Source organism: Labrenzia sp. PO1 (genome assembly GCF_012273635.1).
GTDB lineage: Bacteria > Pseudomonadota > Alphaproteobacteria > Rhizobiales > Stappiaceae > Roseibium > Roseibium algicola.
Window position 1 is genome coordinate 1 of record NZ_JAAXCR010000001.1, and the last position, 55,936, is coordinate 55,936.

A 55,936-nucleotide genomic window follows, 5' to 3' on the forward strand; every position below is an offset into this window, starting at 1 on the left:
TGATTTCGAGGCCCTGCCCGCAAATCTCGTGCTCAATGCCATGGAACAGAGCACGAAGGTCAACCTTGTCTTTCTGGATGCCTGCCGGAACAACCCGTTTACGGAAAACCTCGCCCGGTCCATGGGGACGCGCTCAAGCGCAGTCGGTCGTGGCCTTGCGAAGATCGGCTCCGGTGTCGGCTCCCTGGTTTCCTTCGCCACCCAGCCGGGCAATGTCGCGCTTGACGGCGATGGCGAGAACAGCCCGTTTACAACTGCCCTGATCAAGCATCTCGGCACGCCCGGTCAGGACATCACCCGCGACCTTGTAATGGTGCGCCGGGACGTTCTGGAAGCCACCAAGGGCCAGCAGGTTCCCTGGGACAATTCCTCGCTGACTGGTGAAGTGATCCTCAAACAGCTTGAGATGGTGCAGCCCGTCGAACCGGAGAAGCCCGCGATCAATCCGCAGATCGAGCTGACCTATTGGGACTCGATCAAGTCGGGACACAATGCGGCCTACTTCGAAACCTACCTGACCCGATATCCCGAGGGCCAGTTCGCGGATATCGCCAAGATCCGGATCGATGAGCTCAAGAACCGCAGCGAGGCAGAAACTGCCCGCAATGCGAAGCCCGACACCTCCGCTGAAATCGCTTTCTGGCAATCAATCCAGAACGCCACCCGTCCGGAAATGTATGAAACCTATCTGGAGCAATATCCGGACGGGATCTACGCCAAGCTGGCAAGGCTGAATATATCGTCACTGCAACAACAGGCGGAAGCGGCAGCTACAGCCGCCGCTGCGGCAAAGGCAGCCAAGGCTGCGGACGCCTCCAACAGCACGTCCCCTGCGCAGGAGATAACCGTTGCTGCCCTGCCGCAGCAGGAAACAGTATCAACCGAACCTGCTCCAGCAATTGTTCCATCAACAAGCAGCCGGTTACTCTCGCCTGAAGAACTCGCCACAGCAATGCAAACCGAATTGAACCGCCTTGGGTGTTCGGTTGGTCGTGTTGATGGTGATTGGGGCAACCGTAGCCGGCAGGCTTTGAGGACTTTCAGCCGCGAAGCAGGTGTCGATCTTGCCTCGCTCAACCCGGACCCTTCAATTCTAGACCGCCTGAAGCAATCGACAGGCCGTGTCTGCCCGCTGACATGTGGCCGAAATCAGGAATTGAAAAACGGCAAGTGCATCGCCGTTCGGCAGGAGACACCCTCCAAATCGAACGAGAAGTCCAACTCCACTAAGACGGCACAATCTAGCGGTGCTTGCCCGGCTGATCCAACAGCCTCGTCCAGAAGGCTGGTCAGTTTCAACTATAGGCAGATCACCGCTGTTGCGACACATCCGTGCGGTCGGCAGGTGATTTGCAACAAGCCGCAGAGCAACGTTCATCCGTTCAAATGTTTCTGGAAGTAATCCGCTAAGAGGCGGACTGCGGCCTAAGCAGCGGCAGTCACCTGAAGGCCGCTGTTCTTAACCAATAGCCGCGCTTCCAAGCGTGCAACGTCGATGGCGAAACGGCGCAGGAATGCAGTCACGTCTTCGTCCGCCCCCAGGGCGCCGTCCTGCATTTCGGAAAGCAGTGTTTCCGTTAGCATGCGGGCTTCGTCCAGCGCCAGATCATAGGTGAAGTCGGCGTCCGCCTGCCGGGCAATGTCAATGGCCAGCAGAAAGGCCTGGTGAGCCCGTAGCGGCAGACCGGCCTTGCGGAGCATGGCCTGCAGAGCTGACCGGCGAACCGTCACCAGAAGCTTGCACAGCCTCGGCAGTGGCACCTGGCCAAGGTTGGCAAGAGCGGCAGCGAAAAACCGCAAGCGTCCACAGCAGACCGCGCGCAGCAGCAACCGGGTGGTCAGCTTGCCATTGACACGAAGATGCTCGACGAATTCCGGCAGATCGTCTGCACCGGCTTCGAGAGCCAGCCGCAGCACGACCTTGTCTTCCGCATCGCTCAGGAAAGTATGACGCTGGTTTTCCGGAACGCGCTCCAGCACGATCGGATGATCGTCAAGGTTCTGCGCGAGACGCATAAGCAACTGATAGCGCATGGTCAGCGGCAGGTCCCGGGTTTTCAGAAGCTGGTCGCAGAGGTCCGGCCGGTCTTCGAATCTTTGCGCGATACGCAGGAGGGAGGACTGAAGGATGCGGGCGCTTCTGTTTTCCAGAAGCTGCCTGCAGGCCTGCTCGCAGCCAACCTCACAGATGGCGGCGCAGACAGAAGCCGGCAATCCCTCACGCGAGGCGATGGCGCATTGAACGGCATCGCTGCCTTCGGCAAGAAGGTCGACCAGTTCGACATCCGTCAATATGGGAGAGTGCTTGAGAACCGGCAAAGCCACTTCGTCGACATCACTTGCGAGGCAGCGGACAACGTGACCGGGAGCGTAGGCGCTTGGCGCAAGCAGGTTCGCTATCGCCTTGCGAACGGCGCGGCTGGGGTCATCGAGAAGAATCGTCAAGGCTGCAGCCATGCTGGTCTGTTCCTGGCTGCCAGGTTCGGCTGCCAAATAACGTTCCGCGAATTCTTCCGCGGCACGTATATCCAAGGTGCGCTCGTCAACTTCGTTCAGAGGGTGAAAGTCATGTGCGTTCATGGCGGTAAAACAATCTTCCCAAGAGTCGAGTGTGAGTCTGACATCAAAGGCTTAACGATCGGTTCACCATAATTTTGCCAGGTTCTCTGGCGAATGCCCGCCTTTCCCGATGGTGGCGGACATGAGATTTCAAGCTTTCAGCCGGGTCTTTCAACTGCCCATGCTCAAGCCGGTGGCAGCAGGTCCTTTTGTTCCTCTTCTGCCTTCAGGCGCAGGAAACGCGTCAGGTCCAGCGGTCCGCCCTGATTCACCAGCGCCAGTTCCTGTGCCTGCACCTGGTTGGAAGCTCCGGACAGGGCGCTGACAAGGGCAGCTTCTTCCACAGCGGCGAAAGCCGACGCAAAGCGCGGGTTGACGCCTGCCTGGTTCGAAGCCGCGTCATTGCGGAACAGAGCCTCGAACGGATTGGCTGTTTCCGTCGCCTGGAAGGCCGACAGAACCCTGTTGCTTGCGTCGAAATCATCACCATCAATGGCTGCTTCGCGTGTGGTTTGCGGCACCGGACGGTCCGGGGTCACAGAGCCGACACTTTCTTCCAGGAAAGCTGCGCTTGCCGTTGTGGTTGCCCCCTGCCCTGCCGTGCGCTCCGGCAGCGGCACATCCGTCTTTGCCAATTGAAACAGTTCGCCCTGAGGCAATTGAGGGCCTGTGTTGTCAGCTCTCGCGATCTGACCCGGGCCGGCGGGTTTCGTCCGCATTGCGAAGGCGGCTGCCGGATCTCCTGCCAGATGATCGAAGGATTTCTGGTTGATCGTCGCAGCGCCGTCCGCAGGCTTTGCATTCGGCAGCGTCGCGACCTGCGTGAGTTCTCCCGATGTCCGCAGGTCCTTGTTGGTGCTGGCCTGCGCAATCATCGTGACGGCATCGTGCTTGGAAACGATAACCTCGTAAACCTCCTGCATCGAGCGGGCCTTGCCGTTCGAATGATAGAAGATCGGTTTGTTGGCGCGTGCTTGAGCGGAAAAAACCTTGTCGGCTCGCATGTCCGGGCTGGCGCCGGCCGCATCAATCAATCTGCTTGCGCCGTTGGCACCAAGAAAATGAGCCATATAGAGCTCGCCGTCGCTCGGTTCGCGCCCGATTCTGCGTTCCAGGTATTGGGAATTCTTCTGCGTGAGCGCCCCTGCCATCATGGACGAGATTTCCGGATCCTTCCGAAGGTCGAGAATCTCCCGCCGCATTTGCGGGTCGCTTACATAGAACTTTCCGCTCTTGGAGCGTTGAATCTGATCGGAGTATTTTTCAAGACCGTGTTTCGGACCAGCTTCCTTCATTGTCTCCAGCCAGGTGGATTCAATGAATTGGAACAACCCGGTGGCGCTGGATGTTCTGGCCTTTGCCGTTGGGTTGAATGACGATTCCCGCGCAGCTGTCTTCACCAGGTAGTCGAATGACGTCCCCGTTGAAGTACTCGCAGACTGAAACGCAAGCTCGATCCTAGACGCGATCGAGGCGGTGTCAGCAACTCGCATGACCCTGTCTCCTCGACGGAACCAAATTATCACTTCGTTAACTTTCAGCGTTAACTTTCACGCCCAAAAGGTTAACAAAACCTTAACAACACACAGGTGGGGATCTAAGCAACTACAGGCGAGTCTTTTTTCTTTTGTGCCTGGTCAGAACTACTTATGTCGAAAGCCGGTTATGTGGACAGACAAGAGGCTACCGGCCATTTCCTTTGGAAAAACGCACCAGGAAAAACATCGACTACTGCATTCGAATAACGCCGTTTTCCATGAGTCGGCAAGTCACAATAAAAGGGCGCCGACTTTGCCGGCGCCCTTTTCGGTCATGATCGTTCGGATAATCGTTAAACTTTGGGTCGGCCCATCTGGAACACCTCGTTCACCACGGCGTAGTCCATGTAGCCAAGCCGGGATAGCGGCTTGTAGAGCGTAACATCCACCTTGCCGTCGACAATGACGCTTTCATCGATGTGGACACCGACAACCTGACCGAAAACGACGTAGCTGTCGGTGTCGTCTCCTGTCAGCGTCTTCAATCGCAGGGTTTGAAGGTGCTTGCACTCCAGCGCAGTGACGGCCTTTGCAACGCGAGGCGCTTTCACCAGTCTTGAGGCAGCCATCTCCAACCCTGCCAGATCGAACTCGGAGATCTCATGTGCGACGGAGGCGGAGGTCTGGTTCATCTCGTCCTTGAGGCCGAGGTTCGCCATGTTGCAGACGAACTCCCCTGTCGCGTCGATGTTGGAGACGCTGTCCTTGTAGCCGGTGGAAGAGAACATCACGATCGGCGGCGTATCGCAGACCGCGTTGAAGAAACTGTAGGGTGCAAGGTTGGCCTTGCCGTCCTTGTCGAGTGTGGAGATCCAGCCAATCGGCCGGGGTGCGACAATAGCCTTGAACGGGTTATGCGGCAGGCCGTGGTCGTTTTTTTCCGTTTCGTAGAACATGGGTCAGTCGGTCTCTGTCCAGGTGGATACAATATCGGCAAGGTCGGGGCGCGGACGCTCGAAAGGTGGTTGTGTCGGAGTTCCGATATGTACGAACCCCGCAAACCGCTCTCCGTCTCGCGCGCCAAGGTAACGGGCAGCATCTTCATCGAAGGCAAACCATTCGGACAGCCACTGCGACGCGAAACCTGAAGCTGCCGCGGCTGTCAGAAGATTCATGCAGACGGCGCCGGCGGAAAGCTCCTGTTCCCAGATCGGGATTTTCGGATGCTCGGCTGCCTGGCTGAGAACACCGATCACCAATGGCGCACGGGTGAAGCGGGTCAGTTCCTTCTGGCGTTGCTCGCCGTCGAGCGGTCCGTTGAGTGCTTCATACCGGTCCGCCAGCCAGGAACCGATCGTGCGTCCCTGTTCCGGCCTGTAGAGAACGAAACGCCAGGGCGCCAGTTTGCCATGGTCTGGCACACGCGCTGCAATGGTCAGAATGTCGTTGATCTGTTCTTCGTTCGGCCCCGGGGCTGTCATGGTAACAGAGGGGTGGGAGCGCCGCTGTCGCAGAAAGTCCAGAGTTGCCGGCGATCCGGCGCTGTTACTCGGCATGAAAAGATCCTGTCGGCCTGTTGCAATCGTACGATCCACCTAATTCATTGACCGTAATTGTCAACTTTGATCGCGGCGTCTTGAATTTGCCCAATTTCCGGGCGCATTAAGGGACAACGCTGCAGTGCGGTGAATCTCGGGAAAATCGTCCTTGGCCCGTGATCGGTCAGATTGCACCGAGAATTCAAAAAAACGCACTGGAAACAGAAACATAGTCGTTACCCTGCATCCGGTGCACTTGCACCAGGCAAACCGGACCGGATCTCCAAGGTCAGTTTCGGGTGACGAATGCCTCAAAAGACTGGTAAAAGTCTGCGAGTCAAAATGATAACGACGTAGGCATGGTGAATTCAGCCCCCCTCTCCGGCCAATCGGCTTTGAAGCGTGCAGTCAGATGCACTGCATTTTCGATAATGCTGAGCGCCGTCCTTTCGATGGGCCTTGCTCCTGCGACCTTGGCGCAGACATCTGACGTACCGCCGGCCCCTGCAGAAAAACCTGATCCGAACGCACCGTCTGCTGCCCCTGAAGAACCCATCATCAACCTGCTCGACCGCGAGCCGGAACCCCTCTTTTCCGATACGCTTGTCCCCTACGCGCCAGCCAGGGCATCATCCCCCGGTATCAAGGGCGGCTTGCGGCAGGGCGCTCTCTACCTGATGGCAAAGCTGACGCCCGACAGCCCTCCGCTGAACGAAGGGCTCATCTGGCGGATCTATTCGGAAACGACCAATGCCGACGGGCGCCTGCAACTTGTTGCAACGTCGCAAGGTGGTGATGCCGAATTCCGGCTCGACCCGGGCACCTACCTGATTCACACCGCCTACGGCTTCTCCCAGGCAACCAACCGCATCGTCATCGGCAAGGAAGTCCAGTCGAAGATGGTGACGCTCAATGCGGGCGGCATCAAATTCGGTGCGGCACTCAAGGATGGTGAAGACCTCGACGGGCGCGCCGTGGCCTTCGATCTTTATGGCATGGAGTTCAATCAGCGCGGCGAACGCAACCTGATTGCCAGCAACGTCAAGCCGGGCTCCATTCTCCGTCTCAGCGCCAACACCTATCATGTTGTCAGCAAATACGGCGATGTGAACGCTGTCGTCCGGGCCGATATTCAGGTGCTGCCGGGCAAGCTCACTGAAGCGACAATCTTCCACAAGGCCGCCGGTATCACGCTCAAACTGGTCAACGAACGTGGCGGCGAAGCAATTGCCAACACGACGTGGTCCGTCCTGAGCCCGGGGGGGGACGTCGTGGTCGAGGCGACAGGTGCCTTCCCTGATTTCGTGCTCGCAGAAGGCGAATATGAAGCCCTCGCCCGCAACAATGGCCGCACCTACCTGCACACGTTCCAGGTGGAACCGGGTGAAGATCGCGAAGTTGAAGTGGTCACTTCCATCAGCGAACTGGCCAGCCAGCAGCAGTCCAGCATCAACAACTGACCTGCGCCGTGTTCCCGGCGACTTTACGATCTGACCAGGTAGCGACGTCTAACGCCGTCGGCCGAGCAAACGCCGGGTTCGTGTGGGCGGCGCCATCTCCATGACCTTGGTCTGCAGGAAATCCATGATCTCCTTCTGATCGGCAAATCCCGAAAGCGTTTCGAACGGGATTGCCCTGCCCGCGCGTGCGGTCATCACAGACCCGAGGATACGGCGGAACTCACGCACAAGCAGCGCAAGACGAAGGGTCAGCGAGTATTTGCTGACCAGGTGGAACAGCCAGGAATTCTGCCCGTCGAAATAAAGCGGAAGGACGGTTGCTCTCGAAGACCGGATCATTTTTGCCGTGAAAGTCTTCCAGGGCAGTTCTTCCGCACGGCCGAATGGCTTGGCAGCCGTTGCCACGCCACCACCAGGAAAAACGATAATGGTCGTGCCTTCCTGCAGCAGGCGCAGAGCCTCCTTGCGAGTGGCCATATTGGTCTTGAGCGCTTCCTTGGTTTCCTCGAAATCGACCGGCAGCGAAAACGGCCGGACTTCCGGCACCTTCAGCAACTCGTTGTTGATCAGGATCTTGAACGGGCGGCCAAGCTGTTCCGCGAGTGCCAGGATCGCTAGACCATCGCCAATGCCGTAGGGATGATTGGCGATAAGCACCAGTGGACCTTCCGGCAGATCCTTCGGCGGCCATTCGCCATCTGCAACCGAAACGTTGAGGTTGATCAGGCCGAGAAGGTCATTCCAGATATAGTCGGACGTGCCGACCATCGTTTCCTTCCACACCTCGTAGATGTTGACCAGCTTTCGCCGGCCGGAGAGACCTTCAATGGTGCGGATGGTCCAACGCTTCAGCGGTGGATGCTCAGGATTGGCATAACTGAATTCAGCGTAGTTCACGGCAGTCGTCTTGACCCTGATGAAACGGTGGCAAATCCGGAACCCAATACCAGACACCCTGTTTCATGATTGTGACAGCACATTGCCCTGATGCCAGGGCAATGTGCAAGCTGTCAGATTTTCCCTTAATGCCAGGGAAAACCTTACTTCAGGTCTGGCGGCGTCGCTTCTTCAACGAACGCTGCAATCGCCTCGTCGAGGCCCATCGGGGTCTGGTCCTTGGAACCGAGACGGCGAACGTTCACGGTCCGCTCCTCGGCTTCACGCATGCCGCACACGATGATCACCGGCACCTTGGCCAGCGAGTGTTCGCGGACCTTGTAGTTGATCTTCTCATTGCGGAAATCGGTCTCGACCTTGAGGCCTTTCGCCTTGAGCAGATCCGCCACTTCCTGGCCGTAATCGTCGGCTTCCGAAGTGATCGTTGCCACCACGATCTGCAGCGGCGCAAACCACAGCGGGAAGTGACCGGCGAAGTTCTCGATCAGGATACCCAGGAACCGTTCCATGGACCCGCAGATCGCGCGGTGGATCATCACCGGTGTCTTCTTCTCGCCGTCCTTGTCGACGTAGAAGGCACCAAAGCGTTCCGGCAGGTTGAAGTCGACCTGCGTGGTGCCGCACTGCCATTCACGGCCGATGGCATCGCGCAAGGTGTACTCGAACTTCGGACCGTAGAAAGCACCCTCACCCGGCAAGATGTCGGTCTTCACCCGACCGCCCGACTGGGCTTCGATCTGCTTCAGCACATCGGACATGATCGCCTCGGCATGATCCCATGCCTCGTCGGTGCCGACGCGCTTTTCCGGACGGGTGGACAGTTTCACCACGATCTCGTCGAAGCCGAAGTCTTCATACACAGACAGGATCAGGTCGTTGATCTTGAGACACTCATCCGCCATCTGCTCTTCGGTACAGAACACATGGGCATCGTCCTGGGTGAAGCCGCGCACGCGCATCAGACCGTGAAGTGCACCAGACGGTTCGTAGCGGTGCACCGCACCGAACTCGGCAAGGCGCATCGGCAGATCGCGGTAGCTCTTCAGCCCGTGCTTGAAGATCTGTACGTGCCCGGGGCAGTTCATCGGCTTCAGCGCGAAGACACGCTCGTCCTCGGCTTCCGGATCGGCACACTGCACGGAGAACATGTTCTCCTTGTACCAGGTCCAGTGACCGGAAGTTTCCCAAAGCGACGTGTGCAGCACCTGCGGTGCGTTCACTTCCTTGTAGGTGTCCTTCAGAACACGGCGCTTGTAGGCGATCAGGCTCTGGAACATGTCCCAGCCCTTCGGGTGCCAGAAGACTACACCCGGGCCTTCTTCCTGGAAGTGGAACAGGTCCATTTCCCGGCCCAGCTTGCGGTGGTCGCGCTTTTCGGCTTCTTCCAGCATGTGAAGGTAGGCTTTGAGCTCCTTCTCGCTGTGCCACGCCGTTGCGTAGATGCGCGTCAGCATTTCGTTGTTGCTGTCGCCGCGCCAGTAGGCGCCGGCCACTTTCATCAGCTTGAAGGCATCGCCGATCTGCCGGGTGGAGACCATATGCGGCCCCCGGCACAGGTCCAGCCACTGGCCCTGCTTGTAGATCTTGAGTTCCTGATCTTCCGGAATCGCATCAACGAGCTCGACCTTGTAGTCCTCGCCCTTGGCTGCGAAATAGCGCTTCGCTTCGTCGCGGCTCCACACTTCCTTGGTGAACTGCGCACCGCGACCGATGATCTCGCGCATCTTCTTTTCGATAACTGGCAGCTCTTCCGGCGTGAATGGCCAGTCGGCGCCCGTGTCCGGGTGAACGCGCTTGAAGTCGTAGTAAAAGCCGTTTTCGATCACCGGACCGATGGTCACCTGGGTACCGGGCCACAGTTCCTGCACGGCTTCGGCCATGACGTGGGCCGCATCGTGGCGGATCAGTTCAAGGGCGCGCGGGTCGTCGCGGGTGACAATCTCGATCTGGTGATTGCCGCTGATCGGGTCGGTGAGATCTTTCAGTTCCCCGTCAAGAGCCATTGCCACGGCCTTTTTGGCCAGCGACTTGGAAATGCCTTCGGCGACGGCGAGACCGGTGGTGCCTGCCGCGTATTCGCGCACGGAATTGTCGGGGAAAGTAAGTTCAATCATCGGTTTTCTCCTGCTCACTCCTGCAGACAAGGCAGGTAAGCTGTTCAAAGGAAATGGAACGGGCTGGGCATACGGGATTCAAACTAATCCGGCAACCTTTTCCGAAGCATTTCCCTTGATTTGGCCGGCGGTGTTGCCCTAGCGCGCCTCCAGGCGGCGTACGAACCAGCGGATAAGCTGATCCCAGACAGCGTCCTTTTCGGCAAGATCCTCAACCCCGTGATCGAGGTTTGGATTGTCATTGATCTCGATGACCACCACCCGTTCGCCGATCACTTTCAGGTCGACGCCATAAAGACCATCACCGATAAGCCGCGCCGCCCGAACCGCGATATCGATCACTGCTGGCGGTGTTTCGGCCATGGAAACTGTCTTGAACCCGCCTTCGACGGCTTTCTTGCCGGTCTCGTGCCGCACGATCTGCCAGTGTTTCTTGGCCATCAGATACTGGCAGGCGAACAGCGGTTCTCCGTCCAGCACACCGATGCGCCAGTCGAAGTCCGTCGGGCAATATTCCTGCGCAAGCAGGATGGCGCTTTCCTGGAAAAGCTCTTTCAGCTTCTCCTTGATGGGTTCAGCACCCGTCACCCGGAACACGCCTCGGCTGAAGGAGCCGTCAGGGATCTTCAGAACGATCGGAGAGCCGAGCTTGGCTTCCAGGTCACCCGCCTCCTTCAGGGAAGACAGGACGATGGTCTTGGGCGTCGCGATGCCATGACTTGCCAGAAGCTCGGTCAGATAGACCTTGTTGGTACAGCGGATCATCGACACCGGATCGTCGATCACCGGCATGCCTTCCTGCACAGCGCGCCGGGCAAAACGGTAGGTGTGATTGTCGATGTTGGTGGTCTCGCGAATGAACAGCGCATCATACTGCGCCAGCTTGTCGAGATCACCCTTGCCGATCGGGACGACTTCAACCCCGTGGCGCGCCGCCACCTTGGCCATGTGCTTCAGAGAGGCGATGGAGGATGGCGGCAACTCTTCCTTGGGATCGGACAGAACAGCCATCGCGTACTTCATCAGGGCGCGCTGTTTCGGCGCCCGCCAGGGACGTGTCGTATAGCTTTCCACCGCTGCCAGAAATTGCGCGCGCTCGTCCGCTTCGAGGTCATTTACCGCCAGCACGCGGATGCGCTTGATGCTGCGCCATTCGCCCTCTTCCAGCAGAACCTCCAGCACAGGTGCCCGGAACCAGTCGAACAGAAGCCGCGCGAATGGTTCAAGTGCAGGGTCGCCAACCTGACCGAGATAGATCAGCAGCCGAGAGACCTCACCAGCGGCCTCCGGTGCCATCTTGCGAAGGCAGCGGTTCAGCCGGTCTTCAAGCTCTGGCAAGGCATGCTGATAGAGTTGCTTGCGGGACAGTTCGATCATCGTCTCGACAACCGGCACCACACGGTGCTGGCGTGCTTCAGCCAGAAGCGACGCGTAATAGCCTGCCCCCTGGTAAGCGTAGGAGCGCGACAGGTTGAGAATGGTCGGCTTGGCACCGGTAAACAGTTTCGGGTGCGTCAGATACTCCCGCACGGTCATGACCTTGTGCGGCGTTTCCGTGTTGGAGAGGTCTTTGAGGTTGTCGACCAGAATGACCCAGGAAGACATTGGATCAGGCGTCCTTTCGTATCAGGATTTGGGCACGTACCGCGCTGCGGCCCCAGCGGGCCATGCGGTCGAATTCGGCAAAGGGAATGGGAAGATTTGCAGCATCTGCCGGACTTTCATGGCGCTCGCGCTCAAGCCACGGGTCATGAATGATGAGGTGGCGATCGTCCGCATCATGCACAAGCACCCAATGCGGAACTTTCTGGCCGAACATGCGGTAGCCGGAAATGAGCACGATCGCGAGCGTACCGGCTGATATCTCGGTCGCCAGTGCTGTTGCTTCCAAGGGGGTTTCCGAACGGGCAACACCAAGCTGCGCGGCTTCCGAGCGGTAGCCTTCCTGTACCAGGGTCAGAACCTTGCGCTTTTCCGGGTTCCGAACCGAATTGAGAAACAGGAGTTCGTCGGGAAACAGCCTGACCTCGACCGAAAGCCCGCGCCGCGCAAGCGCATTGGCCAGGCCGAAGGGACCGCAGCCACCATGACCGGAGGCGAGATAGATTGTCGTTGCCTCCCGCCAGAGGGTGAGTTCCGTCAATGGTTCTGCCGGAACCGAGCGGTCGAAATGCCGGGCCGCCATCAGTGCACAGGCCGGGCCGCAGGTGAATTCGGTTGTCTGCGAGTAATAAGGCGCGTTGCCGGTGCCCAGCACCGGACCATGGAGCAGCTTTTCCATGCGCAACGCTGCGCAGCCATCCTCGTAATAGGCCTCTACCCTGCCCAGCATCCGGTAGCCGCTGCGCTGATAGAGTGCGATGGCCGCCTCATTGTCCGCACGCACTTCAAGCCGCAGCACAATGCGATCGCTGTCGAAAGCGGCAACTTCGGACGCTTCCAGCAGCTTTGCACCAAGCCCCTGCCCCCGGCAGGCCGGATCCACAGCAAGCGAATAGAGCCGCGCCAGCGCGGTTGCCTGGCGCAAGAGCAGCAGCGCGTACCCAACCAGTCCGTCTGGACCGGTTGCGACCAAAAGGCGTGCGCGAGGGCTCTCCAGAAATCGCCTGAAGCTTCGCCGGGAAATGCGATCTCCGGCGAAGGCGGCGTTTTCAATGCGAAACAGCTCGGCGAGATCGCCGGGCTCGGCAGTGCGAATGAGAATATCCCCGGTTTCGGCCTGGGGCGAAGCCTTGTCCATGGTGCCTTGAAAGACCCAAAGGCCGGTGCGCCGCACCCGGTCTCCATCCAACATTGGCGACGGCCCTGAGGCAGTTTAGAGACTGCACGGACCGGTCGGCGGCCTTTGCGGAATACACCGATTTGCAGGTGCTGTCTTTGAGAATTTTCGTTGCGGCAACACATTTTGCATTCAGGCCTTGACGGCCCGGAAATGCGGGCCTCAAGAGGCCTTCTCAGCCACAGCCAAGGGCGGCGGACGGCGGCGGATCGGCTGGGATTTGACAATCGAGGTGCTGGTTTCCGCCTTGTCCGAAATCCGGTCCAGAATTCCGTCGAGCTGATCGATGGAAGGAATGGCAAGTCGGGCGACGAAACAGTCTTCTCCCGTGACCTTGTCGCACTCGCAAAACTCGGGAATTTCCTGAATAAGTTGCTGCACGATATGCAGCTTTCCAGGCAGCGGTCGAATGCGCACGATCGCCTGCAGACTGTATCCAAGCACCTTCGGATCAATATCCACGGTAAAGCCGCGAATGACGCCGCGCTCCTGCAGACGGCGGATCCGCTCCGAAACACCGGGCGACGACAATCCCACGTGAGCGGCCAGGTCTTTCAACGACATGCGCGCGTCGTCAATCAAGGCTTCAACGATCTTGATATCCGTCTCATCCATCTTCATTTCGAAACACCAATCGGCAGATAAGCTTACATTTCACAAAACAATACCAGCTTCTGCTGATTTATCAAAAGTACTCGCATCCATCTCCTTGGCAGAATGAAGACCATCCTGAAACGCTTGGAGGCAACAATGGACAAGACATTGCGCGGCGCCACCGAAATGACCGCCGCCATGACCATTCTGGGAACGATAGGACTTTTCGTGGTCCTTTCCGGCCAGGGCGCCATCGACGTTGTGTTCTGGCGCTGCGCCTTCGGTGCGTTGGCGCTACTTGTCATCTGTTCTGCCCAGGGCCTACTCCGCCGGCACCTGACCTGGAAGAAACTGGCCGTTGCCGCCATAGGGGGCGTTGCCATCGTCGTGAACTGGGCAATGCTCTTCACTGCCTATTCCGAGGCATCCATCGGCGTGGCAACCGCTGTCTACAATACCCAGCCGTTCATCCTGGTCGGCTTCGGCATTCTGTTTCTGGGAGAACGGATCACCGTCGACAAGCTCGGCTGGCTGGTCATTGCCTTTGCCGGTGTCCTGCTGATCGTCCAGGCAAAACCCGGCGCTGTCGAATACGCCGGTTCAAATTATGCACTCGGCATAGCACTCTCGCTCGGCGCAGCCTTTTTCTGGGCTGTCGCAGCCCTGCTGACCAAGAAGCTGACGGGAACGCCTCCACAGCTGATCGCCCTGGTACAGGTCTGTGTCGGCATCCTGATGCTTGCCCCCTTCGTCAGCTGGAACGCTCTGCCGGAAGGTACAATGGCCTGGGGCTCGCTTGTCACGCTTGGCGCCGTTCACACGGGGTTGATGTATATCCTCATGTATGGCGCCGTGCAGAAGCTGCCGACCTATTTGCAAGGTGCCTTTTCCTTCATTTATCCGGTGGTGGCGATCCTTGTCGACTATGTAGCCTTCGACCATCAGCTGAAACCGCTGCAGCTTGTCGGAGCGGCTGCGATCATCATTGCCGCGATGGGCATGACCTTCGGCTGGCGGCTGCTTCGGCGCAAGGCTACCGCCTCTCCATCATAGGGCTGAAGCTGCCTTCGCCCTGTCTTTTCCGGCCTTCGAAAGCGCGGCATCGCGAAGCTGTTTGGCAACCGCCTCCGCGCCGCCGCGTGTTTCCCGGATCATCGCCAGATCCTCTTCTTCGCTCCGGTTCATGGGGGCAATGGCAAGATCGGAATACGTCCGCCTGTCAGGCGATGCCTTGACCCTCCGGTAGATCCGGTAAACCCGCCAGACGGCAGATAGATAGACCCAATGTTTGGCGACGATTTCGGCAAAATACCGCGGATAGAACACCAGCGGATTTTCAAGCGGCAGCCCACCGCGTCGGTCTGTGCGGAATTTCAGGCGGAAATAACCGCCCTCAAGCGGATGAACGCCTTCGCGTTCGACCATCAGCTTGAACCACATCATCAGGAACAATTTGTTGCCCGGACGACCCTTGCGATGCGCCGCGGCTCTGCGCAGTACCGTTTCGATGTGGCCATCCGAATAATAGCTTGCCCAGGCTTGCCGGTAGGCCTCCTCCCAATCCTCATCGCTCATTTTCGGGTGATGGCTCACCCGGTGATTGAGATCGTACTTGTTGAGGTCTGGATCCATCCAGATGCCTTTGCTTAGAAGCACCTTGTGATCTTCGGATCCCGGAAGTGGTGTCAGATAAAAGAACTCGAGCAGATCGAGCGGAAGCTCCTTTTTGATGATCTCGACATCATGCAGGACCGACTCCTTGGTATCCCCCGGAAAACCGATGATGTAACCGGCATAGGTGGTTGCCCCGTGGGTCCGCCATTTCTGCAGCATCTCCCGGTATTCGGTAATCTTGTTCTGCCGCTTCTTTGCGGCCATGAGATTGTCCGGATTGATGTTTTCCAGCCCGATGAAGACCCGGTTGACCCCTGCCCTCGTCGCTTTCTCGATGAAACCGTCAATCCGGTGACAGAGCGTGTCCACCTGGATGATGAACTTGATGTCGAAACTCTCCTGCTCCCTAAGCTGAATCAGCCGGTCGAACAGCGGCTCCCATTCCCGGTTGCGGGCGAAATTGTCGTCGGTGATGAAAAAACGGTCGATCCCCTGTGCAACGTTATCGCGAATGATCTGCTCCAGATCGTCGGCGGAACGAAACCGGCTCTTGCGACCTTGCACGTTGATGATGGTGCAGAAGGAACACTGGAAAGGGCAACCGCGGCCAAGATCGAAGCTGGAATGCGATCCGGCCGTGAAGCGAATGTGCTGGGTGGGCAGGATCGGGGTCGGCTCGCCCTCCAGCGACGGCAAGTCCGCCATGAAATCGTAAAGCGGCTTCAGATCGTCGGAAAAGGCATCGCGGAAGACATCGTCCAACCGCCCGTCCTCGGCCTCGCCGGCAAAATAGACGACACCTTCCTTTTGCAACCGAACCATCTCTTCAGGCATTTCATCCAGCATGGATATGCAGCCGGAGACATGAAATCCGCCGATGGCAACCGGCAGACCAAGACCGAGAAACCTGCGGGCAAGGTCGGTCGCCCGGGGAAACTGGTTTGACTGAACCCCGACCAGCGCGATCAGGGCCTTTCCGCCTGCTTTTCGGATATCCCGGGCAATCTTTTCCGGACGAACCCGCTTGTTGGTTTCATCGTAGGTATGAAGATGGATGCAGACATCCTTCCCGAGAACCTGACGGTTGCGGGCCGCTTCTGCGAGCCCGTTCAGGCTGGCGAGCGTGTTGGAAGGAATTGCAGAGCGAAGCCACTGGATCGGATAACCGTCGTCGTCGTAATGGGTCGGCTTGATCATCACGAAATGGAAGTCGCGTCCGCTCATTCTTCCCTCCGCCTTCTGGCATGAGAGGCAAGCGTTGCACCAACCTGACGTTGGGTCAATAATAGATCAGATGAGAGATTAGTCCAGACGATGTTCCGGCGGTATGTGCTTGCCGGTCCAATGACCGTAACGCCAGGGCAAAAACCAGTGCGCATCTGGCGGCAAGGTGTCGGGAACCGGGTCAAAACCAGAGGAGCCCCAGGGATTACACCGAAGAACCCGGGACAAGCCAACCCACCCCCCGGCCCAAAAACCGAAGCGGCGAATGGATTGCTCGGTGTAATCGGAGCAAGTCGGCGCGTAGCGGCAGGTGCGCCCCATGAAGAGCGACAGGGAATGGCGGTAAAGCCAGATAAGCCCAATCGCTGCATATCCGATTGGTGACAATCGGCCATCCGGCTTTCGCGGTTCGTTATGGCAAGAACACATCGGACGCAGAACTGCGGTCACGCGACCGCACTGTCTTCCTTGGCTTTCGCCTCGATCTGGTCGAGCGCATCGACAACGGCATCAAAGGTCAGAAGCGTCGAGGCATGGCGCGCCTTGTATTCGCGGACCGGTTCCAGAAACTTCAGGTCTTCGAAGCGGCCTGTGGGGGCCTCGCCACCTTCCTTCAACATGGCGCGCATGGTCTGTTGCACTTCGCGCAACTCATCTGCGCGCGCGCCGATGATATTTCGAGCCATGATTGACGAAGACGCCTGGCCAAGCGCGCAGGCTTTGACGTCGTGAGCAAAATCCGTGACGACGCCGTCCTTCATGGAAAGATCGACAATGACGGTGGAGCCACACAATTTGGAATGAGCTTTTGCGCTTGCGTCCGGATGCTCGAGACGGCCGATCCGCGGGATATTTCCGGCGAATTCAAGGATCTTCGCGTTATAAATGTCGTCGAGCATAACTCGCCTCTTCGTGAATGCCTGTGATGCGCGACACATTGATGGCGCACTGCTTTCATATATATACATCAGACGCCACGGCAAATTCGCAAGGGGCAGAGTGGTCGCAGTTGGTCTTTCGCATGACGTTTGCACGCTAGAAACCGGCTCCTCCCGCTCAGAAACTGTGCGTTCGCTTTTTGCCTGGAGTATGATAAGGGTCCGCGGCTTGAAAAGCCCGAACCTTCTGATCTGTGCACCAGCGGGCGCCGTATGACGAGTGACAAGGGTAAAATTGCGAGGATCCCCATGGACGCTGTCCTCAAGCCGGTAGAAAAAACCTTCGAAAGAAAGTCGCCGGATCAGTTGCATCGGCCAAGCCGTGAAGAAGCGGAAGCTGCAGTGCGCACGCTTCTGGCCTGGACCGGCGACGACCCGGACCGCGAAGGTCTGGTGGAAACACCGAAGCGCGTGGTCAAGGCACTGAGCCAGCTTTACAGTGGCTACTTCGAAGATCCGGCAGAGCATCTTGCAAGGACGTTCGAAGATGTTGGCGGCTACAAGGATATCGTCCTTGTGCGCGGCATCCCGTTCCATTCCCATTGCGAACACCACATGCTGCCTTTCATCGGCGAAGCTCATATCGCCTATTACCCGGCAGAAGGCGTCGTTGGTCTTTCCAAACTGGCACGTGTTGTCGACATCTACGCCAAGCGTCTGCAAACGCAGGAAAACTTGACTGCGCAGATCGCATCGGTCATTGACGACGCTCTGGCCCCGCGTGGCCTGGCCGTGATGCTGGAAGCCGAACACCAGTGCATGACCATGCGCGGTGTCCAGAAACCCGGTGTTTCCACGATCACCACCCAGTTTACCGGCGTATTCCAGGACGATCCCGCCGAACAGGCGAAATTCATGTCTCTGGTACGCGGCAAGGGTCTCTGACTTTTCAGCCCTTGCGTTATCAATGACGACAAGGGCTTTCCTCCCATGTGCAATACCCACCTGACTGAGCGCGGCGACAAGGCAACGGTCGAAAACGGCGATCTGATGATGCCGAAGTTTGACCGGGACGGCCTGATTGTGGCTGTCGTCACCGATGTGGCGTCAGGCGAAGTGCTCATGGTTGGCTACATGAACGCCGAGGCCCTGAAGCGGACGATCGAGACCGGCGAGGCCTGGTACTGGAGCCGTTCGCGCCAGAGCTTCTGGAAGAAGGGCGAAACCTCCGGCCAGATCCAGACCGTGCATGAAATCCGGACCGATTGCGACCAGGATGCCCTGGTCCTGAAGGTTTCGGTTGCCGGCAATGGCGCAACCTGCCATGTGGGATATCGCTCTTGTTTTTATCGTAAAACCATCAAAGGTGACGACGGGTCTGTGCGTTTGGAGCGCGTGGAAACCGAGAGGGTCTATGATCCCGACGAAGTTTACGGCAAGGGTTGAGCCCGGCAGTAGAGCCACCAGCCTTGAGCGAGGCTTATCCGCAACCCATTGAAACATATTAACTTTCGAATTCTTGAAACAAAATTTTAAGTAGTATCCCGTATATCTCCACCCTCTCTCTTGTGCCTAAGTTTCCACTAGGCGCGAACAACAAGATCAAAACCCCGTGCCTGATTCCCTATCGACCGCAAGCTGAGGGAGAGGCTATGGCGGACAACACTGTTCCAAGCAAACGGGACGAACGGATTGCGTTCATCCTGTTGGCCGTTTTGCTTGCCCCGGCGCTTTCCGTCGCAATTGTTGGCGGCTACGGCTTTATAATCTGGATGTCACAGCTGGTCCTTGGGCCGCCGACGGGCTGATGCCATGTCTCCTGACCCTCATTTTTCGGCCAGCCGCAGAGCGTTCCTGAAACTGCCCAGCCAACCGGAGATCCAGAGACTTCGCCCACCCTGGACGGACGAAGCCCTGGTTGCTGCGCGTTGCACAAGCTGTAACGCCTGCAGCGAAGCTTGCCCCGAATCCATCTTGAGGCCGGACGACACCGGGAAGCCGGAAGTTGTCTTCGACGGCGGCGAATGTACTTTCTGCGGCAAATGCGCAGAAGCCTGCGCACAGGACGTCTTTGACACGAAGCGAAGGCCGGCCTGGCCGATGAAGGCTGAATTTCAGCCGGGTTGCCTGCAGGATCATGGCATTGCCTGCCAGGTGTGCCGGGATATCTGCCCCACTTCGGCAATCCGCATAGATCTCACCAAACGCCCCTTTGGCCGGCTTCGCATCGAAACAGATGCCTGCACGGGCTGCGGAGCCTGTCTCCCAGTCTGTCCGCAGGATGCACTGGCCATTGTCCATCCCAAAGAGGATGCCCAGACAGCATGAGCACAACAGTCCACATAGCCAGTCTTCTCGTTCATGCGCGGACCGAAGCGATATCCGATGTCGAGCGGGACATTCTTGCACTCGGCGGCGCCGAGATCGCCCATTCCGATGATCAGGGACGCCTGATCGTGACACTGGAAACCGCGAACGAAGCGGAAATCGTACAGGCTCTCACGGATATCCAGCTGCTCACAGGCGTTGTGAGCGCATCCCTTGTTTACCACCAGACAGACGGTGCGCCCGAGGCGGCACCGACCTCCCTTCAAGGAGACACACAATGAGCGGAATAAGCAGACGTGATGTCATCAAGGCGCAGGCTGTGGCGGCCGCCGCCGCGGCAGCGGGGCTCCCCGTGCCTGCGGCCGCACAGAACCTTGTTACCCATGCGCATCTGACCGACCTGAAGTGGTCCAAGGCAGCCTGCCGCTTCTGCGGCACCGGCTGCTCCATCATGGTCGCGACCAAGGCAGGACGCGTGGTTGCAACCCACGGCGACGCTGAAGCGGAGGTGAACCGGGGCCTCAACTGCGTCAAGGGCTACTTCCTGTCGAAGATCATGTACGGCAAGGACCGGCTGACCACACCGCTCCTGCGCAAGAAGAACGGCAAGTTCGACAAGGACGGAGACTTCGAACCGGTGTCCTGGGACGAAGCGTTCGACATCATGGCCGAGAAATGGAAGGCGACACTGAAGGCCAAGGGCCCGAAGGCTGTCGGCATGTTCGGCTCGGGCCAATGGACGGTCTGGGAGGGGTATGCGGCTTCCAAGCTGATGAAGGCCGGCTTCCGCTCCAACAATATCGACCCCAACGCTCGCCACTGCATGGCGTCTGCGGTCGTCGGGTTCATCCGTGCCTTCGGCATTGACGAGCCCATGGGCTGCTACGACGACTTTGAAAACGCGGACGCCTTTGTGCTCTGGGGCTCCAACATGGCCGAGATGCACCCGATCCTGTGGACCAGGATCGCCGACCGGCGCCTCAGCCATCCCCATGTCAAGGTTGCCGTGCTTTCCACCTTCGAACATCGCAGCTTCGATCTGGCGGACATTCCCGGCGTATTCGTTCCCCAGACGGATCTGATCATCGCCAATTATATTGCGAACCACATCATCCAGTCCGGCGCGGTGAACGAGGAGTTCGTGTCAAACCACGTCAATTTCCGGAAGGGCGCACAGGACATCGGCTATGGCTTGCGACCGGAAAATCCGCTTGAAGCCGCTGCAGCGAATGCCGGCAGTGGCGATTCCGAGCCGATGTCTCTCGAGGAATTCGCCGAATTCGTGAAACCCTACACACTGGATTTCGCCGCGGAGAAGTCCGGAGTTTCAAAGGAGCGGCTTCAGCAGATCGCTGAGCTTTACGCAGATCCGGACACCAAGGTGATGTCCCTTTGGACCATGGGCGTCAACCAGCATACCCGCGGTGTGTGGATGAACAACCTCATCTACAACATCCACCTGTTGACCGGTAAAATTGCCCAGCCCGGCAATTCCCCCTTCTCCCTGACCGGCCAGCCGTCTGCCTGCGGCACCGCCCGCGAAGTCGGCACCTTCGCTCACCGTCTGCCTGCCGACCTCGTGGTTTCAAATCCGGAGCACCGGGCAACAGCCGAAAAGATCTGGAAACTGCCGGCAGGAACCGTTCCTGAATGGATCGGTGCACATGCCGTTCTGCAGAACCGGAAACTCAAGGACGGCGAAATCAACTGCTACTGGGTGCAGGTCAACAACAACATGCAGGCCGCCCCGAACATGATGGAAGAAGGCCTGCCCGGATATCGCAATCCGGAAAACTTCATCGTCGTTTCCGATGCCTACCCGACTGTTACGGCGGAAGCCGCCGACCTTGTGCTGCCAACCGCAATGTGGGTGGAAAAGGAAGGTGCCTACGGCAACGCCGAGCGCCGCACCCAGTTCTGGCACCAGCTCGTCGACGCGCCGGAAGGGGCGATGTCCGACCTGTGGCAGCTGGTTGAGTTTTCCAAACGTTTCACAACAGACGAAGTCTGGCCACCCGAGCTTCTGGCCGACAATCCCGATTACAAGGGAAAGACGCTGTACGAGGTTCTGTTCGAAAACGGCAATGTCAACGCTTTCCCCAACAGCGAGCGGGCGGAAGACTACGAAAACCGCGAATCCGACGAATTCGGCTTCTACATCCAGAAAGGCCTGTTTGAGGAATACGCCCAGTTCGGCCGCGGACACGGCCACGACCTGGCGGATTTCGACACCTACCACCAGGTGCGCGGGCTCCGTTGGCCTGTGGTGGACGGCAAGGAAACCCGCTGGCGCTACAACGGCAAATACGACCCTTACGTGAAAGAGGGAGCGGCGTTCGACTTCTATGGGAAACCGGACGGCAAGGCTGTTGCCTTCGCCCTGCCCTTTGAACCGCCCGCGGAAAGTCCGGATGAGGAGTATCCCTTCTGGCTGTCCACCGGCCGGGTTCTGGAGCACTGGCACTCCGGATCGATGACGCAGCGCGTGCCTGAACTCTACAAGGCCGTGCCCGATGCCCTCTGCTACATGCATCCGGACGATGCCGAGGCTCTAGGCCTGAGGCGCGGTGCGGAAGTGCGCGTCAAATCCAGACGCGGGGAAATTCTCACCCGCGTCGAAACCAGAGGCCGCAACAAACCGCCCAAGGGGCTGATTTTCGTGCCCTGGTTCGATGCCCGCCAGTTGATCAACAAGGTCACGCTGGACGCGACCGATCCGCTGTCGAAGCAGACCGATTTCAAGAAATGCGCCGTGCGCGTAGAAGCAGTGTGAGGTGAGCCATGAAACGCTTTGCAATCGGCCTTGCCTGCGCCGCCCTGTTGGTTGCCGCAGCTGCCGCAACCGCCCAGGAACACATCGCCACCATGCGCCCCGCAACGCCGTTGGCGGAAAACGGGACGCCTGCCCCCATGCCAAAGCCGGTGAACTCCGACATTCGCCAGGTGCGGAACTATCCCGAGCAGCCACCGCTGATCCCTCACACGATCGAGGGCTATCAGATCGACAAGAACTCCAACAAGTGCCTGAGCTGTCACTCCCGTACAGCCATTGAAGTCAGCCAGGCGCCAATGGTGTCGATCACGCATTTCATGAACCGGGACAACCAGTTCCTGGCGTCCGTCACACCCCGGCGGTACTTCTGCAATCAGTGCCACGTGCCGCAGACCGACGCCCGGCCTCTGGTCGAGAACGACTTTGTCGATGTCGATCAAGTGCTCGAATATGTGAAATCCAAAGAGGGGGCCAAATGATGCTGGCCTTCCTCAAAAGGCTCTGGACCACCATCCGCCGCCCGAGCGTGCACTACAGCCTCGGCTTCCTGACCCTCGGCGGCTTCATCATGGGCATAATTTTCTGGGGTGGCTTCAACACCGCGCTGGAGTTGACCAATACCGAGAAGTTCTGCACGGGCTGTCACGAGATGCGCGACAACGTCTTTGCCGAGCTTAAAACGACAATCCACTACTCCAACCGCTCGGGCGTGAGAGCCACGTGCCCGGATTGTCATGTCCCCCATGAATGGACAGACAAGATCGCCCGCAAGATGCAGGCCTCAAAAGAGGTCTGGGGCAAGATTTTCGGGACGATCAATACGCGGGAAAAGTTTCTGGAACACCGGCTTGAACTGGCCCAGCACGAATGGGCCCGGCTCAAGGCGAACAATTCGCTGGAATGCCGCAACTGCCATTCCGCCGATTCCATGGACATAACCCGTCAGAGTGGAAGGGCCTCTGAGGCGCACCAACGCTTCCTGTTCACGGGTGAAAAGACCTGCATCGATTGCCACAAGGGCATTGCGCATCGCTTGCCGGACATGTCCCAGTCGGCATGGCACGGGGAAAAACCCGAAAAAATGCTGAAGGAAGCCACCGCGTTTCTGGCAACACGGCAAGATTGATAAATCGCACGTCGAAACAAAAAAGGCTGGCTGACAAGCCAGCCTTTTTCACGTCAGGCCATCGTAATGTAGCTGCGCATCTGCTCGGCTTCGAGTTCAACCTGCGCAATCTTGAACTTCACGACGTCGCCGATGGAGATCACACCGGTCAGTTTGCCGTCCTTCACGACCGGCATATGGCGGAACCTGCCCTGTGTCATGCGAGCCATGACTTCGTTGATGTTGTTCTCTTCGGAGCAGGTAACCACATTCTTGGTCATGACACCGGAAACCGGTGTTTTCAGCGCCGACACGCCTTGCGTACCGACCACGCGAACGATGTCCCGCTCTGACACAATGCCGTCAACGGCACCTTCCTTGTCGGAAACGACCACGGCACCGATCTTGTGTTTTGCCAGGGTTTCACAAATTTCGCTGAGCAACGCGTCGCTGCGCGCTGTGATAATATCGTGGCCTTTCCCACTCAGGATAGCGGCTACGGTCATTCAATCACCTCCCATGGCATCAATCGGTCCGTTTTACCGGACCAGATCAACCGACGCTCAATCGGAAGCGATCAAACGTCAATAGTTGATCGACCTTAATGTAGTCTGCCAGCCGGTCTCCGGAAGGAGAGGTTCCAGCTGCTCGACCACTTTCGCACCGACTGGGGCCGGACGTCCATTCGAATCCGACAGGACGACCTCCAGTCGTCAGATATCATGGCAAAAAAATCAGATCGCGCAAACTGTTGACCTAGCGTCTTGAAGGTACTTTCGCTCCGCGTCAGGAATTCCGCCGCTGCGGCACGGGGTCAAACAGCGGGAACAGGGCAAGTCCGGCGACAAATCCACCAATATGAGCTTGCCAGGCAACACTTGCCGGCTGTCCCGCAACGGGACCGCTCATCAGGCCGAAGAAAAGATTGAGCCCGAACCATACCGCGACAAAAACCAGAACCTGTTGATTGCGCAGGCATTCCGCAAGCGGCTGCGCCGGTACGAAGTAGGCCGTCGGATCGTTGCTGCGGATCGCACCCAGCGGGCCACCACGCTCGAAAACGAAACGAATGGCCGCAGCCATCTGGCCGGAAATGGCGGCGGATGCACCGATCATCGGCGCCCCTTCCCCCCAATGGGTGGCAAGATGAGCCAGCGCCCCGCCAACGGAACAGGCCGCTGAAAACAACAGAAACCGGCCCACGCCAAACCGCCTGGCAACCGCACTGCCGAAAATCGCCATCCAGAGCAGGTTGAAGATAATGTGCATGGCGCCACCATGCAGCAGGCTGTAAGTGACGAAGGCCCAGAGGCTGGAGAGAAGATCAAAAGGCGGGAGACTGCCGAGATAGGCATATTTTACCGGCCAGAATGCAAAAAGTTCGATGATCAGATTGTCCAGGTTTGCCGGAAGGACCATCACACGCAGAACGTGGATCGCAATCAGGATACCGCCAAGCCAGACGATGATCCCGGGCAGATTGAACACGGGCGGACCGGACGGCCGTTGGGGAGGTTGTTCCTTCTGGGCTTTTTCGCGCCGGGCGCGTTCTTCATCAATGCGGTAAACGTTCATGGACCCTCTGCCTTTCCTGTCTTTCTTCTAAGCCAGATCGAAGACAAAACAAGAGTGGTTCGACCGCCAGAACATGCGAAACCGGGAATTAGTGACTTCGACTTCACCGGTCACAATCCCCAAAAAGCCTGAAAATACAAAGCGCCGGCCACCTAAAGGTGACCAGCGCTTTGCGATGCCCCCCAAAACCGGTCGCGTCCCCACGACGCCCGTTCAGGACAGTTGTTCACTCTGGCCGGCGCTTGTTTTACCGAGGCAGCTCTTGGCGGCTGTACCTATCGGCCCGCGGCCTGACCTGCAACAACAGGTTCCTCCCACCCGCTGTCTATGTGAACTGAGTGTTAAGCTGACAGGCAACCGCCTCCAATACAAGCTTTACCGAAAATTAACCTTAATTTCTGAGCGCCTCTCAAGCTTTCGCGCCAACAAGCACTTGGCACGCGCCCTGCTTTGTAAAGGTCAAAAACCAACAGGGAAGCATTTTCGTCCCGTTTTGAAACAAGAACTGTCTTGAGACGAAACACCGGGCGCAAGAATGGCAAAGAGGCGAACCAGATGAAACACGGCGTAACGCAAACTCTTTACAACTACTGGGACAATCTTCGCGGCGCCCGTCCTGCACCGAACCGCAGCGAAGTCGATCCGGGTGAGATCCGCGGCCTTCTTGGTGACACCTTCATTCTGGAGACGAACGGTTCCAGGGATGTGCGCTACCGCCTCGCCGGCACACGTCTGTGTTCCGCACATTGCCGGGAACTCAAGGGCCGCAACTTCCTGCGCGGCTGGAGCGTGAAAGACCGTGAAGCCCTGGAAAGCCTGATCGCCGCCATCACCGAAGATGCGGCCGCGGCCGTAATCGGCATCAACGGCCATACGGAACGCGGACAGATCCTGCAGATGGAAATGCTGCTGGTGCCGCTGAATGTTCCAGGTGAAGGCAGGATCCGTGTCCTGGGAAGCTGTACTCCGATGGAAAAACCCTATTGGATCGGCCTGCATCCCATTTTGAGCCAGTCGATCAGCAGCCTGCGCCTGGTCTGGCCGGACGAGCGCCCCTATTTCGTGGATTCCCCTGCTTCCACGCTCAACCCGATCCTGCCGCGGTTTACCGCCGAGGGCATCGCCATGCCGACACCGCCCCTGCCGAGCGGTGCGGAGCGCAAGGTCGGACATCTGACCGTCTATTCCGGCGGCAAGTCCTGACCCGCACAACATAGCAAGTCTGGTAACATCCCTGTTCACCTACGAAATCGGGCCGGCCAAGAATCAGCTGGCCCGAATTCATGTTCGGCACCGGCTGGTTTGCAGCCTCTATTCAGCTGAAAAGAAGTCCTTCCTTCCGGATTTTTACTCTCGCGTTATTGTGCTTTCTCGCCAGAGAGCGCTCGAATTCCGAACATCACGGCCGTACCCGCATTTTTATCGATCACAAGTCTGGACCTGTGCGCCTTCTGAGCTACACTCTTACACATCGTTAACCCCAGCTACCTAAAGTGCTTTGAAAGACGTCTTTTGAATCGCATCTCAGCCGGGGACAATGCGATTTGCGCACCGTTTTGGATAGAACAGGCATGAGCGCCGGAGTGGCAACAGCAACCGAAGGAAGCAGATCGCTTCAAGTCACTGACCGCCGGCGCCATCAACGGGTCCAGGTCAATATACTGGGCCGTTTCATGCTTGAAGATCGGCGCGAATATCCTTGTCAGGTTATCGACATGTCGCCGGGCGGCATGGCCATGATTACACCGGTCACCGGCAGGGTCGGCGAACGCGTGATTGCCTATCTTGACCACCTGAGCCGCGTCGAAGGCAGGATTTCCCGCCTGATCGATGGTGGCTTTGCGGTTGAACTGCGCAATACGGTCCGCAAACGCGACAAGATCGCCAATGTTTTGACGTGGCTTGCGAACCGGGACGAACTCAATCTTCCCGAAGACCGCCGCCACGACCGCTTCGTGCCCAAAAACCCGATGACGAAGATGATCCTGCCGGACGGCTCGGAACATGTCTGCCGCATCATAGACGTATCCCTGTCCGGCGCGGCCATCGCCACGGACATCGTGCCGGAGATGGGCGACGCCATCACGCTCGGCAAGATGCATGCACGTGTCATTCGCCGCATCGAAGGTGGCATAGCCGTCGAATTTGCTGCCGTTCAAAGCCGCGAATTGCTGGAACATCACATATCGGCACCAGAGGAAAGCTGACTTTAGCTTTCTCATCAATCGCAAGTGCTTAGAACATTCAGACAGGCCCGGCTTTTTGCCGGGTCTTTTCGTTTCTGCGCAATTTTCCGGGTAGTCGCGTTTCTTTTCTGGTGGCCAGATCCAAAAAAAATCAAAAAACTTTCATGCCCTTTTCTCACCCTTGAGGACGGGCGCAAGGCCCGCTCCAGACCGAAAACCAGGCGATTGAAAACCGATTTCGCACCACTCGAAAAACACCAATTTCTCGCTAATTCAATGACTTCTGGAGGATGCATCAAATTTTACGAAAATTTTCTTCCAACTTGAATTAAAGTAAATTCAAATAACGATAAAAATAAATTCAAACACTCATAAAATACAAATACAGTTTTACTTTGGAGATTTTCTCCAAGTAAAAATCATTGAGTCATCGTTGCGTCAGCCTTGGGGAGGGCGTTACGATGAAATTACTTCACAGAACTCTACTCGCATCTGCAATGTTGCTGTCTTGCACCGTCATGGGATCGGTTGCACAGGCAGAACCCGGCCGCTTCATGGACATGCAAATGGTTGTCAAGGCACCCGTCGGCTATGACCAGTTCTGCCGTGACAACGTCTCGGCTTGTCCGAAGGAAACATACAAGCCGGTTGTCGTGAAGCTGGACGAAGCCCGCTGGAACGAACTCATTGCAATCAACAAGGAAGTCAATCGCCGGATTCATCCTATGACCGACCAGGACCTGTTCGGCCAGGAAGAATACTGGACCTATCCGGTAAACGGATACGGTGACTGCGAAGAATACGTCCTTGAAAAGCAACGGGTCCTGATCGAAGCCGGCTGGCCGAAAAGCGCCCTTCTGATCACTGTTGCAAAAGATACCCAGAACTCGGGTCATGCCGTTCTGACGGTACGTACGGACCATGGCGACATGATCCTCGACAACCAGATCGAGGCGGTGCTGCCCTGGTATTCGACACCCTACCGTTACATCAAACGCCAGTCCGCCAGCTCGCCCGTGCAGTGGACAGGTATTGCAGACACGCGCGTGACGACCGTCAGTAGCGTGTCCAACTAGGATTGGGATTGGTCCGGCTTAGCCGGCCGCTTGGACGATCCGGTCGCGTCCCCACCCTCCCCATCCCTACCACGACCGGATCCAGGGAACCGGCCCGCCCCCCGCAGGCCGGTTCCCGCCTTTTCAGGCCCAGCTCATTCGGGATCGGGTCGAAGGGGTCAATATCAAAGCGGGTCAGAGTTCCCGCAGGCCGGCCTTGAAGCGCCGCCAGTTGCGCACATATCCGTCGGCCGAGTTCGCAATCCCGTTCGCCGCTTCCAGCGGCAACGTTTTCACGACCTTTCCGGGCACGCCCACGACAAGAGAATTGTCCGGAATTTCCTTGCCTTCGGCAATAAGGGCATTGGCACCAATGATACAGTTGGAGCCGATGACAGCTCCGTTCAGAATTGTCGCGCCCATCCCGACCAGCGAATTATCCTTGATCGTACAGCCATGCAGAATTGCCTTGTGGCCGATCGTGCAGTTGGCGCCGATGGTCAGCGGGTAGCCCATGTCCGTATGAAAGACGCAGCCGTCCTGGACATTGGAGCGCATGCCGACGGTGATCGGCTCGTTATCGCCACGCAGGACCGCGTTGAACCAGACGCTTGCAGCTTCCTGCAGAATGATATCGCCAATCAGCGTCGCATTCGGTGCGATCCAATATTCCCCGTTTTCCGGAAAAACAGGCGTACGTCCATCAAGAGCAAAGACCGGCATGAGACCTCAGGTGTAACCAATCATGATCAGGGCAACGTTGATCACCATAACACCGGAACACATGCTCCACATGCCGGCAATCGTCGAAGACGCGACCAGCCAACCCAACGGCCGCTTTTCGATCCTGCGTCCACGAATGGCATTGCGCATGATGATGAAGGGTCCAGCGAACACGCAGACAAAAACGCCGGCGATAAACGACAGGATGCCTTCTCCGTCAAAGGCGAACTTCGGCGGCTGCTTCGTGATCAGCTGATAAAGGCTGCCCAGCACACCGGACGCAACAAATCCGGCGCATGCGATATATCCAACGATTAGAAGATTGAACAGCACGCCCGTTAACCCCTTGTTAACTCTTTCGCACGGAAAGTGATTAAGAATTCGTAAAGGGTCAAGAGCAAAGACTGTGCCGGAACGGCAAATGAGCGAAATCCCCTCAATTGAGCCACTTCGAGCAGTGTCAACGCCTTCCCCAAGCGGGACACCTGTGCCGTTTCAGGACAACCTGTCCCATATATGTGCACAGCCAATCAAGGGACTGAAGTCGTGATACCTGTCTCCTTGCCAGGCCCGATCAGAACCGATCCCCGCCACTTCACCTGGCTGGCGTTGGCAATGTGTGTATTGGGCACGGCTCATGTTGGCGGGAAGATCTACTCCTGGTCATCCGGCTGGCCGATGCAGGCAGGCATCAGACAGGACCAGCCCGTCCGCTTTGCGGTTGGCACGACCCGCTTTGAGCTTCCCCTGAACCTGATCGCGACGGCTTCGCAGAAACGGCAGGCCCTTGGTTCCGAAGCCGCGTTTGAAACACTTCGCCTGAACCTGCACTGGTCTTCCAGCGCCACGAAGAACAACGATACGGGATGGGACACCCCTGCGACGATCCAGGTTGACCTTGAGAGCAATCCCGGCCGGGAGAGCCTGCGGGCAAGGCTTGATCCGTTCTACAGGCGTCTTGCACGCGGCGGCGAGATGAAGGGGCCTTCTGGACTGAAGATGCTGAAATTGTCGGCGCGTGGCGCGCCGGCGACGGATCTCATCGTCTACGATCCAACGGTTCAAAACGGCTTCATCGCACGATGCCGCAAAGACAGCACTTCCGGAAAAGCCGGTTGCCACCGCGCCATCGTGTTCGCCTCGGGTCTGGAGCTGCGCTACAGCTTCGATCAATCGCTGCTGCCGGACTGGCGCCGTCTCGACGGCGACATCGTTGCCAGCATCGAAGGTTACCGTATGCAATGACCTGACTTGAGCGGATGGCGGAGAAATGAAAAAGGCGGCTCACCAGAGGAGCCGCCTTTTCACTTTACGATCGAAAAGTCTGAAACTCAGACTTCGTCCAGATCAATTTCAAGGATTGCCATCTGGAAGTTCCAGCTCAGATCTTCATCCTCATCGTCCCGGAAGATGACACCGATGAATTCATCGCCGATGTAAACTTCAGCAGAGTCGTCCTTGCGCGGGCGGGCCTGCACCTTGATGGTCTTGTTCTCGAACTTCGAACGCAGATAGGCTTCGATCTTTCGGATTTCATCGGGTTTCACGGCGCTCTCCTGTTCTTTGCCTTCAGCATCAATCTGGCGCGGACCCTACAGGAGCCAACGGAAATGCCAAAGCCTTTCCGCAAGCTTTCCCCGTCTTCCTGAAACCGGAATTTCAATTCGTCTGGCCGGCGTCTTCACCGAGCAGCTGATTCATGCTGCGTGCCGGTTCTGCGCACCCTGCCTTGCCGACGATCTTGGCCGGAACCCCGGCAACCGTCGTGTTTGCAGGCACGTCCTGAAGTACCACGGACCCCGAGGCAATGCGCGAGCAATGTCCGATTTCCAGGTTGCCGAGCACCTTGGCTCCCGCCCCCAGCAAGACACCGCGGCGGATCTTCGGATGGCGGTCGCCATCTTCCTTGCCGGTGCCGCCAAGGGTGACGCCCTGCAGGATCGAGACATCGTCCTCGATCACCGCGGTTCCGCCAACAACAATGCCGGTACCGTGGTCGATGAAGATACCGCGCCCGACAGGAACTGCCGGATGGATGTCGATCTGAAAAACTTCCGAGCTGCGGCTTTGCAGATAAAGGGCAAAATCCTTCCGGCCACGGCGCCACAGCCAGTTTGCCAGCCGGTGCGTCTGCAGGCCATGGAAGCCCTTGAAGTAAAGGACCGGCTCCAGGAAACGGAAGCATGCCGGATCGCGGTCGAAGACGGCAACGATGTCGACCCGGAAAATCTTTGCCAGCTCCGGCTCGTCTGCCAGGGCTTCAAGATAGGTTTGCCGGATCAATGATGCGGAAACAATGTCCCGGCCCAGCCGGTCGCCAAGGCGATGAACGACGGCCTCTTCCAGGCTGTCATGGTTCAGAACCGTTTCGTAGACGAAGGACGACAGGGCCGGCTCTGCCGCGACCATCGCTTGTGCTTCATCCCTCAGTTGATGCCAGACCGGATCATGGGTCGGAACTTCTTTCAAACCGGTCTTGCTGATCGGTGCCGACATGGCCTGTCTCCTTTTCAAGCCGTCACGAGTGGTCCTTAAAATAGGACTGTCGTCTGATATTCCCAAATCAAACTTCCTGATATCAGATATGACCGTTTCGAATGAACCCCGATACCTGAAGATTTTCAGCACCTTGCTAACTGAAATCGCAATTTGAGGTTAAATCATGCCAACACAAACGTCCCAATCAGCCCCTTCCGGCAACCCGATGGTGATCCGCAACGGTCAGATTGCAGAGCTTGTGTTGAATGCGCCCGACAGAAAAAACGCGCTGCCTCTTGCCGCATGGCAGGCAATTCCCGGTCTTCTGGCAGAGCTGGCACGGGATCCGGACATGCGCGTCTGCATCGTGCGTGGTGCCGGTGGCAAGAGCTTTTGCGCGGGCGCTGACATATCGGAATTCGAAGCCATCCGCTCGACGCCGGAAGCCGCCAAGAGATACGACGACATAAATGTTGCCGCCTTCAAGGCGCTTAAGGCGCTGCCCGTCCCGGTCATTGCGGCAATTGAAGGCCCCTGCCTTGGCGGCGGCCTGGGCCTCGCGCTCGCCTGCGATCTGCGCATCGCGGCCCGTTCCGCCTTTTTCGCCATTCCTGCAGCGAGGCTCGGTCTTGCCTATCCACCCGAAGCGCTCGGGGACCTGCTGGAGGCGGTTTCACCTTCCAACGCCAAGAGACTGCTGTTTTCTGCCGAGCGCCTGACGGCCGAAAAGGCGCTGGACATGGGCCTTGTCAATGAAGTGGTGGATGACATGGATCTGAACCAGCACATCAACGCGCTGAGCAAGGCACTCTGCGCCAATGCGCCTTTGTCACTGAAGGCAGCCAAGCAAGCCATCAATCGCCTCGCCCAGCCCGGCAGTCAGGCGGACGCAACGGCTGACCTTGCAAATGCGCAGGTCTGTATCGACAGTGCCGACTACCGCGAAGGCTGCAGGGCCTTTCTGGAAAAGAGATCGCCGGTGTTCACTGGCGTCTGACAGGATCGCAAGCCAAGCCCCGAAGCTGAATCAACCTCTCAACCACTTCTGCCAGCCAGTTGAAACGACTCCCGTTTTCACTTCACAGCGAACACCCGAAAGCGTCGCAACGACTTGTCGGCAAACCTGCCTCAGGCCATCGCGGCATCGGTTTTGAGTGCGATCAGGAAGTCCTCTACCGCCCCGGCAAAAACGTCGTTGCGATCACCGGCAACCATGTGTCCGGCATCACGGATATCGGTGAATTTCGAGTGAGGCACCAGCGCCTGGAACTCGCGAACATGGTCCATGGACACCAATTCGGAGTTCTGCCCCCGGATCAGGAGAACAGGCACGGAAAGATTGCCCGCCGCAGCCAGCATGCGCTCTTGCGACTCCACCGCCCTGTCTTCGTCCTGATGATGCTTTGACTTCAGGAAAGCCGGGTCCCAATGCCAGCGGTAGCGGCCATCTGCATGGAGGCGAAGGTTCTTTGAGAGGCCGGAAAGGTCCTTGGGCCGCGAGCGGTTTGGCAGATAGCGGGCGATCGCATCAGCGGCCTCCTCCACATCGGCAAAGCCGTCATCGACCCTGTCTCCCATGAAGCCCAGGATCTTGGCGACACCACCCATGTCAATCCGTGGCGTGATGTCCACCAGAACCAGCGCGGAAAGACCGCCCCTGTTTTCCTGTCCCTCCGCCAGCATACCGGCAAAGCCGCCAAGCGACGCACCAACGACAACCGGGTTCGCCTTGTGCAAGGCCTCAACCTGACTGGTGACAGCCACGAGATCCCTGGCGAAATCGTCGAATGCATAGTTTCCCGAGGCAACCCAGTCGCTTTCGCCATGTCCACGCTGGTCCAGTGAATAGACCGGGTGCCCGAGATCCGCGATCCTGCGTGCAGCACCGTCCCAGGAATGCCGGGTCTGGCCGCCGCCGTGGAGCATGATCACAGGCAGGTCCCCTACCCCGTAGCGATCCGCCACCAGACCGTTCTTTTCCGCGCCCTGGAATTCAACACGCTTCGGACCCATGCAACCTCCCTCGATACCCGATCAGCACACCACAGCGCGGCTTGCGCCTCCGGCTGCGTCAGGCCTTACGCTTCAATGTTGTTCAGGAACGCCAGAACGCCCTGCTTGTGCACCTTGTCGCCCACGGCAACCATGTGATCTCGGCCAGGGATCTCCAGAACTTCCGCATGCGGAATCAAGGCCGCCAGCTTGTGCGGTGACCCGGCGATATCGTCCTTCGTACCGACGGCAATCAACACCGGGCGTTCGATGCGCGCGACGTCTTCCTCGCTGATTTTCTGCCGCGAGGAGCGCATGCAGGCCGCCAGTGCCCGGCGATCGGACCCTGTCTGCTCCGCAAAGGCCCTGAAGGCACGTCCGGTGCGATCGGAAATGTCCTGGATGCGGTCGGTCTCAAGGGCTGTCGCAATCGGCTCCGGATCTCCGATGCCGGAAATCATGCCGTAGCCCAGGCCGCTGAAGATCGCACGGCGCACCTTGCCCGGGTGGTTGAGGGTCAGGAATGCAGAGATTCTTGCCCCCATCGAGTAGCCCATGACATCGGCACGCTCGATATCAAGATAATCGAGCAGGCGTTTGGCATCCTCCGCCATCACCGGTGCACCATAAGCTGCCGGGTCGTAGAACTTCTGACTGTCACCGTGGCCGCGATTGTCGATGGTAATCACGCGCCTGCCGTCGCCGACCAGCAAATCAACCCAACCGGGATACTGCCAGTTCACCTGCTTGTTGGACGCAAACCCGTGGATCAGCAGGATAGGGTCCCCCTCACCTTTATCCTCATAGGCGATCCTAACACCATCGAACTCGAACTGAGGCATCTAAGACATTAACCCTTACGTAAACGGAAAACACAATTTCACGGTAGAGTAAGGGGTTTAGGCAGCGAAGGTAAAGCCCATTTCCGGCTCCAGGTGGAGCCTTGCTGCGGTTGTGGATCGCACATTCCGGGTCTACCCATATATTTTACAAATGGATATGGTCCGGAAAATTTGCTATCGGGGTCCAAACCTTTAGAGACAGAGGAATTTCAACATGGCGGATCATGTCGTCCCGCATTTCCAGAACTCCAGCGGACACGATTCGGTGGCGATCGGCGCACGGGAATTCATGTGCATCGGCGCAAATCCTCCGTTTGATCATCCCCATGTCTTCCTCGACATGGGTAGTGAGAACGAAGTGGTCTGCCCCTATTGCTCCACGCTCTACAAGTTCGACAAGACACTGCAGGCAACCGAATCCTCGCCTTCAGACTGCACCTGGACGCCTGTAGCGGCGTAACTTATTGGTCTGTCCATGAGCACGAATGGTGAGACCGGTCTTCCGATCATTATTGCCGGCGCAGGGATTGGCGGTCTAACGGCCGCCCTTTGCCTGCATGCTCAAGGGCATGAAATTGTTCTCATGGACAGGGCTCGACAACTTTCGGAAGTTGGCGCCGGCCTTCAGCTCTCTCCCAACGCCTGCTCGGTGCTCGATCAGCTTGGCTTGCTGGAAGACCTCACCCCACATGCCTACGCCCCGGACTTCGTAAAAATTTTCTCGGCAAAATCTGGTGAAGAGCTCGCCAGAGTGACCATGGGTACCTTCCTTAAGGAGCGACACGGCTATCCTTTCTGGGAAATCCACCGGGCAGATCTCCAGCGCGTGCTTCTGGAGAAAGTCCAGGCCAGTGACGGTATCTCCCTCCGCCTTTCAAGCGAAGTTATCGATCTGGAATCCTCGCCCTACGAGCACCTGACCTGCGTGTTCCAGGACGATGAGATCTCGGGAAATCTTCATTGCAGGGCTCTCGTTGGCGCTGATGGGGTCTGGTCCAGGACCAGGCGGCTCATTCCCGGACATGAAGACGCTCATTACAGCGGCCAGGTCGCCTACAGGGCCACGGTCCCGATCGATGCGGTGCCCGAGCGCTGGCGCCACGATGCCGGCCTCTGGTTCCACAAGAGCGCCCATCTGGTGCATTACCCGGTTCGTGGCGGTCGGGAACTGAACATCGTCGGGCTGGTCGAAGAGGCCTGGGAGGACGAGACCTGGTCTGCAAAGGCCAACAAGGAAACCCTTCTGAAGATTTTTCGGGATTGGCCAACGGAAGTTCGCAATCTTCTCACGATCCCTGACGCCTGGTTGAAATGGGCCCTGTGCAGCGTGGACGCTGGAGGCCCCTGGACCCATGGCAATATTGCGCTGATCGGTGATGCCGCCCATGCGATGCTGCCGTTCATGGCGCAGGGGGCGGCAATGTCCATCGAGGACGCAGCGATCCTGGCTGAGCACATGCCACAGGACGTCGAAAACATTCCCGCTGCCTTCAGGGCGTTTGAGCGGCAACGCAAACAACGGGTACAGCACATTCAGGGTATTTCTTTCAGAAATGCCCGTACATTCCACTACGGTGGCGCGATGGCCTTCGCCCGCGACACCGTTTTGCGCCTGTCGAAACCAACCAGTCTGGCTGCCAGGTTCGACGATATTTATGGCTGGACCCCCGGGCAATAGACCCGCTTTCGCTTGAGCCCGGCGTCAAGCTGGGATAAAGCCAATCCCCATCCATGTGTCAGGGAGTGTGAAGATGACCGGTCAGAGGGCAGATGACGTTGTAACCGCTGCGTTTCTGGTCATCGGGGATGAGATCCTGTCCGGCCGCACGAAGGACAAGAACATCGGCTTCCTCGCCGACTACCTGACTGCGCTTGGCATTGACCTGAAGGAAGTGCGCATTGTTCCGGACGAAAAGCCGGAAATCATCGGTGCCGTCAATGCGCTGCGGGCGCGCTACGACTACGTGTTCACGTCCGGCGGCATTGGCCCGACACACGACGACATCACGGCCGAAAGCATCGCCGACGCCTTTGGTGTTGCACTGAACCTTGATCCGCGCGCTGTCGCAATCATGGAACCCCACTACCCGCCAGGACAATTCACTCCGGCTCGCCAGCGGATGGCACGAATCCCCGAAGGCGCAGACCTCATCGAAAACAAGGTTTCGAAGGCACCGGGCTTCCGGATCGAGAACGTCCACGTGATGGCAGGCGTGCCGTCGATCATGCAGGCGATGATGGACGCGCTTGCGCCTTCGCTGAAGACTGGCAAGAAGATGCTGTCGGAAACCGTTGCCGCAGACATGCCTGAAAGCCGCATCGCCGAGCGCCTCGCTGCCATTCAGGACGCGCATCCGCAAACCTTGATTGGCTCTTATCCGAGAGCGACGGACGGCAAGTTCACCACACAAATCGTGATCCGCTCGCGGGACGAGGCGATACTGATGGCCGCGGTCAGGGATGTCGCGGAAGCTGTCGCCGACCTGTCGGGATAATCTGAAGGACTAGAAATGGAAAACCCAGCCCAAGACAAAGCATTCCCCGTTTCCTGGGACATGTTTCACAGAGATTCCCGCGCACTTGCCTGGCGCCTTTCTAGCGAAGGCGAATGGAAGGCGATCGTCTGCATCACCCGTGGCGGACTGGTACCGGCCGGGATCGTTGCGCGTGAGCTTGGCATCCGCACCATCGAAACCGTCTGCATTGCGTCCTATCACGACTACGACAGTCAGGGTTCGCTCAAGGTCATCAAGCCGATCGACCCGAAGGTCATCGACCTGGAAGACGGTGAAGGCAGCGGTGTTCTGGTGATCGACGATCTGGTCGACACCGGCAAGACCCTGAAAGTGGTTCGTGAAATGCTGCCGAAGGCACACTACGCGACAGTTTACGCAAAGCCGGTTGGCGTGCCCATGGTCGATACCTTCATCACCGAAGTATCGCAGGACACCTGGATCTATTTCCCTTGGGACATGGGCTGGCAGTTCCAGCCGCCGCTTTCGAAAGAAACCGCGGGCTGATCCAGACTTCGCGAACTCTTGAAGGTCCTGCCACGTTTCGGCTGGAACCCTGTTTGTAAATCGACAATCGACCGGTCAGACATGGCGTTTGGCCGGTCTTTTTGCGTCTGCCGTCAAGTCATTCCGCCCAGATCTCTCGGCTCGCCGAAACAAAAATTCGGCAAATTAGAACTTTGTCGCCTGTCATGCGTTTCCTCTCCGAAAACATGGTCGTTACACGCTACGAAAGCCTATTTCGGAAAACGGAATGCTCAACAGACGTTTGTTCCTCGCCTCCGCTGCTGCCGCTCTTGTGACTGGTTGCGCATCCAGCCAAAGAACCGGACAACTTGCAGGACCTGGCTACCCAGCCGATGGTCTGGGAAGAGCTGTGCGCATCTCGCCCGAGTACCTTCAGATGTACCGGGCAATGCCGGAAGAGCCCTACCCTATACCGGCAGTGGATCTGTCGAAGATCGATCCGGTCTACTACCGCCAACTGGTCACCTATGCCGCTCCCGAACCTGCGGGCACGATCATCGTCGATACGCCCAACCGGTTTCTCTACCTGACCATGGAGGGCGGTCAGGCAATGCGGTATGGCGTCGGCATCGGCCGGGAAGGATTCGCCTGGGGTGGCCGTGCACGCATCGCACGCAAGGCTGCCTGGCCCAAGTGGACGCCGCCGGCTGAAATGATCGACCGTCAGCCAGAACTGGAGAAATACAGGAACGGCATGCCGCCGGGTCTCGACAACCCGCTGGGTGCGCGAGCACTTTATATTTTTGAAGGCAATCGCGACACGCTCTACCGCCTGCACGGCACGTCGGAAACCTTGTCCATTGGCAAGGCCGTGTCGTCCGGCTGCGTGCGCCTGCTCCAGCAGGACATTATCGATCTTTATAACCGTGTGCCAAACGGCACGCCGATTGTCGTGCGGCAGGCGTAACAGCTGCCGCCCAATTTGGCTTGACTTGGCTTGGTTTGGCTTGGCTTCGCTCAGGCGATGATTTCGACCGGCTTGACTGCATCAATGCCGTCCAGCCGGACATCGCAGCCGATTGCAAAGGCTTCCACTCCGGCGCGTCTGGCCTCGGCAAAGGCAGCGGCATAGGCAGGGTCGATGTCGTCCGCAAGGCTCATCCGGCTGCAATCGGGCCGCTGGACCAGAAACACCATTGCCGCGCGGTGCCCCTCGGCCACCATGTCGCCCAGTTCCACAAGATGCTTGGCGCCGCGAGCAGTGACACTGTCCGGAAATTCAGCAAGTCCTGCTTCACGCATCAGATGGACATTCTTCACTTCTACGTAGGTCTTCGCGCCGTCTGCACCTTCCAGCAGAATGTCGATACGTGAGTTCTTGCCGTATTTCACTTCACGGCGCAGCGTCTGATAGCCTGTAAGTCCGGCAATTCGCCCTGCCTCCAACGCTTCTTCCACCAGCTTGTTGGGATGCGCCGTGTTGATGCCGACCAGAGCCCCGTCGGCCTCGATCACTTCCCAGGAATACTTGAGCTTGCGTTTCGGGTTGTCCGAAGCCGACAGCCAGACACGAGATCCCGGCTCCTTCAAGCCGAGCATCGAGCCCGGGTTGGCGCAATGGGCCGTGATCGCACCGCCATTGTCGTCCAGAAGAACATCGGCAAGGAAACGCTTGTAGCGCTTGACCAGACGGCCACTGACAAGGGGCGCGGAAAACTTCATGGCAGATCTCTCTCGTGCAGATCAGGGCCGGACGGCCCCGTTCGTTCAGGTGAGCTTAAAGGTCACTTTGACCAGAAATCCGGATCAAGAAGAACCAGGATTGTGAACAGCTCAAGGCGGCCAACCAGCATGGCAAAGGACAACAGCCACTTGGCGCCATCCGGCAGCGGAGCAAAATGCCCTGCCGGGCCGATGACCGGCCCCAGGCCCGGACCGACGTTGCCCACGGATGTTGCCGCGGCGGAAATGGCGGTAACCAGATCCAGATCGAAGAAGGACAAGGCAACGGTGATGATGCCCACCGACCCCATGTAGACAACAAGGAAGGCCAGAACCGAGAAGGACAGTTCAGGTGTCAGTCTTGTCCCGCCGTACTCTTCCGACATGATCCGGTGCGGCCGCACCATGCGGCGCAGATGCGCGCGGACAGTACCGAAGAAGACCAGGAAGCGGAAAATCTTGATGCCGCCTGTCGTTGAACCGGTACACCCCCCAACGAACATCAACAGCAGCGCGATCCCGACGACCGGCGCGCCCCATTGCGAATAGTCGCCCAGCGCATATCCGGTTCCCGTCACGATGGAAACCACGTTGAAGGTGGCCCTCAACAGCGCTTCATCGAAGGGAAAGTGCATGTTGAGGCCGAGATAGACGGTCAGCGTCAAAGCCACGACAGCCAGAAACCCCAGCAACGCCCTCACCTGCGGATCTCGCCAGAGCTGCAGCGGATGACCGCGCAAGGCCTGGACGATCAGCACGAACGGCAAGGCACCGATGATCATGAAAACGATAGCAACCCAACCCGAGGCCGGATTGGTGAAATAGCCGAAGGATTGATCATGGGTGGAAAAACCGCCCGTCGCGATCGTGGTCAGGGCGTGATTGAAGGCATCGAACAGCTCAATCCCCGTGACCAGATAGGCGACGATGCACAGGAATGTCAGGAACAGGTAGGCAAGGCCGATCAGCCGGATCAGTTCAACCGACCGGCTGACAATCTTCTCGGACCGATCGGAGTTCTCGCTCTGGAAAAGCTGCATACCGCCGATCCTCAGGAACGGCAGCAGCACGATGGCCATAACGATGATACCGACGCCGCCCATCCACTGCATCAGCGACCGCCAGACCAGAAGGCCCGGCGGCAGACTGTCGATGCCGGTCAGAACGGTGGATCCCGTGGTGGTGAATCCGGAAACCGCCTCGAACACCGCATCCGCGTAGCCGATGCCAAGCCACAGGAACGGCAGCGCACCGAAGGCCGGCAAGGTCGTCCAGGCAAGCGTCGTGAGAACGAAGGTCTGCCGTGTGTCCAGTCCCTCGCGTAGCGATCCGCCGACAGCAAGAGACAACAGCATGCCGATCATGCCGGTCAGAAGTGCGGAGAAGACAAAGGCCTGCCAATCGGCATTCTTCTGGGCAACGTCCACGATAGCGGGAATGAGCATGGCAGTTGCCAGGCCGACATACAGAAATCCGAGAACATTCAAAACTGGTCTGAGAGAAATCAAGTATCAGTCTTCCCGAAAAACGCTGTGTCGGTCGGCCGATCCGCGAATTGCCGCACCAACCACTCGTCCTAACGCCTTTCTGCCGATTTTCCAATGGCTTTGGCGCGCGTTCCCCGGAAGATGACGGGGATGACCATCCGGGTCTCGGTCAACAAAAGGCATGTCTCACACCGCCAATAGAGCTTGTCCTTCCATTTTGGAACCGCCTGGCGAAGTTGATTGGCATCTGTGCACGGGCACGTTCCGCAGGAACGGCGAGGGAAACTGCCAATTTTTTTAGCCCTGTTCAGGATTTCGTAGCGAATAAGAATTACTTTTACGTGCTAATTGCCAATCCAGCTTCCTATACGTGAAATTGACAAGGATTTGGTGCAATAGAACGGCTCGGACTACATTCGCTTGTATTCAGGATCAGCCTCACCCTGGTGGTGATGGTGCTTTGCAGCATCGGGCTGGTCTCAGGGCTTGCCTATCTCGATTTGTCCAGAAGCACTCAGGAAAATGCCACCATCAGGCTGGACCGGGCTGCACGTGCCGCTGCTTCAATGCTGCATTACGGCACGAATGAAAGTTTCAAACCGGTTTTCGCCGATAGTGGAGAGCCGATCGTTATTCGCGTTTCCGAAGCTTCCGCCAAAGAATTGCTCCAGCCAAGCGAAAAGCTGGACGGCTTGATCGAAACCATAGGCAAGACCAATCAGGGCGCGGCGAATTTGTTCAGCTGGTCGAGCGAGACCAGATCCTTCGACCGCTTCGCCACCACCTTCAGCCATCCCAAGGGTGAGCCCCCGCCGGCTTTTTCCATCAGTGAAGGCCATCCCGCATTTGCCAGTCTTTCTGCAGGCCAGCCATATGCGGGCAATGTTCCGGTCCAGGGCAGGTTCCGCCTCGCCTATCTGACGCCGATTGTCACCGATGGCGGTAAGCTTGTCGGTGCAATCGCTGTTGACGTCGGCTGGACAGACGACCTGACATTGGCAGAAAACCGACTGAAGACACGCATGGCCTCTGCAGCCATTGTCATCCTGTTTGCTGTCATTCTTGTGGGTGGATTGTTCCTGCGTTTCGAATTGCGGCCATTGCGCCGCCTGGCAAAGACAGCGGATGAACTGGCCACCGGCACCCAGCCAAAACGCATTCCCTTCACGGACCGGCGGGACGAGATCGGTGATCTGGCGCATGGTCTGGAGAGGGTCACCGACCTGCAGGACAAGCTTCACAAGCTTGCCTATACGGACCCTGTGACCACCGCAGGCAACCGTGCCAGATACTTCTCGGATCTGAGCGAAGCCTTGCAACGGGCAAGGTCCGGCACCTATTCGGCCTCACTGATCCATCTGGATTTCAATGGCTTTGCCAAGGTGAACGACACCTTCGGCCAGCAGGTAGGTAACCGGGTCCTGTTACAGGCCTACGCACGTCTTGCAAATATCTTCGGCCCGAGCGCGCAGATTGCTCGAATTTCGGCAGACGATTTCTGCATTCTCCTGCCCTTTGACAGCAAGGGTGCGATTGCAGAAGACTACGCGGTGCAGGCAATCGACATGCTGTCCGTTCCCTTCCAGCTGGAAGAAGGCGAAATCCGTGTGGAACCAAGCATCGGCATAGCCCTTTTGCCGCAAGATGCAGAGGACGCGGAAACGGCTCACCGTATGGCAGGACTTGCCTTGCGGGCAGCAAAGCGGAACGCAGGCGCACGATACGAATTCTTCTCTCCGCCCCTGAACGACCGCGTCCAGAGTGAAATGCTCACGGAAACGCTGCTGCGGGCCGCACTTCAGGCCCGCCAGCTCGTACTGCATTATCAGCCCCAGGTTTGCCCTGCCGACGGCCGTCTCATTGGCCTGGAAGCCCTGCTCCGCTGGCCACACGAAAAACGTGGCCTCATCCCGCCGGGAGAGTTCATTCCGATTGCGGAAAAGACCGGCCTTATCCTGGACCTTGGCCAATACGTTCTGGAATCGGCGTGCAAGCAGGCTGCAGAGTGGCGGCAGGCCGGTTTCGAATTCGGCCAGGTTTCCATCAACGTATCACCGCTTCAATTCCGCCAGTCCAATTTTGCCGACACAGTTCGCCAGACCCTGAACGACTATGGTCTGCCTGCAAGCTACCTGTGTCTTGAAGTGACGGAAAACGTCTTTGTCGACACCAGGGAACAGCTGGTTCTGAACATCCTTTCAGAACTTCAGCAGATTGGTGTCCAGCTTTCCCTGGACGATTTCGGCTCGGGTTACTCTTCCCTGAATTATCTGCACCGGTTGCCATTCCAGGAGCTGAAGATCGACCGAGCCTTCATTTCCGGGGCGGATACGCACCCGCAACGCGAACAGCTGTTTGAGGCGATCGTTCGGCTTGGACGCAGCCTGGGCTTGCGTGTGATAGCGGAAGGTGCCGAGACTGCAGGAGAATTCGCGCTGACAGTGACCCATCACTGCGACGGCCTTCAGGGTTATTATTGCTCCCCGGCAGTACCGGCAAACCTCATTCAATCGCAGCTGCAGAGCTTCAGGGCGACCTTGAAAGCGTCCGGCATCATGAACGACTCCGACCGGTCATCCAAGAAACGAGCCTGATCTTGCCCGGGTGTCTTACCCCGAGAGCTTTCCCGTCATCAGGATGGGTGCCGCATCCAGCTTGTGCGCGTTCATCATTTCGGCAATCTGCTCGATTGAAGAAACGAGGTGCGTCCGGTCCTCGGCATTCAGATCATCGAACTTTCGCACGAACTCTTCATGCAGAAGGCCAGGCAGGTTTGAAGCCACCTCTTTTCCACTTTTCGTCAGCTTGGCATGGACGATTCGCCGGTCCGAGACGGATCTGTACCGCTCGACAAGACCCTTTTCTTCCAGCTTGTCGAGAATGGTTACCACGGTCGCCGAGCTCAGGTCAGCGTTGTCCGAAAGGGCTTTGGTCGTCACCTCACCCAGATCCCGAATCCCTTGCAAAACAACGATTTGCGGGATCGTGAGCCCGGTCAGTCTGGATACTTCTCTGGAGCGCAAGTCAATGGCCCGGACGATCTTCCGGATAGCCTTGACCACTTGCGATGCCTGCATCGCCTGCATTATTACACCTCTATTAATTTGAACTCTAATGATTAGACCTCTATATAGTGCACGTCCAGTTACAAAACGGAGATTTTTTTCAATATGTGCGGCATTTGCGGCGAAGTGGTTTTCAATGGCAGTCAGGCAGACGTTGTCCGGGTCAGCCGGATGGCGGACGCCATGGCGGCGCGCGGCCCCGACGGTATGGGTGTAACGCAGCGCGGCCGGGTCGCCTTTGGCCACAGGCGCCTGAAGATTATTGACCTAAGCGAACGTGGTACGCAGCCAATGACCGACATGGCGCTTGGCCTGTCCCTGGTCTTCAACGGCTGCATCTACAATTACCAGGAACTGCGATCCGACCTGATTGGCCGCGGCTATTCGTTCTTCTCCACCAGCGACACCGAGGTCATCCTCAAGGCCTGGGCCGAGTGGGGCAAGGATTGCTTTTCAAGGTTCCACGGCATGTTCGCCATCGCCATTCACGAGCATGACAGCGGCCGCATTCACCTTGCCCGCGACAGGTTCGGCATCAAGCCGCTTTACCTGAGCGAAGCGAACGGGCGTCTTGCCTTTGCCTCCTCCCTGCCTGCACTTCTGGCAGGCGGTGGCATCGACAAGTCGATCGACCGGGTGGCACTGCATCACTACATGAGCTGGCACGCTGTCGTTCCCGCGCCGCGCACGATCCTGAACGGCGTGCGCAAGCTGCCTGCGGCCACGGTGCGGACGCTTGAAGCTGATGGCACCTCTTCCGAATACACCTATTGGGAACCGCGTTTTGAAAAGACGGCGGAAGATCTTTCCCGCAGCGCCGACGACTGGCGCGATGAAGTCCTGGAAAGCCTGCGCACAGCCGTTCGCCGCCGCATGGTGGCCGACGTACCTGTCGGCGTTCTCCTGTCCGGCGGTGTCGATTCCAGCCTGATCGTCGGTCTGCTGGCCGAGGAAGGCCAGAAGGGTCTTGCGACCTTCTCCATCGGCTTTGAAGAGGCCCATGGCGAAAAGGGCGACGAATTCCAGTATTCGGACCTGATTGCCGAACACTACGGAACAAATCACCAGCAGATCTTCATCCCCTCCTCCGAGCTTCAGGAAAACCTGCCCGGAGCGATCAAGGCGATGTCCGAGCCGATGGTCTCCTATGACAATATCGGCTTCTATCTGCTGTCGCGTGAGGTCTCCAAGCACATCACCGTGGTCCAGTCCGGCCAGGGGGCCGACGAAGTCTTTGCCGGTTACCACTGGTATCCGAAGCTCAGCGGCTCAAACAGTCCGGTTTCCGATTATGCCACGGCTTTCTTTGACCGAACCGAAGCACAGATGACAGAGGCTGTTTCCCCCGCCTACCACTGTGCCAGGGATGAAAGCCTTGCCTTCGTCGAAGAGCATTTCGCCCGCTCCGGCGCTGCCGATCCGGTCGACAAGGCCCTGCGGCTCGATACCAACGTCATGTTGGTGGATGACCCGGTCAAGCGTGTCGACAACCACTCCATGGCCTGGGGCCTTGAGGCGCGCGTTCCGTTCCTCGATCACGAACTGGTCGAGCTCGCCGGACGCATTCCTGCCGAGTTCAAACTCGCACAGGAAGGCAAGGGCGTCCTGAAGGAAGCTGCGCGCAAGGTCATTCCGAGCGCCGTCATCGACCGTCCGAAGGGCTATTTCCCGGTGCCTGCGCTGAAATACATCCAGGGTGACTACCTCGACATGGTACGCGATACGCTTTCCAGTCAGGCCGCCAGGGAACGAGGCCTCTTCAACGAGGTTTACCTGCAGAAACTGTATGCCGACCCGACCAAATACATCACGCCTTTGCGTGGTTCCGAGCTTTGGCAGGTCGCGCTTCTGGAAATGTGGCTGCAGGCACAGGAGGTCTGAACATGGCCGAGAATGAACCTTCGCGACCGAAAGGTGCGTTTGACCACCGCCTGAAGCGCATGCGCCAGCATGGGCTCAAACCGGAATACCGGCTGGACGAGACGGAAGCCCAGAAGAACCGGTTCATCGATTGCGGCTGGGGACGGCTGGTGTTTGCCAACACCTATGGCGAAACAGAGAAATTGGTCGAGGTCCTGCGCAACGAGCGACCGGACAGACGCGACATCGCGTTCTATGTGCGTGATCCGCATGTGCTTGTTGGCTCGGCCCCGCAGGAGCTGTTCCTTGACCCCTCGCACACATTCCGCCTGGATCTTGCGACCTACCGGCCGGCGCGCAATCGTCGCAAGGGCTTCACGGTACGGCGCCTGTCTTCCCGCAGTGATGCGGAGGCGATCAACGAACTTTATCTCACCCGTGGCATGGTGCCGGTGCCGCCGGAGTTCTTCTGGTCGCAACTCGATCCGCGTACCATCACGGTACTCGTGGCGGAAGAAGACGAGACCGGTGTCATCGTCGGCACGGCAATGGGCGTCGATCACAGCCGGGCCACCAATGATGCCGATCTCGGCAGTTCGCTCTGGTGCCTTGCGGTTTCCCCACAGGCCCGGTTTCCGGGCATAGGAGAAGCCCTGGTCCGGCGCATGGCGGAGGTCTTCAAAGGCAAAGGCGCACCGCACATGGACCTGTCGGTGCTTCACGACAACGAACTTGCCATTGGCCTTTACGACAAACTCGGCTTCGAGCGGGTTCCCTATTTCACCATCAAGCGCAAGAACACTATCAACGAGGCTCTGTTCGCCGGCCCTGCCGTTGAAGACAAGCTCAACCCTTACGCCACCATTGTCGTGAACGAGGCACGGCGGCGCGGTATCCAGGCGGAGATCATCGACGCGGAAGGCGGCTTCTTCCGCCTGTCCTATGGTGGCCGCTCGGTCGCCTGCCGGGAATCCTTGAGCGAATTCACCAGCGCCGTCGCCATGTCCATCTGCGACGACAAGGCCACCACGCGCCGGATCGTCGAAAGGGCCGGTGTAAATGTGCCTGACCAGATCCTGGCAGGATCCGCTGATGAGATCGCCGCGTTTCTGGAGCAGCACGGTTCGGTTGTGGTCAAGCCTGCGCGCGGTGAACAGGGCAAGGGCATCGCCATCGGACTGACAACGACCGAAGACGTCATGGCTGCGGTGGAAGTCGCCCGTACCTACTCCAATGATGTTCTGGTGGAGGAATTCGTGACCGGTCAGGATCTGCGGCTTGTCGTGATCGACTACAAAGTAGTGGCGACCGCCCTGCGCAAACCGGCCGAGGTCACCGGAAACGGCAAGGCCACGATTGGAGAACTGATCGAAATCCAGTCCCGCCGCCGGTCTGCGGCAACAGGCGGGGAATCCAGGATCGAAGTGGACGACGAGGTTCTGCGCTGCCTCACAGCAAACGGCTTTCAGCTGGAAGATATCCTGCCCGAAGGCAAGACCTTGCCGGTCCGCCGTACGGCCAACCTTCATACCGGCGGCACCATTCATGATGTGACTGGCGAAACCCATCACACCCTGATCGAAGCCGCGATCAAGGCAGCGCGCGCAATTGAAATTCCGGTGACAGGCATTGACTTGATGGTCAAAGACCCGCGACAACCGGAGTACCGCTTTATCGAGGCGAACGAGCGGCCGGGGCTCGCCAACCACGAACCTCAGCCAACCGCAGAACGCTTCGTGGACTTCCTGTTTCCCCTGTCGGTGCCTCAACCCGTCAGGACGACCTTGAACCGGGCCGGAACATGACCTTGCTGAATATCGATATTTCCTATTTGAACGATCGACTGAAGGAACTTCTGAAAATCCCCAGCCCGACGGGCTATACGGACGAAATTGTCCGTCACGTTTCCAAGGAACTGGAGGCGCTGGGGGTATTTTACGAAATCACCCGCCGTGGCGGTGTTCGGGCGAGAGTGTCCGGCAAGTCGCGCCGACCCGCGCGGGCCTTCGTATCGCATCTCGATACGCTTGGGGCTCAGGTAAAATCGCTGAAAGACAACGGCCGTCTGGAGCTGGTCTCTATTGGCCACTGGTCCGCCCGCTTTGCGGAAGGAGCCCGAACGACGATCTTTTCCGAAAGCGGCGCCTACACCGGCACCATATTGCCGCTGAAGGCTTCGGGGCACACCTACAACACCGGCGTGGATGAACTTCCGGTCGGCTGGCCCTATGTCGAACTTCGCGTAGACGCCTATTCCAAGTCGGTAGACGACCTGCACCGGCTTGGTATCGACGTCGGCGATTTTGTTTCCATAGACCCGGCGCCGGAGTTCCTGGAAAACGGCTTCATCGTTTCCCGCCACCTCGACAACAAGGCAGGTGTTGCGGTGATGCTGGCGGCGATCAAGGCGCTGGTGGAATCCGACATCGAACCGACGGTCGACGTGTTCTGGCTGTTCACGATTGCAGAGGAAACCGGCCATGGCGCCCAGTCCATCCTGACGCCAGACATCGCGTCGCTGGTTGCCATCGACAACGGCACCACTGCCCCAGGACAGAATTCGGACGAATTCGGCGTCACGATCGCCATGGCGGACCAGACCGGACCGTTCGACTATCATCTCACCCGCAAGATGGTCCAACTCTGCCGGGACAACGACATCAAGTTCCAGAAGGATGTCTTCCGCTTCTATCGCTCGGATGCGGCAACCGCCATCGAGGCGGGTGCGGACGTGCGCACGGCGCTGATCACATTTGGTGTTGATGCCAGCCACGGCTATGAGCGCATCCACATGCACGCGCTGCGCTCGCTCGCCGAACTGGCGACCGGCTATGCCCTCAGCCCGGTGGAAATCCAGCGGGACGCCCGCGAATTTGCGGACCTCAAGGGCTTTACCCGTCAGCCTACCGCCGATGCCGACCAGACACTCAATCCGGAGACGGACGAACCGCTGCCGGAACCGGCGGGCGAGTAACGCCCGCCGCCGAGACCGGCTCGTTCAGCGGTTGAGTTCCGCGATCATGTGCCAGTGCCACGACCCGGGCTTCGAGTGCACCTTGTCTTCCAGGTAGCTCAGCTCAAACCGGTCGAAAAGCGACACCAGTTCACCCGCATTGCAATAGAAATGCGGGTGATCCTTGTCGTCGTCCCCTTCACGAACCCACGTGTCCGCGGCAATTTCCGTCCCGATCCCGAAGTTCGCGTTGCGCTTTGACAGCATGGTTCCCTGGTAGATCCCGCCAGGTTTCAACACCCGGGCAATCTCCGAAATGGCTGTACGGACGATCGACGGATCACCGTGATAGATCACGTTGAAGGACAGAACATAGTCGAAACTGTCGTCCTCAAAGGGCAGCGACGTCATCGGCGCCAGATGCGTCGCGATGTGCATGCTTTCCAGTGCCGCGCTCTTTTTCAGCTCACCCAGCCCGGCTTCGGAAAGATCCATCGCGTGGGTCTCGAACCCGGCGCGGGCAAAGGAAAGCGCATGTCGGCCAACCCCGCAGCCCAGATCCAGGGCCTTCACCGGCCCCTGCTTCTGAAGTCTTTCGATCAGACCGGCAACGTCCGCCTCCGGACGCAGCCAATCCGCGCGGCCTTCTTCTGTCTGCCAGCGCTTGTCCCACGCGAGATGGGCGGTATCGGTTTTTTCCAGAGTGTGTGTGTCGCTCATTGAGACGATCCTTCCAGTATTCGGCTGCGGGCGATTGTGCCAAGCCGCTCAACACAAAGAACCAGCACGAAGATCATCAGGATGATGGTCATCGCGAGCTGGTAGTCGAAAAAGTCCATGGCCACCTTGAGTTCGATGCCGATACCCCCTGCCCCGACAAGACCAAGCACGACTGAGGACCGTGTCGCCTTTTCAAGCGCGAACAGCGAGGTGGTGATAAAGGAGGGCATCGCGGCAGGTACCACTGCAGAGAAGATCGTGTCGAAACGCCCTGCACCGGCCGCTGTCAGCGCCTCGGTTGGTCCTTTCTCCACATCCTCCATGGCTTCAGCGAAGAAGCGTCCGCAAAAACCGATGGTGTCGACGGCGATCGCAAGCGTGCCCGCGAATGGGCCAAGTCCGACCGAAATGACAAAGACCAATGCCCAAACCAGATCCGGCACTGTCCTGAAGAGGGCGACCAGCAAGCGGGCACAGGTATAGACAGCCCGGGACAACATCGACGGCCGCGTCAGGCCTTTCGCGGCCAGTATCGCCAACGGCAGGCTGAGGACGATGCCGATAAGTGTGCCCGCGAGCGCCATCTGAAACGTTTCCAGCAACGCCTTTGACAGTTGCGGCAACCTTTCCAGCGAAGGCGGCCAGGCCCTCGACAGGAAGTCGACCAGCGCCGGACCGCCAGAAACCAGCGCGGAAAACGACCAGCCTGCCCCCTGAAACGACCAGACTACGAAGGCCAGCAGCGCGACATAGACGACAAAATGAAATGCACCCGGGCGTTCGAACCGATCCGGCATGCGGGAGCGTTTCAATGTCAGGAGATCAGCCATAATGCTTCCCCAGATCCGCAACACTCAGGTTGCTGCTCTTCTCGTCCAGAACGACTTCCCCCTGCCGGATTGCAAGGACCCGATCGGAGTAGGCGAGCGCCTGCTGCACGTTGTGCGAGGTGAACAGGAGCGTGATCCCCTCCTCCCGGGTGAGTTGGCGGAAGAGGTCCATCACTTCCTGGCCGGCAACCGGATCAAGGCTGGCAACGGGTTCGTCCGCGACGATCATTCTGGGCTGCTGCATCAAGGCTCTGGCGATCGCAACCCGCTGGGACTGACCGCCCGAGAGCTGGTCTGCCCGTTTCAGTGCATGGTCCGCGAGCCCTACCCTTTCGAGGCAAGACATTGCCCGGTCTCGCAATGCCGTTTTGGCCAGAAACTGCGACCAGCCGCGCATGCCACCGGTGCGGCCAAGGTTGCCATGGATTACGTTGGTCAATGCCGAAACACGAGGCACCAGGTTGTGCTTTTGAAAGACAAAACCGACCTCGGTGCGAACCCGCCTGAGCTGGCGCTGTCGCGCAGTCGATATGTCTTCACCGAACAACACAATCGAACCGGCTTCCGGCTCGATCAGGCGCAGCGCACAGCGCAATGCGGTCGATTTTCCGGCGCCGTTTGAACCGATCAAGGCAACCGCTTCCTCACGGCCCACGGCAAAGGAAACTTCGCGCAGCACACTCCGGTCCTTGCCGAAAGTCTTGCAAAGGCCTTCGACCTTCAGGTCACACGGCGTCTCCGTCACGGGCTGTCGGGCTGGTACCGCCGGCGCAATTGCGCCGGCGGACTGGAGCAGAGGCTGCGCCATTATTCGCCGATGAACTTGTCGTATTGCGGGAAACCGGCGGTGGTGTACATGGACCGCACCAGGTCATAGGCACCATCTTCGATCGCCACCAGATCCATGCCCGAATACTTGTCGTTTTCCTCGTGCTGCAGGATCGCGGCGATGATCGATTTCTTGTTGTCGAGGATCGCCTGACGCAGGCTCTGCGCTGTCGCGGGATCGACATGGGCTCCGGCCATGATCATGTCGTTCGGCAGATCGCCGGAACGGGCGATTACCCGGAAAAAGCCGTTCGGGACGCTGTCATCCTTGTTGCGGGTGCCAATCCACGAATTGTGATTGATCCCGATGGCGGCAACATCACCCTTCTTCAAGGCTTCATGCGCAATGTTGCGCGAAGTATGCAGCTTCTCGATGTCCTTGACCGGATCGACGCCATAATCGGCCATCAGCTGCATCGGGCACAGCATGTTCGAGGTGGAACCGATATCACCGAAGGCCACCTTCTTGCCCTTGAGATCGGCCGGCCGCGTCAAACCGCTGTCGGCTCGTACGACGACGGCACAGAAGTAGTCCGGGCGGCCAAGACCGATAAGCGGACGGGCTTCGGTCAGTTTGTTGATCACTATGTACTCGGCAGGACCGGTTACGACAAAGTCGACGCGTTTGGCGCGCAAGGCTTCAGCCGCCGCGGTCCTGCTGGTAACCGGGAAAAACTCGAAGGTGTGGTCTGTTGCATTTTCAAGGGCGTTCTTGAACGGCCCCCATTCAACCTGCAGCCGCTCCAGGCCCTCAACATCGGTAACGGCCAGTTTGAACGTGTCGGCCAGGGAAGAAGACAGGGAAACGGCAAGAACGGCAGCCGCGAGTGCGGCGGATTTCAAAAAGCGCATGACAGGAACTCCTCAGACAGCCGAAACAAAGCCGGCAAGGCAACAGGAGCGTAACGACAAGCGCACCGCGGAACGTGACTGTATTATGTAAATTTTACGAAATTTACATCAGAGAAAGATGGATCTACGAAGCAGAAAATTTCTTTAACTTCGAACTTCCAGACAAATCTTGATCTTATTTGTTTTCCGGCAAATTTTCTCGATGCCTCTGTCGTAAAACTTCATAAAAGTATAATCGTATAGACATCTGTTCTCGGCACATGTCTGCTAGTTCGCTCTCCGTTTTTCGGAGGGCCCGATGCTGGTCATTGAGCAATTATCTAAAGTCTTTGGAGACCTGACCGCGGTGGACAGGGTCTCCCTCGCCATTCCCAAGGGTCAGATGGTCGGCGTGATCGGCCGGTCCGGTGCCGGCAAGTCCACGTTCCTGCGCATGATCAACCGGCTGGCCGACCCCAGCCGGGGGACGATCCTCAACGAGGGACAGAACATCACGGCCCTGAAGGGTCGCGATCTGCGGCTTTGGCGCGCGTCCTGCGCCATGATCTTTCAGCAGTTCAATCTCGTCGAGCGCATGGATGTGCTGACCAATGTCATGGTTGGCCGCATCGCCCACACTGGGTTCCTGCGCTCCATGACACGATCCTTCACTGACGAAGACCGCGCCCGCGCCATCGAAGCCCTGGACCGGCTGGACCTTGTGCCCCAGGGGCTGCAACGCGCGGGAACCCTTTCCGGCGGGCAGCAGCAGCGCGTCGCCATCGCCAAGGCGCTGGTGCAGAACCCGCGCATCATGCTGGCCGACGAACCGATTGCTTCACTTGATCCGGCCAACGCCAGCCGTGTGATGGACGCCTTGCGCGAAATCAACCGGACGGACGGTCTCACGGTGCTGGTCAATCTGCACACGCTCGACACCGCCCGTGCCTACTGCGATCGGATCATCGCAATGAAGGACGGGCGGGTTCAGTTCGACGGCACGCCGGACACCCTGACCAGTGAAAGGGTTCGGCAAATCTACGGATCCGACGATCTTTCCGGTGACATCAACGAAGCAGTCACCTCCACCTCCCTTTCGACAACCACTTCCCGGCCACCGATGAAGGCTGTCGGGGCCTGACCTTCGCGAAGCGGATCATCCGCTCTCGCTCTTGAAGCGGCCTTTGCCGCGCAAATCGCCGGATCTGCCGGCACCAAAGGAGACTTGAGATGAAGGCCATTTTTGCAGCAGCCGTTTCCGCTGCCGTTCTTGCAGCCTCCCCGGCCCTGGCGGACAGCTGGAAGGACCAGTACAAGACAGTCAAGTTCGGCATCCTTTCCGGTGAAAACGAAAAGGACCGGATTGCCCGTTACACGCCTTTCGAAAGGTACCTGGAGAACGAACTCGGCGTCGATGTCGAAATCTTCACCGCTGGATCCTATGACGGCGTGATCCAGGCCATGGCGGCCGACCAGATCGAATTCGCCTTCTTCGGTTCGTCTTCCTATGCCGCTGCCTACACCGAAACCAACGGCGGTGTCGTTCCGCTTGTCTCCCGCCTGCAGAAGGACGGTTCCACCGGTTATTTCTCGGTCGTCGCCGTGCGTTGCGACAGCGGCTACAAGACCCTTGACGACCTGAAGGGCAAGACACTGGCTTTTGCCGATCCGGACAGCACGTCTGGTTATGCCGTGCCTTACTTCAACCTCAGCAAACAGGGCTACGAGCCGAAAACCTATTTCGGTGCCATTCCCTTCTCCGGGGCCCATGAAACCGGTGTGCTTGGTGTCTACAACAAGCAGTATGACGCTGCCGCTACCTACATCACCAACGAGGAAGACGGCATTCCGCAGCGCATGGTCACCAAGGGCATGATCGAGAAAGACGCGATCTGCACCATCTGGAAATCACCGGAAATCACTTCCGGTCCGCTGGCTGCCCGCAGCAACCTGCCTAAGGGCCTGATCGATGCCATGCGCACCGCGGTCATGGAAATCCCGGAAAAGGATACGCTGGCATTCATCGAAATGACCGGCGGCGAAGACAGCACCCAGGAAGCGTGGATCGAGGTTGATCACGACCGTTACCAGTGGATCGTCGAAATGCGCGACTGGCTGAAGAAACAGCGCCGCGGCGGCTGACTTTTCAGAGCGAGGGAGGAAACCGGCTGATCCGGGTTTCTCCCGACGACCCGACCATCGTCATCCCGGGCGGCACTTCGCGTCTCCCGGGATGACGCCTGGAAAAACTTGTGGCGCAGAAAGCTGCGGCGTCAGCGCCTCCTGCCCAAAATTATTGGAACTAGAGGCATGACAGCGCTCTCCCCTGCCATTGACCGGTTCGAAATCGATTATGCTGCCACTCGCCGGTCAGCCCTACGGGTAAACCTCGTCTCGACTGCGGTCTTCGCACTCTGCTTCTTCGCAACGGCGTGGTTAGGCGGTTTCTTCGACATGACCGACGTCACCCTGCCCGATGGCGACCGTGTGTCCATGTGGAAGATCTGGGCAGGATTGCCGCGGCTTGGAGAGTATCTCTACAAGACCTTGCCAGAGCTTCACCGCGAGACACTCGGGGCGGATCTTGCCGGTTGGTTCTGGCGCTGGAAGGTCTGGCTCTGGCTGCTCCTGGAAACGATCCTGATTGCCTATATGGCAACATTGCTTGGCATCATCGGTGCGTTTCTCCTCAGTTTCCCGGCGTCACGGAACCTCTCCCCCAACAGACTGGTCCTGAATGTTACCCGCCGGTTCCTGGAAATCATCCGGACGGTTCCGGATCTCGTCTGGGCCCTCATTTTCGTTTTCTGTTTTGGCGTCGGCCCGCTGGCCGGTGTTCTCGCCATCGGTCTTCATGCCACCGGCGCTCTCGGCAAGCTCTATTCCGAAGCCAACGAAAATGCCGACATGCGCCCGCTCGAAGGCATCAAGGCGTCGGGCGGCACCTGGTTCGACCAGATCCGCTACGGCATCGTGCCCCAGGTTGTCCCGAACATTATCAGCTACACGCTGCTGCGGTTCGAGATCAACGTTCGGTCCTCCTCCATCATCGGCTTCGTCGGCGCAGGTGGCCTGGGCCAGGAGATCCGCGTGGCAATGTCCTTGCAGGAATACACCGATCTTTCGGCCTTGTTCCTGATCGTCTTCCTCACCGTGATCGTCATCGACATGCTGAGCGAAAAGGTGCGTCATCGCATCATCGGCCTGACCGGAAAAGGCATCTGATCATGACCGCACAACGTCCAGATATCGCCCGCGCCAGAACGCTCGTTCCAGGCGCCTTTTCAACGCCGCGCCGGACGCGCCTGATCCGCCTCGCCGGCTGGTCGGCTTTCCTTCTTTTGACCGGCTGGTGCCTGTGGGATTTCGGCTTTGCGCCGGAAAAACTTCTTCACGGGGCGACCCGCTTTGGTGATGTGCTCGCCTTCATGTTTCCACCCCACATCTGGACAAGCTGGGCGGAATGGCAGGAAGTTCTGAAAGGTCTCGGGGAAACTGTCGCCATGGCATTCATGGGCACGCTTCTGGGAGCCCTGGTTGCGTTTCCACTGGCATTCCTGGGCGCCAAGAACATCCTGCCACTGTCCTGGCTCCGGCTTGGTGTCAGGCGCGGTTTCGACGCTCTGCGGGCGATCGAACAGCTGATCCTCGCACTCGTCTTCATCCGCGCCTTCGGCCTCGGGCCGCTGGCCGGCATTCTGGCCATTGCGGTTTCGGAAATCGGCACGTTTTCGAAGCTCTTTTCGGAAGCCATCGAGAACACCAGCCAAAAGCCGGTCGAAGGCGTGCGCGCTTCTGGCGGCGGCAGCCTGCAGACGATCCGCTTTGCGGTTCTGCCGCAGGCCCTGCCGGTGATCCTGTCGATCATCCTCTACAATTTTGAATCCAACACCCGCACCGGCACCATTCTGGGCATTGTCGGCGCCGGAGGCATCGGCTTCCTCCTCGCCGACCGCATCCACGCCTACCGCTGGCCGGAAGCCTGGACGATCATTTTCCTGATCATCTTCATGGTCTACCTGATCGACGGCTTCTCCGGTTTCCTGCGGCGGCGGATCATCGGGCTGGAACCGGGGCGAAAGTAATTTTCACCTGGGGGAAAAGCAGCGTTTTTCTCCTCCCGCCGAGTTTCCTTTTTCCGCTGCATGCCTCCCAATCAGCAAGACCTCGGAAAATCCTGATCAGCGCCTCATACTCACCTCGGAAACGGCATGGATGCCATGGTCAAGCCATGGCATGACGGAGGAGGAGTTTTTGTCGAATTACCACTCCGTCATTGCAGGGCTTGCCCCTGCAATGAAGGCGGGAATTTTGTCAGAACAAAACACTCCAACCTACCGTCAAGCCCATGCCTATGCGCAGCATCCGGTCTGCGGCCTCATTTCGCGATCTATGTCGACAGGAAAGTCAACATATCCGAATCCGCATTAGCTGATCAGAAAACAGACCATGGATGAGGGCACTCGA

The 55,936-nt window shown here is 58.3% G+C and carries 56 protein-coding genes; 29 read left to right on the plus strand and 27 right to left on the minus strand.

Annotated elements, in window-relative coordinates; genetic code table 11:
* Positions 1 to 1,402 (plus strand): caspase family protein (locus HCG46_RS00005; protein ID WP_168683957.1); only part of this gene is annotated, 1,402 nt, incomplete at its 5' end.
* Between the two features lie 23 nt (positions 1,403 to 1,425).
* On the opposite strand, the gene HCG46_RS00010 is transcribed toward HCG46_RS00005, so the two are convergent.
* The 4 genes from HCG46_RS00010 to HCG46_RS00025 form a co-directional block, all read right to left on the minus strand.
* Complete coding sequence (locus tag HCG46_RS00010; RefSeq protein WP_168683959.1) at positions 1,426 to 2,580, minus strand: DUF2336 domain-containing protein; 1,155 nt, start codon at positions 2,578 to 2,580, stop codon at positions 1,426 to 1,428.
* 164 nt (positions 2,581 to 2,744) lie between these two features.
* The gene (locus HCG46_RS00015) at positions 2,745 to 4,052 is read right to left on the minus strand and encodes a transglycosylase SLT domain-containing protein (RefSeq protein ID WP_168683961.1); all 1,308 of its coding nucleotides are present in this window, start codon (positions 4,050 to 4,052) and stop codon (positions 2,745 to 2,747) included.
* Between the two features lie 338 nt (positions 4,053 to 4,390).
* Positions 4,391 to 4,993, minus strand: a complete 603-nt coding sequence (locus HCG46_RS00020; protein ID WP_062488500.1) for a flavin reductase family protein — start codon at positions 4,991 to 4,993, stop codon at positions 4,391 to 4,393.
* Positions 4,994 to 4,996: 3 nt separating this feature from the next.
* Entirely contained in the window at positions 4,997 to 5,593 is a 597-nt protein-coding gene (locus tag HCG46_RS00025) for a nitroreductase (RefSeq protein ID WP_055656617.1), read from the minus strand.
* A gap of 413 nt (positions 5,594 to 6,006) precedes the next feature.
* On the opposite strand from HCG46_RS00025, the gene HCG46_RS00030 reads away from it, so the two are divergent.
* Entirely contained in the window at positions 6,007 to 7,035 is a 1,029-nt protein-coding gene (locus tag HCG46_RS00030; protein ID WP_023001099.1) for a hypothetical protein, read from the plus strand.
* A 48-nt stretch (positions 7,036 to 7,083) separates the two neighbouring features.
* Here the strand turns inward: HCG46_RS00030 and HCG46_RS00035 are convergent, their stop codons facing one another.
* From HCG46_RS00035 to HCG46_RS00055, 5 genes are all read right to left on the minus strand, one after another.
* Entirely contained in the window at positions 7,084 to 7,932 is an 849-nt protein-coding gene (locus tag HCG46_RS00035; RefSeq protein WP_168683963.1) for a lysophospholipid acyltransferase family protein, read from the minus strand.
* Between the two features lie 143 nt (positions 7,933 to 8,075).
* Complete coding sequence (gene thrS, locus HCG46_RS00040) at positions 8,076 to 10,046, minus strand: threonine--tRNA ligase (RefSeq protein ID WP_023001097.1); 1,971 nt, start codon at positions 10,044 to 10,046, stop codon at positions 8,076 to 8,078.
* Between the two features lie 138 nt (positions 10,047 to 10,184).
* Positions 10,185 to 11,651 carry a RimK family protein gene (locus HCG46_RS00045; protein WP_168683965.1) on the minus strand — a complete coding sequence of 489 codons (1,467 nt, stop codon included), beginning with the start codon at positions 11,649 to 11,651 and terminating at the stop codon, positions 10,185 to 10,187.
* Between the two features lie 4 nt (positions 11,652 to 11,655).
* Positions 11,656 to 12,840, minus strand: coding sequence for a GNAT family N-acetyltransferase/peptidase C39 family protein (locus HCG46_RS00050; RefSeq protein ID WP_208997699.1), 1,185 nt, complete (start codon positions 12,838 to 12,840; stop codon positions 11,656 to 11,658).
* Positions 12,841 to 12,987: 147 nt separating this feature from the next.
* Positions 12,988 to 13,440, minus strand: coding sequence for an Lrp/AsnC family transcriptional regulator (locus HCG46_RS00055; RefSeq protein ID WP_031269318.1), 453 nt, complete (start codon positions 13,438 to 13,440; stop codon positions 12,988 to 12,990).
* A 135-nt stretch (positions 13,441 to 13,575) separates the two neighbouring features.
* Between HCG46_RS00055 and HCG46_RS00060 the strand changes: the two genes are divergently transcribed.
* Entirely contained in the window at positions 13,576 to 14,472 is an 897-nt protein-coding gene (locus tag HCG46_RS00060; RefSeq protein ID WP_168683967.1) for a DMT family transporter, read from the plus strand.
* Here HCG46_RS00060 and HCG46_RS00065 read toward each other — a convergent pair.
* The 3 genes from HCG46_RS00065 to HCG46_RS00075 form a co-directional block, all read right to left on the minus strand.
* Positions 14,467 to 16,257, minus strand: coding sequence for a radical SAM protein (locus tag HCG46_RS00065; protein WP_168683969.1), 1,791 nt, complete (start codon positions 16,255 to 16,257; stop codon positions 14,467 to 14,469). The two genes, HCG46_RS00060 and HCG46_RS00065, sit on opposite strands and share 6 nt — an antisense overlap.
* A gap of 78 nt (positions 16,258 to 16,335) precedes the next feature.
* Entirely contained in the window at positions 16,336 to 16,686 is a 351-nt protein-coding gene (gene yidD, locus HCG46_RS00070; protein ID WP_208984189.1) for a membrane protein insertion efficiency factor YidD, read from the minus strand.
* 17 nt (positions 16,687 to 16,703) lie between these two features.
* Positions 16,704 to 17,156, minus strand: a complete 453-nt coding sequence (locus HCG46_RS00075; protein WP_023001091.1) for an iron-sulfur cluster assembly scaffold protein — start codon at positions 17,154 to 17,156, stop codon at positions 16,704 to 16,706.
* A gap of 288 nt (positions 17,157 to 17,444) precedes the next feature.
* On the opposite strand from HCG46_RS00075, the gene folE reads away from it, so the two are divergent.
* The 8 genes from folE to HCG46_RS00115 all read left to right on the plus strand — a co-directional run bounded on the left by folE (position 17,445) and on the right by HCG46_RS00115 (position 23,362).
* Entirely contained in the window at positions 17,445 to 18,080 is a 636-nt protein-coding gene (gene folE, locus HCG46_RS00080) for a GTP cyclohydrolase I FolE (protein WP_023001090.1), read from the plus strand.
* 45 nt (positions 18,081 to 18,125) lie between these two features.
* Positions 18,126 to 18,581, plus strand: a complete 456-nt coding sequence (gene hisI / locus HCG46_RS00085) for a phosphoribosyl-AMP cyclohydrolase (RefSeq protein ID WP_168683971.1) — start codon at positions 18,126 to 18,128, stop codon at positions 18,579 to 18,581.
* A 206-nt stretch (positions 18,582 to 18,787) separates the two neighbouring features.
* Complete coding sequence (gene napE, locus HCG46_RS00090; protein ID WP_023001088.1) at positions 18,788 to 18,943, plus strand: periplasmic nitrate reductase, NapE protein; 156 nt, start codon at positions 18,788 to 18,790, stop codon at positions 18,941 to 18,943.
* 4 nt (positions 18,944 to 18,947) lie between these two features.
* Entirely contained in the window at positions 18,948 to 19,463 is a 516-nt protein-coding gene (gene napF / locus HCG46_RS00095) for a ferredoxin-type protein NapF (RefSeq protein ID WP_168683973.1), read from the plus strand.
* Positions 19,460 to 19,744, plus strand: coding sequence for a chaperone NapD (locus HCG46_RS00100; RefSeq protein ID WP_023001086.1), 285 nt, complete (start codon positions 19,460 to 19,462; stop codon positions 19,742 to 19,744). Before napF ends, HCG46_RS00100 begins: the two co-directional genes overlap by 4 nt.
* Positions 19,741 to 22,236 (plus strand): periplasmic nitrate reductase subunit alpha, encoded by a 2,496-nt coding sequence (gene napA, locus HCG46_RS00105; RefSeq protein ID WP_168683981.1) that lies wholly within the window; start codon positions 19,741 to 19,743, stop codon positions 22,234 to 22,236. Before HCG46_RS00100 ends, napA begins: the two co-directional genes overlap by 4 nt.
* Positions 22,237 to 22,244: 8 nt before the next feature.
* Positions 22,245 to 22,715 (plus strand): nitrate reductase cytochrome c-type subunit, encoded by a 471-nt coding sequence (locus HCG46_RS00110; RefSeq protein WP_168683983.1) that lies wholly within the window; start codon positions 22,245 to 22,247, stop codon positions 22,713 to 22,715.
* A complete protein-coding gene (locus tag HCG46_RS00115; protein ID WP_031269311.1) occupies positions 22,715 to 23,362 on the plus strand; it encodes a cytochrome c3 family protein in 648 nt (215 codons plus the stop codon). Before HCG46_RS00110 ends, HCG46_RS00115 begins: the two co-directional genes overlap by 1 nt.
* Positions 23,363 to 23,415: 53 nt before the next feature.
* Here HCG46_RS00115 and HCG46_RS00120 read toward each other — a convergent pair whose 3' ends face one another.
* Positions 23,416 to 23,847: a CBS domain-containing protein gene (locus tag HCG46_RS00120; protein ID WP_023001082.1), complete on the minus strand. Its 432-nt coding sequence runs from the start codon at positions 23,845 to 23,847 to the stop codon at positions 23,416 to 23,418.
* Between the two features lie 280 nt (positions 23,848 to 24,127).
* The gene (locus HCG46_RS00125) at positions 24,128 to 24,916 is read right to left on the minus strand and encodes a rhomboid family intramembrane serine protease (protein WP_055654831.1); all 789 of its coding nucleotides are present in this window, start codon (positions 24,914 to 24,916) and stop codon (positions 24,128 to 24,130) included.
* A 555-nt stretch (positions 24,917 to 25,471) separates the two neighbouring features.
* Between HCG46_RS00125 and HCG46_RS00130 the strand changes: the two genes are divergently transcribed.
* From HCG46_RS00130 to HCG46_RS00140, 3 genes are all read left to right on the plus strand, one after another.
* Positions 25,472 to 26,119, plus strand: a complete 648-nt coding sequence (locus HCG46_RS00130) for a PAS domain-containing protein (protein ID WP_031269307.1) — start codon at positions 25,472 to 25,474, stop codon at positions 26,117 to 26,119.
* Between the two features lie 368 nt (positions 26,120 to 26,487).
* Positions 26,488 to 27,123, plus strand: coding sequence for a PilZ domain-containing protein (locus HCG46_RS00135; RefSeq protein WP_055654833.1), 636 nt, complete (start codon positions 26,488 to 26,490; stop codon positions 27,121 to 27,123).
* Between the two features lie 440 nt (positions 27,124 to 27,563).
* The gene (locus HCG46_RS00140; RefSeq protein ID WP_031269305.1) at positions 27,564 to 28,178 is read left to right on the plus strand and encodes a transglutaminase-like cysteine peptidase; all 615 of its coding nucleotides are present in this window, start codon (positions 27,564 to 27,566) and stop codon (positions 28,176 to 28,178) included.
* A gap of 174 nt (positions 28,179 to 28,352) precedes the next feature.
* Here the strand turns inward: HCG46_RS00140 and HCG46_RS00145 are convergent, their stop codons facing one another.
* Together HCG46_RS00145 and HCG46_RS00150 are read right to left on the minus strand one after the other, a co-directional pair.
* Positions 28,353 to 28,880: a gamma carbonic anhydrase family protein gene (locus tag HCG46_RS00145; RefSeq protein WP_023001077.1), complete on the minus strand. Its 528-nt coding sequence runs from the start codon at positions 28,878 to 28,880 to the stop codon at positions 28,353 to 28,355.
* Between the two features lie 6 nt (positions 28,881 to 28,886).
* A complete protein-coding gene (locus tag HCG46_RS00150; protein ID WP_023001076.1) occupies positions 28,887 to 29,213 on the minus strand; it encodes a hypothetical protein in 327 nt (108 codons plus the stop codon).
* Positions 29,214 to 29,495: 282 nt separating this feature from the next.
* On the opposite strand from HCG46_RS00150, the gene HCG46_RS00155 reads away from it, so the two are divergent.
* Positions 29,496 to 30,125, plus strand: coding sequence for a hypothetical protein (locus HCG46_RS00155; RefSeq protein WP_168683985.1), 630 nt, complete (start codon positions 29,496 to 29,498; stop codon positions 30,123 to 30,125).
* Positions 30,126 to 30,211: 86 nt separating this feature from the next.
* Here the strand turns inward: HCG46_RS00155 and HCG46_RS00160 are convergent, their stop codons facing one another.
* The gene (locus HCG46_RS00160) at positions 30,212 to 30,427 is read right to left on the minus strand and encodes a DUF3126 family protein (protein ID WP_006940479.1); all 216 of its coding nucleotides are present in this window, start codon (positions 30,425 to 30,427) and stop codon (positions 30,212 to 30,214) included.
* Positions 30,428 to 30,539: 112 nt separating this feature from the next.
* A complete protein-coding gene (gene cysE, locus HCG46_RS00165; protein ID WP_023001074.1) occupies positions 30,540 to 31,376 on the minus strand; it encodes a serine O-acetyltransferase in 837 nt (278 codons plus the stop codon).
* 166 nt (positions 31,377 to 31,542) lie between these two features.
* Here cysE and HCG46_RS00170 point away from each other — a divergent pair, with 166 nt between their 5' ends.
* Entirely contained in the window at positions 31,543 to 32,355 is an 813-nt protein-coding gene (locus HCG46_RS00170; RefSeq protein WP_168683987.1) for an enoyl-CoA hydratase, read from the plus strand.
* Positions 32,356 to 32,486: 131 nt separating this feature from the next.
* On the opposite strand, the gene HCG46_RS00175 is transcribed toward HCG46_RS00170, so the two are convergent.
* Together HCG46_RS00175 and HCG46_RS00180 are read right to left on the minus strand one after the other, a co-directional pair.
* Positions 32,487 to 33,371, minus strand: coding sequence for an alpha/beta hydrolase (locus tag HCG46_RS00175; RefSeq protein ID WP_055654838.1), 885 nt, complete (start codon positions 33,369 to 33,371; stop codon positions 32,487 to 32,489).
* Positions 33,372 to 33,436: 65 nt separating this feature from the next.
* Positions 33,437 to 34,192, minus strand: coding sequence for an alpha/beta hydrolase (locus HCG46_RS00180; protein WP_168683989.1), 756 nt, complete (start codon positions 34,190 to 34,192; stop codon positions 33,437 to 33,439).
* A gap of 214 nt (positions 34,193 to 34,406) precedes the next feature.
* Here HCG46_RS00180 and HCG46_RS00185 point away from each other — a divergent pair, with 214 nt between their 5' ends.
* The 5 genes from HCG46_RS00185 (at position 34,407) to HCG46_RS00205 (ending at position 38,140) form a co-directional block, all read left to right on the plus strand.
* On the plus strand, positions 34,407 to 34,652 hold the full coding sequence (locus tag HCG46_RS00185; protein WP_023001070.1) for a zinc-finger domain-containing protein: 246 nt from the start codon (positions 34,407 to 34,409) through the stop codon (positions 34,650 to 34,652).
* Positions 34,653 to 34,667: 15 nt separating this feature from the next.
* Positions 34,668 to 35,870, plus strand: a complete 1,203-nt coding sequence (locus HCG46_RS00190) for an FAD-dependent monooxygenase (RefSeq protein WP_168683991.1) — start codon at positions 34,668 to 34,670, stop codon at positions 35,868 to 35,870.
* 73 nt (positions 35,871 to 35,943) lie between these two features.
* Entirely contained in the window at positions 35,944 to 36,687 is a 744-nt protein-coding gene (locus HCG46_RS00195) for a molybdopterin-binding protein (RefSeq protein WP_023001068.1), read from the plus strand.
* 15 nt (positions 36,688 to 36,702) lie between these two features.
* Positions 36,703 to 37,212: a xanthine phosphoribosyltransferase gene (gene gpt, locus HCG46_RS00200; protein ID WP_023001067.1), complete on the plus strand. Its 510-nt coding sequence runs from the start codon at positions 36,703 to 36,705 to the stop codon at positions 37,210 to 37,212.
* Between the two features lie 247 nt (positions 37,213 to 37,459).
* The gene (locus HCG46_RS00205; protein WP_075282450.1) at positions 37,460 to 38,140 is read left to right on the plus strand and encodes a L,D-transpeptidase; all 681 of its coding nucleotides are present in this window, start codon (positions 37,460 to 37,462) and stop codon (positions 38,138 to 38,140) included.
* A 50-nt stretch (positions 38,141 to 38,190) separates the two neighbouring features.
* Here HCG46_RS00205 and sfsA read toward each other — a convergent pair whose 3' ends face one another.
* Both sfsA and HCG46_RS00215 read right to left on the minus strand, forming a co-directional pair.
* A complete protein-coding gene (gene sfsA / locus HCG46_RS00210) occupies positions 38,191 to 38,895 on the minus strand; it encodes a DNA/RNA nuclease SfsA (RefSeq protein ID WP_062488489.1) in 705 nt (234 codons plus the stop codon).
* Between the two features lie 62 nt (positions 38,896 to 38,957).
* The gene (locus tag HCG46_RS00215) at positions 38,958 to 40,382 is read right to left on the minus strand and encodes a TrkH family potassium uptake protein (RefSeq protein WP_023001064.1); all 1,425 of its coding nucleotides are present in this window, start codon (positions 40,380 to 40,382) and stop codon (positions 38,958 to 38,960) included.
* Between the two features lie 452 nt (positions 40,383 to 40,834).
* Here HCG46_RS00215 and HCG46_RS00220 point away from each other — a divergent pair, with 452 nt between their 5' ends.
* Positions 40,835 to 42,976, plus strand: a complete 2,142-nt coding sequence (locus HCG46_RS00220) for an EAL domain-containing protein (RefSeq protein WP_168685510.1) — start codon at positions 40,835 to 40,837, stop codon at positions 42,974 to 42,976.
* A 15-nt stretch (positions 42,977 to 42,991) separates the two neighbouring features.
* On the opposite strand, the gene HCG46_RS00225 is transcribed toward HCG46_RS00220, so the two are convergent.
* Positions 42,992 to 43,468, minus strand: a complete 477-nt coding sequence (locus HCG46_RS00225) for a MarR family transcriptional regulator (RefSeq protein WP_023001062.1) — start codon at positions 43,466 to 43,468, stop codon at positions 42,992 to 42,994.
* Between the two features lie 84 nt (positions 43,469 to 43,552).
* Between HCG46_RS00225 and HCG46_RS00230 the strand changes: the two genes are divergently transcribed.
* Genes HCG46_RS00230 through HCG46_RS00240 form a run of 3 tightly spaced genes read left to right on the plus strand, consistent with a single transcriptional unit; the run spans position 43,553 to position 48,281 of the window.
* On the plus strand, positions 43,553 to 45,328 hold the full coding sequence (locus tag HCG46_RS00230) for an N-acetylglutaminylglutamine amidotransferase (protein ID WP_168683993.1): 1,776 nt from the start codon (positions 43,553 to 43,555) through the stop codon (positions 45,326 to 45,328).
* Between the two features lie 2 nt (positions 45,329 to 45,330).
* On the plus strand, positions 45,331 to 47,112 hold the full coding sequence (gene ngg / locus HCG46_RS00235) for an N-acetylglutaminylglutamine synthetase (protein WP_031269302.1): 1,782 nt from the start codon (positions 45,331 to 45,333) through the stop codon (positions 47,110 to 47,112).
* The gene (locus HCG46_RS00240) at positions 47,109 to 48,281 is read left to right on the plus strand and encodes an osmoprotectant NAGGN system M42 family peptidase (RefSeq protein ID WP_055654850.1); all 1,173 of its coding nucleotides are present in this window, start codon (positions 47,109 to 47,111) and stop codon (positions 48,279 to 48,281) included. The genes ngg and HCG46_RS00240 overlap by 4 nt, the downstream gene beginning before the upstream one ends.
* A gap of 24 nt (positions 48,282 to 48,305) precedes the next feature.
* Here the strand turns inward: HCG46_RS00240 and HCG46_RS00245 are convergent, their stop codons facing one another.
* The 4 genes from HCG46_RS00245 to HCG46_RS00260 all read right to left on the minus strand — a co-directional run bounded on the left by HCG46_RS00245 (position 48,306) and on the right by HCG46_RS00260 (position 51,490).
* Positions 48,306 to 48,980, minus strand: a complete 675-nt coding sequence (locus HCG46_RS00245) for a class I SAM-dependent methyltransferase (protein WP_168683995.1) — start codon at positions 48,978 to 48,980, stop codon at positions 48,306 to 48,308.
* On the minus strand, positions 48,977 to 49,810 hold the full coding sequence (phnE, locus tag HCG46_RS00250) for a phosphonate ABC transporter, permease protein PhnE (RefSeq protein ID WP_168683997.1): 834 nt from the start codon (positions 49,808 to 49,810) through the stop codon (positions 48,977 to 48,979). The genes HCG46_RS00245 and phnE (HCG46_RS00250) overlap by 4 nt, the downstream gene beginning before the upstream one ends.
* Complete coding sequence (gene phnC / locus HCG46_RS00255; RefSeq protein ID WP_209009244.1) at positions 49,803 to 50,555, minus strand: phosphonate ABC transporter ATP-binding protein; 753 nt, start codon at positions 50,553 to 50,555, stop codon at positions 49,803 to 49,805. The genes phnE (HCG46_RS00250) and phnC (HCG46_RS00255) overlap by 8 nt, the downstream gene beginning before the upstream one ends.
* 62 nt (positions 50,556 to 50,617) lie before the next feature.
* On the minus strand, positions 50,618 to 51,490 hold the full coding sequence (locus tag HCG46_RS00260; protein ID WP_023001055.1) for a PhnD/SsuA/transferrin family substrate-binding protein: 873 nt from the start codon (positions 51,488 to 51,490) through the stop codon (positions 50,618 to 50,620).
* Positions 51,491 to 51,788: 298 nt separating this feature from the next.
* On the opposite strand from HCG46_RS00260, the gene phnC (HCG46_RS00265) reads away from it, so the two are divergent.
* The 4 genes from phnC (HCG46_RS00265) to phnE (HCG46_RS00280) all read left to right on the plus strand — a co-directional run bounded on the left by phnC (HCG46_RS00265) (position 51,789) and on the right by phnE (HCG46_RS00280) (position 55,554).
* A complete protein-coding gene (gene phnC, locus HCG46_RS00265) occupies positions 51,789 to 52,610 on the plus strand; it encodes a phosphonate ABC transporter ATP-binding protein (RefSeq protein ID WP_168684001.1) in 822 nt (273 codons plus the stop codon).
* 89 nt (positions 52,611 to 52,699) lie between these two features.
* On the plus strand, positions 52,700 to 53,611 hold the full coding sequence (gene phnD / locus HCG46_RS00270) for a phosphonate ABC transporter substrate-binding protein (protein ID WP_168684003.1): 912 nt from the start codon (positions 52,700 to 52,702) through the stop codon (positions 53,609 to 53,611).
* 168 nt (positions 53,612 to 53,779) lie between these two features.
* The gene (phnE, locus tag HCG46_RS00275; RefSeq protein WP_168684005.1) at positions 53,780 to 54,694 is read left to right on the plus strand and encodes a phosphonate ABC transporter, permease protein PhnE; all 915 of its coding nucleotides are present in this window, start codon (positions 53,780 to 53,782) and stop codon (positions 54,692 to 54,694) included.
* 2 nt (positions 54,695 to 54,696) lie between these two features.
* Entirely contained in the window at positions 54,697 to 55,554 is an 858-nt protein-coding gene (phnE, locus tag HCG46_RS00280; protein WP_168684007.1) for a phosphonate ABC transporter, permease protein PhnE, read from the plus strand.
* Positions 55,555 to 55,936: the final 382 nt, after the last annotated feature.

Excerpts from the sequence above, each read along its gene's own strand:
- HCG46_RS00010 (WP_168683959.1), bottom strand. The coding sequence starts at position 2,580 with ATGAACGCACATGACTTTCACCCTCTGAACGAAGTTGACGAGCGCACC.
- HCG46_RS00015 (WP_168683961.1), bottom strand. The coding sequence starts at position 4,052 with ATGCGAGTTGCTGACACCGCCTCGATCGCGTCTAGGATCGAGCTTGCG.
- HCG46_RS00020 (WP_062488500.1), bottom strand. The coding sequence starts at position 4,993 with ATGTTCTACGAAACGGAAAAAAACGACCACGGCCTGCCGCATAACCCG.
- HCG46_RS00025 (WP_055656617.1), bottom strand. The coding sequence starts at position 5,593 with ATGCCGAGTAACAGCGCCGGATCGCCGGCAACTCTGGACTTTCTGCGA.
- HCG46_RS00030 (WP_023001099.1), top strand. The coding sequence starts at position 6,007 with ATGCTGAGCGCCGTCCTTTCGATGGGCCTTGCTCCTGCGACCTTGGCG.
- thrS (WP_023001097.1), bottom strand. The coding sequence starts at position 10,046 with ATGATTGAACTTACTTTCCCCGACAATTCCGTGCGCGAATACGCGGCA.
- HCG46_RS00045 (WP_168683965.1), bottom strand. The coding sequence starts at position 11,651 with ATGTCTTCCTGGGTCATTCTGGTCGACAACCTCAAAGACCTCTCCAAC.
- HCG46_RS00050 (WP_208997699.1), bottom strand. The coding sequence starts at position 12,840 with ATGTTGGATGGAGACCGGGTGCGGCGCACCGGCCTTTGGGTCTTTCAA.
- HCG46_RS00055 (WP_031269318.1), bottom strand. The coding sequence starts at position 13,440 with ATGGATGAGACGGATATCAAGATCGTTGAAGCCTTGATTGACGACGCG.
- HCG46_RS00060 (WP_168683967.1), top strand. The coding sequence starts at position 13,576 with ATGGACAAGACATTGCGCGGCGCCACCGAAATGACCGCCGCCATGACC.
- HCG46_RS00065 (WP_168683969.1), bottom strand. The coding sequence starts at position 16,257 with ATGAGCGGACGCGACTTCCATTTCGTGATGATCAAGCCGACCCATTAC.
- yidD (WP_208984189.1), bottom strand. The coding sequence starts at position 16,686 with ATGTGTTCTTGCCATAACGAACCGCGAAAGCCGGATGGCCGATTGTCA.
- HCG46_RS00075 (WP_023001091.1), bottom strand. The coding sequence starts at position 17,156 with ATGCTCGACGACATTTATAACGCGAAGATCCTTGAATTCGCCGGAAAT.
- folE (WP_023001090.1), top strand. The coding sequence starts at position 17,445 with ATGGACGCTGTCCTCAAGCCGGTAGAAAAAACCTTCGAAAGAAAGTCG.
- hisI (WP_168683971.1), top strand. The coding sequence starts at position 18,126 with ATGTGCAATACCCACCTGACTGAGCGCGGCGACAAGGCAACGGTCGAA.
- napE (WP_023001088.1), top strand. The coding sequence starts at position 18,788 with ATGGCGGACAACACTGTTCCAAGCAAACGGGACGAACGGATTGCGTTC.
- napF (WP_168683973.1), top strand. The coding sequence starts at position 18,948 with ATGTCTCCTGACCCTCATTTTTCGGCCAGCCGCAGAGCGTTCCTGAAA.
- HCG46_RS00100 (WP_023001086.1), top strand. The coding sequence starts at position 19,460 with ATGAGCACAACAGTCCACATAGCCAGTCTTCTCGTTCATGCGCGGACC.
- napA (WP_168683981.1), top strand. The coding sequence starts at position 19,741 with ATGAGCGGAATAAGCAGACGTGATGTCATCAAGGCGCAGGCTGTGGCG.
- HCG46_RS00110 (WP_168683983.1), top strand. The coding sequence starts at position 22,245 with ATGAAACGCTTTGCAATCGGCCTTGCCTGCGCCGCCCTGTTGGTTGCC.
- HCG46_RS00115 (WP_031269311.1), top strand. The coding sequence starts at position 22,715 with ATGCTGGCCTTCCTCAAAAGGCTCTGGACCACCATCCGCCGCCCGAGC.
- HCG46_RS00120 (WP_023001082.1), bottom strand. The coding sequence starts at position 23,847 with ATGACCGTAGCCGCTATCCTGAGTGGGAAAGGCCACGATATTATCACA.
- HCG46_RS00125 (WP_055654831.1), bottom strand. The coding sequence starts at position 24,916 with ATGAACGTTTACCGCATTGATGAAGAACGCGCCCGGCGCGAAAAAGCC.
- HCG46_RS00130 (WP_031269307.1), top strand. The coding sequence starts at position 25,472 with ATGAAACACGGCGTAACGCAAACTCTTTACAACTACTGGGACAATCTT.
- HCG46_RS00135 (WP_055654833.1), top strand. The coding sequence starts at position 26,488 with ATGAGCGCCGGAGTGGCAACAGCAACCGAAGGAAGCAGATCGCTTCAA.
- HCG46_RS00140 (WP_031269305.1), top strand. The coding sequence starts at position 27,564 with ATGAAATTACTTCACAGAACTCTACTCGCATCTGCAATGTTGCTGTCT.
- HCG46_RS00145 (WP_023001077.1), bottom strand. The coding sequence starts at position 28,880 with ATGCCGGTCTTTGCTCTTGATGGACGTACGCCTGTTTTTCCGGAAAAC.
- HCG46_RS00155 (WP_168683985.1), top strand. The coding sequence starts at position 29,496 with ATGTGTGTATTGGGCACGGCTCATGTTGGCGGGAAGATCTACTCCTGG.
- cysE (WP_023001074.1), bottom strand. The coding sequence starts at position 31,376 with ATGTCGGCACCGATCAGCAAGACCGGTTTGAAAGAAGTTCCGACCCAT.
- HCG46_RS00170 (WP_168683987.1), top strand. The coding sequence starts at position 31,543 with ATGCCAACACAAACGTCCCAATCAGCCCCTTCCGGCAACCCGATGGTG.
- HCG46_RS00175 (WP_055654838.1), bottom strand. The coding sequence starts at position 33,371 with ATGGGTCCGAAGCGTGTTGAATTCCAGGGCGCGGAAAAGAACGGTCTG.
- HCG46_RS00180 (WP_168683989.1), bottom strand. The coding sequence starts at position 34,192 with ATGCCTCAGTTCGAGTTCGATGGTGTTAGGATCGCCTATGAGGATAAA.
- HCG46_RS00185 (WP_023001070.1), top strand. The coding sequence starts at position 34,407 with ATGGCGGATCATGTCGTCCCGCATTTCCAGAACTCCAGCGGACACGAT.
- HCG46_RS00190 (WP_168683991.1), top strand. The coding sequence starts at position 34,668 with ATGAGCACGAATGGTGAGACCGGTCTTCCGATCATTATTGCCGGCGCA.
- HCG46_RS00195 (WP_023001068.1), top strand. The coding sequence starts at position 35,944 with ATGACCGGTCAGAGGGCAGATGACGTTGTAACCGCTGCGTTTCTGGTC.
- gpt (WP_023001067.1), top strand. The coding sequence starts at position 36,703 with ATGGAAAACCCAGCCCAAGACAAAGCATTCCCCGTTTCCTGGGACATG.
- HCG46_RS00205 (WP_075282450.1), top strand. The coding sequence starts at position 37,460 with ATGCTCAACAGACGTTTGTTCCTCGCCTCCGCTGCTGCCGCTCTTGTG.
- sfsA (WP_062488489.1), bottom strand. The coding sequence starts at position 38,895 with ATGAAGTTTTCCGCGCCCCTTGTCAGTGGCCGTCTGGTCAAGCGCTAC.
- HCG46_RS00220 (WP_168685510.1), top strand. The coding sequence starts at position 40,835 with ATGGTGCTTTGCAGCATCGGGCTGGTCTCAGGGCTTGCCTATCTCGAT.
- HCG46_RS00225 (WP_023001062.1), bottom strand. The coding sequence starts at position 43,468 with ATGCAGGCGATGCAGGCATCGCAAGTGGTCAAGGCTATCCGGAAGATC.
- HCG46_RS00230 (WP_168683993.1), top strand. The coding sequence starts at position 43,553 with ATGTGCGGCATTTGCGGCGAAGTGGTTTTCAATGGCAGTCAGGCAGAC.
- ngg (WP_031269302.1), top strand. The coding sequence starts at position 45,331 with ATGGCCGAGAATGAACCTTCGCGACCGAAAGGTGCGTTTGACCACCGC.
- HCG46_RS00240 (WP_055654850.1), top strand. The coding sequence starts at position 47,109 with ATGACCTTGCTGAATATCGATATTTCCTATTTGAACGATCGACTGAAG.
- HCG46_RS00245 (WP_168683995.1), bottom strand. The coding sequence starts at position 48,980 with ATGAGCGACACACACACTCTGGAAAAAACCGATACCGCCCATCTCGCG.
- phnE (WP_168683997.1), bottom strand. The coding sequence starts at position 49,810 with ATGGCTGATCTCCTGACATTGAAACGCTCCCGCATGCCGGATCGGTTC.
- HCG46_RS00260 (WP_023001055.1), bottom strand. The coding sequence starts at position 51,490 with ATGCGCTTTTTGAAATCCGCCGCACTCGCGGCTGCCGTTCTTGCCGTT.
- phnC (WP_168684001.1), top strand. The coding sequence starts at position 51,789 with ATGCTGGTCATTGAGCAATTATCTAAAGTCTTTGGAGACCTGACCGCG.
- phnD (WP_168684003.1), top strand. The coding sequence starts at position 52,700 with ATGAAGGCCATTTTTGCAGCAGCCGTTTCCGCTGCCGTTCTTGCAGCC.
- phnE (WP_168684005.1), top strand. The coding sequence starts at position 53,780 with ATGACAGCGCTCTCCCCTGCCATTGACCGGTTCGAAATCGATTATGCT.
- phnE (WP_168684007.1), top strand. The coding sequence starts at position 54,697 with ATGACCGCACAACGTCCAGATATCGCCCGCGCCAGAACGCTCGTTCCA.